Origin of the sequence: Corynebacterium sp. MSK008 (assembly GCF_030232585.1) — a bacterium.
In the GTDB taxonomy this organism is placed as follows: Bacteria; Actinomycetota; Actinomycetes; order Mycobacteriales; family Mycobacteriaceae; genus Corynebacterium.
This window is the reverse complement of the sequence record NZ_JASPJX010000014.1, coordinates 1-42,533: the sequence shown is the minus strand read 5'-3', so window position 1 is coordinate 42,533 and position 42,533 is coordinate 1. Positions and strand designations below refer to the sequence as shown.

General features: G+C 64.3%; 49 protein-coding genes and 5 tRNA genes. 22 read left to right on the top strand and 32 right to left on the bottom strand.

Annotation, left to right across the window (positions count from 1 at the left end; translation table 11 throughout):
* Positions 1-99: 99 nt before the first annotated feature.
* Entirely contained in the window at positions 100-288 is a 189-nt protein-coding gene (locus QP996_RS10945) for a PspC domain-containing protein (protein WP_284872637.1), read from the bottom strand.
* 339 nt (positions 289-627) lie between these two features.
* Here QP996_RS10945 and QP996_RS10940 point away from each other — a divergent pair, with 339 nt between their 5' ends.
* The 8 genes from QP996_RS10940 to QP996_RS10905 all read left to right on the top strand — a co-directional run bounded on the left by QP996_RS10940 (position 628) and on the right by QP996_RS10905 (position 5,966).
* Positions 628-1,473, top strand: coding sequence for a DUF3800 domain-containing protein (locus tag QP996_RS10940; RefSeq protein WP_284872636.1), 846 nt, complete (start codon positions 628-630; stop codon positions 1,471-1,473).
* Positions 1,474-1,619: 146 nt separating this feature from the next.
* On the top strand, positions 1,620-1,745 hold the full coding sequence (locus QP996_RS10935) for a hypothetical protein (RefSeq protein WP_284872635.1): 126 nt from the start codon (positions 1,620-1,622) through the stop codon (positions 1,743-1,745).
* Between the two features lie 269 nt (positions 1,746-2,014).
* Positions 2,015-3,442, top strand: coding sequence for an MFS transporter (locus QP996_RS10930; RefSeq protein WP_284872634.1), 1,428 nt, complete (start codon positions 2,015-2,017; stop codon positions 3,440-3,442).
* A 184-nt stretch (positions 3,443-3,626) separates the two neighbouring features.
* Positions 3,627-4,079: a hypothetical protein gene (locus QP996_RS10925; protein ID WP_284872632.1), complete on the top strand. Its 453-nt coding sequence runs from the start codon at positions 3,627-3,629 to the stop codon at positions 4,077-4,079.
* A complete protein-coding gene (locus QP996_RS10920; protein ID WP_284872631.1) occupies positions 4,076-4,396 on the top strand; it encodes a transcriptional regulator in 321 nt (106 codons plus the stop codon). Before QP996_RS10925 ends, QP996_RS10920 begins: the two co-directional genes overlap by 4 nt.
* A 10-nt stretch (positions 4,397-4,406) precedes the next feature.
* Complete coding sequence (gene cmrA, locus QP996_RS10915; protein WP_284872630.1) at positions 4,407-5,213, top strand: mycolate reductase; 807 nt, start codon at positions 4,407-4,409, stop codon at positions 5,211-5,213.
* On the top strand, positions 5,214-5,843 hold the full coding sequence (gene orn, locus QP996_RS10910) for an oligoribonuclease (RefSeq protein WP_284872628.1): 630 nt from the start codon (positions 5,214-5,216) through the stop codon (positions 5,841-5,843). It abuts the gene before it with no gap.
* A gap of 47 nt (positions 5,844-5,890) precedes the next feature.
* A tRNA-His gene (locus tag QP996_RS10905) sits at positions 5,891-5,966 on the top strand.
* 136 nt (positions 5,967-6,102) lie between these two features.
* Here the strand turns inward: QP996_RS10905 and QP996_RS10900 are convergent.
* On the bottom strand, positions 6,103-7,299 hold the full coding sequence (locus tag QP996_RS10900; protein WP_284872627.1) for a L,D-transpeptidase: 1,197 nt from the start codon (positions 7,297-7,299) through the stop codon (positions 6,103-6,105).
* A 201-nt stretch (positions 7,300-7,500) separates the two neighbouring features.
* Between QP996_RS10900 and QP996_RS10895 the strand changes: the two genes are divergently transcribed.
* Positions 7,501-7,573, top strand: a tRNA-Lys gene (locus tag QP996_RS10895).
* 27 nt (positions 7,574-7,600) lie between these two features.
* Here the strand turns inward: QP996_RS10895 and QP996_RS10890 are convergent.
* Positions 7,601-7,816: a hypothetical protein gene (locus QP996_RS10890; RefSeq protein WP_284872626.1), complete on the bottom strand. Its 216-nt coding sequence runs from the start codon at positions 7,814-7,816 to the stop codon at positions 7,601-7,603.
* 100 nt (positions 7,817-7,916) lie between these two features.
* Here QP996_RS10890 and QP996_RS10885 point away from each other — a divergent pair, with 100 nt between their 5' ends.
* Complete coding sequence (locus QP996_RS10885) at positions 7,917-8,483, top strand: isochorismatase family protein (protein WP_284872625.1); 567 nt, start codon at positions 7,917-7,919, stop codon at positions 8,481-8,483.
* A 6-nt stretch (positions 8,484-8,489) separates the two neighbouring features.
* Here QP996_RS10885 and QP996_RS10880 read toward each other — a convergent pair whose 3' ends face one another.
* Together QP996_RS10880 and QP996_RS10875 are read right to left on the bottom strand one after the other, a co-directional pair.
* Positions 8,490-9,134: a DUF305 domain-containing protein gene (locus QP996_RS10880; RefSeq protein ID WP_284872624.1), complete on the bottom strand. Its 645-nt coding sequence runs from the start codon at positions 9,132-9,134 to the stop codon at positions 8,490-8,492.
* 90 nt (positions 9,135-9,224) lie between these two features.
* Positions 9,225-9,500: a DUF3618 domain-containing protein gene (locus QP996_RS10875; protein ID WP_284872623.1), complete on the bottom strand. Its 276-nt coding sequence runs from the start codon at positions 9,498-9,500 to the stop codon at positions 9,225-9,227.
* Between the two features lie 79 nt (positions 9,501-9,579).
* Here QP996_RS10875 and bcp point away from each other — a divergent pair, with 79 nt between their 5' ends.
* Entirely contained in the window at positions 9,580-10,065 is a 486-nt protein-coding gene (gene bcp, locus QP996_RS10870) for a thioredoxin-dependent thiol peroxidase (RefSeq protein ID WP_284872621.1), read from the top strand.
* Positions 10,066-10,321: 256 nt separating this feature from the next.
* On the opposite strand, the gene QP996_RS10865 is transcribed toward bcp, so the two are convergent.
* Positions 10,322-10,406 (bottom strand) — tRNA-Leu (locus QP996_RS10865).
* Positions 10,407-10,515: 109 nt separating this feature from the next.
* Between QP996_RS10865 and QP996_RS10860 the strand changes: the two genes are divergently transcribed.
* On the top strand, positions 10,516-10,968 hold the full coding sequence (locus tag QP996_RS10860) for a hypothetical protein (protein ID WP_284872620.1): 453 nt from the start codon (positions 10,516-10,518) through the stop codon (positions 10,966-10,968).
* Positions 10,965-11,333: a DUF3817 domain-containing protein gene (locus QP996_RS10855; RefSeq protein ID WP_284872619.1), complete on the top strand. Its 369-nt coding sequence runs from the start codon at positions 10,965-10,967 to the stop codon at positions 11,331-11,333. Before QP996_RS10860 ends, QP996_RS10855 begins: the two co-directional genes overlap by 4 nt.
* A 57-nt stretch (positions 11,334-11,390) precedes the next feature.
* On the opposite strand, the gene lptM is transcribed toward QP996_RS10855, so the two are convergent.
* From lptM to clpS, 8 genes are all read right to left on the bottom strand, one after another.
* Positions 11,391-11,765, bottom strand: a complete 375-nt coding sequence (gene lptM / locus QP996_RS10850; RefSeq protein ID WP_284872618.1) for an LPS translocon maturation chaperone LptM — start codon at positions 11,763-11,765, stop codon at positions 11,391-11,393.
* 22 nt (positions 11,766-11,787) lie between these two features.
* Positions 11,788-12,387, bottom strand: coding sequence for an RdgB/HAM1 family non-canonical purine NTP pyrophosphatase (gene rdgB, locus QP996_RS10845; RefSeq protein WP_284872617.1), 600 nt, complete (start codon positions 12,385-12,387; stop codon positions 11,788-11,790).
* Positions 12,381-13,109, bottom strand: coding sequence for a ribonuclease PH (gene rph, locus QP996_RS10840; protein ID WP_181888987.1), 729 nt, complete (start codon positions 13,107-13,109; stop codon positions 12,381-12,383). The genes rdgB and rph overlap by 7 nt, the downstream gene beginning before the upstream one ends.
* Before the next feature lie 218 nt (positions 13,110-13,327).
* Positions 13,328-14,095 carry an MBL fold metallo-hydrolase gene (locus QP996_RS10835; RefSeq protein ID WP_284872616.1) on the bottom strand — a complete coding sequence of 256 codons (768 nt, stop codon included), beginning with the start codon at positions 14,093-14,095 and terminating at the stop codon, positions 13,328-13,330.
* Between the two features lie 33 nt (positions 14,096-14,128).
* The gene (gene murI, locus QP996_RS10830; protein WP_284872614.1) at positions 14,129-14,950 is read right to left on the bottom strand and encodes a glutamate racemase; all 822 of its coding nucleotides are present in this window, start codon (positions 14,948-14,950) and stop codon (positions 14,129-14,131) included.
* A gap of 10 nt (positions 14,951-14,960) precedes the next feature.
* Positions 14,961-15,794, bottom strand: a complete 834-nt coding sequence (locus QP996_RS10825) for a rhomboid family intramembrane serine protease (RefSeq protein WP_502870233.1) — start codon at positions 15,792-15,794, stop codon at positions 14,961-14,963.
* Between the two features lie 312 nt (positions 15,795-16,106).
* Positions 16,107-16,646 (bottom strand): DUF2017 domain-containing protein, encoded by a 540-nt coding sequence (locus tag QP996_RS10820; RefSeq protein WP_269511319.1) that lies wholly within the window; start codon positions 16,644-16,646, stop codon positions 16,107-16,109.
* A gap of 10 nt (positions 16,647-16,656) precedes the next feature.
* The gene (clpS, locus tag QP996_RS10815; RefSeq protein WP_070475837.1) at positions 16,657-16,956 is read right to left on the bottom strand and encodes an ATP-dependent Clp protease adapter ClpS; all 300 of its coding nucleotides are present in this window, start codon (positions 16,954-16,956) and stop codon (positions 16,657-16,659) included.
* Between the two features lie 91 nt (positions 16,957-17,047).
* Here clpS and QP996_RS10810 point away from each other — a divergent pair, with 91 nt between their 5' ends.
* Complete coding sequence (locus QP996_RS10810; protein ID WP_284872613.1) at positions 17,048-18,394, top strand: nicotinate phosphoribosyltransferase; 1,347 nt, start codon at positions 17,048-17,050, stop codon at positions 18,392-18,394.
* Positions 18,395-18,397: 3 nt separating this feature from the next.
* A complete protein-coding gene (locus QP996_RS10805) occupies positions 18,398-20,362 on the top strand; it encodes an ATP-dependent DNA helicase (RefSeq protein WP_284872612.1) in 1,965 nt (654 codons plus the stop codon).
* On the opposite strand, the gene QP996_RS10800 is transcribed toward QP996_RS10805, so the two are convergent.
* The 3 genes from QP996_RS10800 to nrdF form a co-directional block, all read right to left on the bottom strand.
* On the bottom strand, positions 20,352-21,071 hold the full coding sequence (locus QP996_RS10800; protein WP_284872611.1) for a peptidyl-tRNA hydrolase: 720 nt from the start codon (positions 21,069-21,071) through the stop codon (positions 20,352-20,354). The genes QP996_RS10805 and QP996_RS10800 overlap by 11 nt on opposite strands.
* A 91-nt stretch (positions 21,072-21,162) precedes the next feature.
* A complete protein-coding gene (gene ctaD, locus QP996_RS10795) occupies positions 21,163-22,920 on the bottom strand; it encodes an aa3-type cytochrome oxidase subunit I (RefSeq protein WP_284872610.1) in 1,758 nt (585 codons plus the stop codon).
* Between the two features lie 266 nt (positions 22,921-23,186).
* Positions 23,187-24,176, bottom strand: a complete 990-nt coding sequence (gene nrdF / locus QP996_RS10790; protein WP_284872609.1) for a class 1b ribonucleoside-diphosphate reductase subunit beta — start codon at positions 24,174-24,176, stop codon at positions 23,187-23,189.
* A 153-nt stretch (positions 24,177-24,329) separates the two neighbouring features.
* Here nrdF and QP996_RS10785 point away from each other — a divergent pair, with 153 nt between their 5' ends.
* On the top strand, positions 24,330-25,043 hold the full coding sequence (locus QP996_RS10785; RefSeq protein ID WP_284872608.1) for a FadR/GntR family transcriptional regulator: 714 nt from the start codon (positions 24,330-24,332) through the stop codon (positions 25,041-25,043).
* Positions 25,044-25,141: 98 nt separating this feature from the next.
* Here the strand turns inward: QP996_RS10785 and nrdE are convergent, their stop codons facing one another.
* From nrdE to ykgO, 4 genes are all read right to left on the bottom strand, one after another.
* On the bottom strand, positions 25,142-27,307 hold the full coding sequence (gene nrdE / locus QP996_RS10780) for a class 1b ribonucleoside-diphosphate reductase subunit alpha (RefSeq protein ID WP_284872607.1): 2,166 nt from the start codon (positions 27,305-27,307) through the stop codon (positions 25,142-25,144).
* Positions 27,308-27,317: 10 nt separating this feature from the next.
* Complete coding sequence (gene nrdI / locus QP996_RS10775) at positions 27,318-27,839, bottom strand: class Ib ribonucleoside-diphosphate reductase assembly flavoprotein NrdI (protein WP_284872606.1); 522 nt, start codon at positions 27,837-27,839, stop codon at positions 27,318-27,320.
* Between the two features lie 214 nt (positions 27,840-28,053).
* Positions 28,054-28,284 carry a glutaredoxin-like protein NrdH gene (nrdH, locus tag QP996_RS10770; RefSeq protein ID WP_034998070.1) on the bottom strand — a complete coding sequence of 77 codons (231 nt, stop codon included), beginning with the start codon at positions 28,282-28,284 and terminating at the stop codon, positions 28,054-28,056.
* Between the two features lie 295 nt (positions 28,285-28,579).
* The gene (gene ykgO / locus QP996_RS10765; RefSeq protein WP_012732041.1) at positions 28,580-28,702 is read right to left on the bottom strand and encodes a type B 50S ribosomal protein L36; all 123 of its coding nucleotides are present in this window, start codon (positions 28,700-28,702) and stop codon (positions 28,580-28,582) included.
* A 113-nt stretch (positions 28,703-28,815) separates the two neighbouring features.
* Here ykgO and nadE point away from each other — a divergent pair, with 113 nt between their 5' ends.
* Positions 28,816-29,640 (top strand): NAD(+) synthase, encoded by an 825-nt coding sequence (gene nadE / locus QP996_RS10760; RefSeq protein WP_284872605.1) that lies wholly within the window; start codon positions 28,816-28,818, stop codon positions 29,638-29,640.
* Here the strand turns inward: nadE and QP996_RS10755 are convergent.
* From QP996_RS10755 to pgm, 9 genes are all read right to left on the bottom strand, one after another.
* Positions 29,637-30,050, bottom strand: coding sequence for a PIN domain-containing protein (locus QP996_RS10755; RefSeq protein ID WP_284872604.1), 414 nt, complete (start codon positions 30,048-30,050; stop codon positions 29,637-29,639). The genes nadE and QP996_RS10755 overlap by 4 nt on opposite strands.
* Positions 30,043-30,429: a type II toxin-antitoxin system Phd/YefM family antitoxin gene (locus QP996_RS10750; RefSeq protein ID WP_284872603.1), complete on the bottom strand. Its 387-nt coding sequence runs from the start codon at positions 30,427-30,429 to the stop codon at positions 30,043-30,045. Before QP996_RS10750 ends, QP996_RS10755 begins: the two co-directional genes overlap by 8 nt.
* Positions 30,430-30,498: 69 nt before the next feature.
* The gene (locus tag QP996_RS10745) at positions 30,499-31,260 is read right to left on the bottom strand and encodes a fructosamine kinase family protein (RefSeq protein ID WP_284872602.1); all 762 of its coding nucleotides are present in this window, start codon (positions 31,258-31,260) and stop codon (positions 30,499-30,501) included.
* Complete coding sequence (locus tag QP996_RS10740; RefSeq protein WP_284872601.1) at positions 31,253-31,696, bottom strand: methylated-DNA--[protein]-cysteine S-methyltransferase; 444 nt, start codon at positions 31,694-31,696, stop codon at positions 31,253-31,255. Before QP996_RS10740 ends, QP996_RS10745 begins: the two co-directional genes overlap by 8 nt.
* A gap of 142 nt (positions 31,697-31,838) precedes the next feature.
* A tRNA-Ala gene (locus tag QP996_RS10735) sits at positions 31,839-31,911 on the bottom strand.
* A gap of 42 nt (positions 31,912-31,953) precedes the next feature.
* Positions 31,954-32,026: transfer RNA gene (locus tag QP996_RS10730), tRNA-Ala, on the bottom strand.
* 120 nt (positions 32,027-32,146) lie between these two features.
* Positions 32,147-32,938, bottom strand: coding sequence for a thioredoxin domain-containing protein (locus tag QP996_RS10725; protein WP_284872600.1), 792 nt, complete (start codon positions 32,936-32,938; stop codon positions 32,147-32,149).
* 59 nt (positions 32,939-32,997) lie between these two features.
* Positions 32,998-33,480 (bottom strand): MauE/DoxX family redox-associated membrane protein, encoded by a 483-nt coding sequence (locus QP996_RS10720; protein WP_284872599.1) that lies wholly within the window; start codon positions 33,478-33,480, stop codon positions 32,998-33,000.
* An 18-nt stretch (positions 33,481-33,498) separates the two neighbouring features.
* Complete coding sequence (gene pgm / locus QP996_RS10715; protein ID WP_284872598.1) at positions 33,499-35,124, bottom strand: phosphoglucomutase (alpha-D-glucose-1,6-bisphosphate-dependent); 1,626 nt, start codon at positions 35,122-35,124, stop codon at positions 33,499-33,501.
* A gap of 109 nt (positions 35,125-35,233) precedes the next feature.
* Here pgm and QP996_RS10710 point away from each other — a divergent pair, with 109 nt between their 5' ends.
* Genes QP996_RS10710 through QP996_RS10690 form a run of 5 tightly spaced genes read left to right on the top strand, consistent with a single transcriptional unit; the run spans position 35,234 to position 38,078 of the window.
* A complete protein-coding gene (locus tag QP996_RS10710; protein ID WP_284872597.1) occupies positions 35,234-36,652 on the top strand; it encodes an alanine/glycine:cation symporter family protein in 1,419 nt (472 codons plus the stop codon).
* 10 nt (positions 36,653-36,662) lie between these two features.
* A complete protein-coding gene (locus tag QP996_RS10705) occupies positions 36,663-37,001 on the top strand; it encodes a CrcB family protein (protein ID WP_284872596.1) in 339 nt (112 codons plus the stop codon).
* Entirely contained in the window at positions 36,994-37,362 is a 369-nt protein-coding gene (locus QP996_RS10700) for a fluoride efflux transporter FluC (protein ID WP_284872595.1), read from the top strand. Before QP996_RS10705 ends, QP996_RS10700 begins: the two co-directional genes overlap by 8 nt.
* A gap of 19 nt (positions 37,363-37,381) precedes the next feature.
* On the top strand, positions 37,382-37,732 hold the full coding sequence (locus QP996_RS10695; RefSeq protein ID WP_284872594.1) for a CrcB family protein: 351 nt from the start codon (positions 37,382-37,384) through the stop codon (positions 37,730-37,732).
* The gene (locus QP996_RS10690) at positions 37,725-38,078 is read left to right on the top strand and encodes a fluoride efflux transporter FluC (protein WP_284872593.1); all 354 of its coding nucleotides are present in this window, start codon (positions 37,725-37,727) and stop codon (positions 38,076-38,078) included. Before QP996_RS10695 ends, QP996_RS10690 begins: the two co-directional genes overlap by 8 nt.
* A 5-nt stretch (positions 38,079-38,083) precedes the next feature.
* On the opposite strand, the gene QP996_RS10685 is transcribed toward QP996_RS10690, so the two are convergent.
* The gene (locus QP996_RS10685; protein WP_284872592.1) at positions 38,084-40,612 is read right to left on the bottom strand and encodes an ABC transporter permease; all 2,529 of its coding nucleotides are present in this window, start codon (positions 40,610-40,612) and stop codon (positions 38,084-38,086) included.
* Complete coding sequence (locus QP996_RS10680) at positions 40,613-41,419, bottom strand: ABC transporter ATP-binding protein (protein WP_284872591.1); 807 nt, start codon at positions 41,417-41,419, stop codon at positions 40,613-40,615.
* Positions 41,420-42,533 lie beyond the last annotated feature (1,114 nt).

Below are 42,533 nucleotides of genomic sequence, written 5' to 3'. Positions count from 1 at the left end.
GACGCGACTGACCTGTCAAGGATCACGACGCCTTCCGCAGGCACACCCCGTCAAATATGTCGTGACTTCAGACACTGCTGGGGGCGCAAATTGCTGCACTCAATATCGTGGGTAAATAGCCCACTGCAATAAGTAGACAATAACCATGGGCGCCCCGCAGAGAGTGGCAATCACGTAGATGGTCCTGACCGTATTGGCGGAGGTGCCGTATGTTTCAGCTACTCCAGCACAGACCCCTGCTATGAGCTTGCCCTCCTCGACTCGGTGCCATTTTTCTCGCTGGGACATCATGCACATCCATACCCAAATGCCGAAAGACCGCTATTGCCGCTTGCCACGTTAGTCTGGCAACACCCCGGTCGTGGCCAGTTCAACCGTTAGAACCACCCGCCGGGGGCGTTTTTGCCTGGTCAGGGCGGTTTTTTGGCGTGGGGTCCCGCTCACGGCGCCGAATGTTCGAAAACTCGGGTTCCAATGTCGGAGCTGGTGCTTATGCTGCAGCCGCAAAAGTTCACCACAGTTGCACAACAACCATCTCGCACGCTAGCGTTGACCTCGGACGCACTACGGTGCTCCACTTCCGAGGCTCGTGCGAAAGCGCGAGCTTTCGTGCATTTAAGGGGAAAAATGTACATCGGCTATTTCGACGAGTTCGGCCACAATGGCGCCTATATTTCGCGACACGACCCAAGCTATAAAACCCACCCTGTATTCGGGATAGGCGGGTTCATCATCCCTGCCCACAACGTGCGTCAGCTGTCAGGAACGTTCCGGCACATCAAGGAGTCCGGCCTCAAAGCCGAAATCGACGCGAAGGTCATAGCTAAAGGTAAGCGTGTCGAGGAATGGGAAAAGAAAGGCGCAGCTCTTCTCACCACCCAAAACGTGCAGCGATACACGGAGGTGCGCTGGATGATCAACCGCCTCCTCCGCAAACTCGAAGACCTCGACGCCAAGATTGTTTTCTACGGGCAAGAGAAGCCGCGCGGTTCAAATGAAATGACCGGCGAAAACGAGTCGTCGAGATACGACCACGCGATGAAACAACTCATCCAGCGCGTCAACTGGTCACTTCCCAAACACGAACGGCACCTTCTGATCCTTGACAAGCAAGGCCCCAAGGAGCGGATGGAAATTTTCGCGGCTTGCGCAGCATTCATGTTTTCCCATCAGGATGCCGACAAGCTCCTCGAACCTCCGCTGGAGGTGGAAAGCCACCTGTACCAAACAGTGCAGTGCGCTGACTGGATCTGCGCGATTCTTGGACGCATTGCCAGCTTCAAATACGATCCCGATTTCGAAGAGTTCCAATGGGCAGTGAAGTACTTCGGCAACCGTCTCGCTCCAGCCTGCAGCCCCTACAGCAAGATCCGTGCGGCCGGTTCAGGCAAGGACGTCTACCCGAATCATCTAGGCAGCTTTCGCAAATGTTTTTCTGCCGATGAGATCCCCGCAAGCGGCCTCGAAAACTGAAAGCCAAGTTCAACCGTTAGAACCACCTGCCTGCCGGGTTCGAATCCTACTGGGGGCGCTTTTGCCTGGTCAAGGGTTTTCCGTCGGCGCTTTTTCGATCGCGCCTACAGTGGGGCGCACACTCTTACATAAAGGAGGCCCAAACCATGGTTGAAGAAAAGAACTCCCCCATCAACGAAGACAGCATCGAGAACCTGTCCGACCCGGATGCTGACTCGTCCGTGCAAGAAACAGGCGAGGACAACGACCTTGAAAGCGATGGCGCGAACTAAGCCCGTCCCCCGGCAACTACCGGCCCCCGCTTTCGCAGCGGCGGGCCGGTTTTCTTTGCGCCAACTGGCCCGACAGGAAGAGATTTTGCACAAACCAACCACGCCAAAATCTGACCTGGGGTTATGGAGACCGAAATCGGCTGAACTGTCGATTCGTGCAAAAGCACTTCACCCATCCACTACATTTGGAACACCCATCCCACAGTGTGATACGTTCCGAATCATTCAATGAGACATAAATCTCGCACAGTGAAACGGAAGGCCGGGCGATGACAACCAGCGTCGAACACCACCCAACAGAACCAGCAGGGCCAGAGCGCACAGGCCCCGCCCCAACAGGCTCCACACCGGCAACCACCACAGCCGCGCTCCGGGAGACCACCCCGGAGGAGCGCCGCCGCGTCCGACTCGCCTCCACCATCGGCACGACGATCGAGTTCTACGACTTCTACGCGTACGCCACCGCCGCCGTGGCCGTGTTTCCGTTCCTGTTCTTCCCCAAGTCGGAATCCAGCACGGTTGCGCTGCTGTCCTCGTTTGCCACGTTCGGATTGGCGTTCATCGCCCGCCCGCTCGGCTCGGTGCTGTTCGGCCACTTCGGCGACAAGGTCGGCCGCAAGGCCACCCTGGTCGGCGCGCTGCTGACCATGGGCATCGCCACCTTCATCATCGGTCTTTTGCCCACCTACGCGCAGGCCGGCATCTGGGCGCCGGCGCTGCTGGCCCTAATGCGCTTCTGCCAGGGCCTGGGCCTCGGCGGCGAGTGGTCCGGCGCGGCCCTGCTGTCCACAGAAACAGCTGCTAAGGGACGCCGCGCGTGGGCCGGCATGTGGCCGCAGCTGGGCGCTCCGTTCGGTTTCCTGCTGGCCAACGGCCTGTTCCTGATCCTGGTCACGGTCCTGGGCCACACGTCCGGCGACTTCGAAGGCGCGTTCATGGCGTGGGGCTGGCGCATCCCGTTCCTGCTGTCCATCGTGATGGTCATCATCGGTCTGTGGGTGCGCCTGCAGGTGGAGGAAACCCCGGTGTTCCAGCAGGTGGAGCAAAACGACCAGAAGGCCGCGTCCCCGCTGGCCGAAGTGTTCAAGACCGCCTGGAAGCCGCTGATCCAGGGCACGTTCATCATGGTCGGCTGCTACACGCTGTTCTACATCGTGACCACCTGGTTCCTGTCCTACGGCATCGGCTCCGCCGAGGAGGGCGTGGGCCTGGGCATCGAGTACCCGACCTTCCTCAAGCTGCAGCTGGTGTGCATCTTCGGCTTCATCCTGGGCATCCCGGTCTCGGCGCACCTGGCGGACACGTACGGACGACGCCCGACGCTGGGCCTGACGTCCGTGGCGATCATCGTCTACGGGCTGTGCTTCAAGTGGCTACTCAACCCGGAGACGTTCACGATGGTCTCCCTGGGCATCTTCCTGTTCATCGGCATGATCCTGATGGGCTTCATCTTCGGCCCGATGTCCGCGATCCTGCCGGAGCTGTTCCCCTCCAACGTGCGCTACACCGGCTCGGGCATCGCCTACAACGTCTCCTCCATCCTGGGCGCTGCGATCGCCCCATTCATCGCCACGGCACTGAACGCCCAGTACGGCCCGAAGGCGGTGGGCTACTACCTGGTGGTCGTCACCGCGATCTCCCTGGTGGCTATCCTCTCCGCGCATGAGACCAAGGACCAGGAGATGCACGAGATCTAGCGCATCCCAACCACCCCGAGGGCGGCTCCAGCCGCCCTCTACTTTTGCCCGCCGTCCTAGATCCAGCTACAAGGACCCAGCTATTCGCCCCCTGGGGCCGATTAGCTGGGTCTTAGTAGCTGGATCCGCGGGATGGGCGTCGGAACCCTTGCTTTCCACTCCGGAAAGTGCCACACTTGCGGATATGGAAAACAACGCACCGCAGCCCAAGCCGCAGCAAACGCAGATCTCCCAAGAAGAAGCCCGCGCCGCCCTCGAGCAGATCGACGGGATCGAGCACGAATCGCAGCGCAAACACACGCCGGCGTGGGCTTACGCCATCCTCGGCACCAGTTTCGGCATCACGATCGCCGGCACGATCATCGGCTGGAAGTACTGGTGGGTGCTGTTCCTGCTCCTCGCCGTCGCCTGCATCACACTCGCGATCTGGGACAACAACCGCAACGTGCGCCCGAGCATGAAGCAGCCGCTACAGGAAGACCCGAAGACGAACTGGGCCGCCGCACTTGCTCCAATGCTCGTCTTTCCGCTGACCTGGTTGGTCCCCGAGGGCAGCGTGGTCGGCGGGGTCATCGCCGGCGTAATCACGGCGGTCATATTCACGGCCGTGATGATCCACGAAAGCAGGAACCGATGAGCGCCCCTAAAATTGACCCCGTCATTCACCCCCTGGCGCGGCTGAAGATTTGTGCGGCGCTGTACAGCGCGGGAGCCGTCGAGAAGCAAACGTCCCGGCACGAGATGCGCTTCAGCTCCCTGAAAGATAAGGCGGACCTGTCGGATTCGGCCCTGTCGAAGCAGCTGGCCACGCTGGAGGAGCACGGCTACGTCACGCGTTTCCGCGAGTACGGCTCCACCCGGGCGAAGGACACGGTGTGGGTCACGCTCACCGCAACGGGCGCGCAGGCCTTTAAAAACCACACGGCCGCGTTGCGCGAGATCGCGGGCGGGTAGATTCGTCCCCATGAGTTTTCCCGCACCAGCACCCGGCGCGTTCGCGCTGATCACCGGCGCGAGCCAAGGCATCGGCGAGGCCATCGCGCGCCAGCTCGCCGCTGAGGGCCACAACCTCATCCTTGTCGCAAGGCGCGAGGAGGTGTTGCAAAAGCTTGGCGACGAGCTCTCGCTCGCCCACGGCATCGATGTCGAAATCTTCGCCGCGGACCTGTCCAAGGCGCGCGACGTGGACGCGCTGATCACACACATCAACGACCGCACGGTCTCGATCTGCGTGAACTCCGCAGGCATCGCCAGCTTCGGGCCGTTCATGGCCCAGGACTGGGAGTACGAGACGAACCAGTTCAACCTGAACGCCACGGCGGTGTTCCGCATCACTAAGGCGGTGCTGGACCAGATGGTGCCGCGCGGCGAGGGCGCGCTGTGCAACGTCGGCTCCGCCGCAGGCAACCTGCCGATCCCGAACAACGCCACCTACGTGTTCACCAAGGCCGGCGTGAACCAGTTCACCGAGGCCCTGCACTACGAGCTCAAGGACTCCGGCGTGCACGTGACCCTGCTCGCGCCGGGCCCGGTGCGCGAGGCGTACATCCCGGAGGAAGAGCAGTCCATCGTGGACAAGGTCGTGCCGGATTTCCTGTGGACCACCTACGAGTCCTGCGCCGCCGACACCATCAACGCGATGCGCAAGAACCGCCGCCGCATCGTGCCCGGCCCGCTTTCCAAGGCCATGGACGTGGTGTCCAACTACGCCCCGCGCGGGTTGCTGCCGCCGATCATGGGCAAGTTCTACGCACAGATGGGAGAGGAATAAATGGACATCGCCGCCAAAGACAACCGCATCGTCTGGGTGGACCTGGAGATGACGGGCCTGGACCCTTCCCGCCACGTCATCGTGGAGGTTGCGGCCCTGGTCACGGACGCTGAGCTGAACATTATCGACGAAGGCGTGGACCTGGTCGTGCACGCCACCGACGCCGAGCTCGCCGAGATGGACGACTTTGTCACGCAGATGCACTCCGACAACGGGCTGTTGGACGACATCAAGGCGTCCACGGTCAGCATCGAAGAGGCGGAGGATGCGGTGCTCGCACTCGTGGAGAAGCATTGCGATCCCGCCCACCCCGCACCGCTCGCCGGCAACTCGATCGCCACCGACCGCACGTTCATCAAGGCGCAGATGCCGCGCCTCGACGCCGCGCTGCACTACCGCATGATCGACGTCTCCACGGTCAAGGAGCTTGCGCGCCGCTGGTTCCCCAAGGCGTACTTCAACCAGCCGCAAAAGGGCATGGCGCACCGCGCGCTGGCGGACATCGTTGAGTCCATCCGCGAGCTGGATTACTACCGACGCAGCGTGTTCGTGCCCTCCCCCGGGCCCGACACGGAGGCCGCCGTTGACGCGGCCGCAGGCGCAACCGACGCCTACCAGCCGTTTTTGTGAAAACACGGTGAGGGGCTAAGGTAGATCCCGCTGCAAAAACAGCGATGGTGGCTGTAGTTCAGCTGGTAGAGCACCAGGTTGTGATCCTGGGTGTCGCGGGTTCGAGTCCCGTCAGCCACCCCAAAGTAGAAGGCCTGGCCTGCGAAATGTCGCGGGCCAGGCCTTCGCCGTTGGCACCTGGTTGGCCCCTCTCGTTCGGCCACGGGTATCCCGTTTTCGCAATGTGGCAAATATTTGCCACATTCCAAAAAGCACTCCCCTACTCGTACAGCGGCTCGCCTGACCCGCCGGAGCGCTGCTCCCAGTCGAGGTTCCAGTACCCCAGGCCGTCGTAAGGCGTGAGCGTGCCGCCGCCGGTGTTCTTCACCACCACCGGGTCGCCGCGCTTCACAAAATTCTGGAACCACTGCGCGTTGTCGTAGGAGGCGTTGATGCAACCGTGGGACTGGTTGTAGCTGCCCATCGCGCCGAGCGCCCACGGGGCGGAGTGCACATAGATGCCGGAGTAGGACAGCTGCGTGGCGTAGTCCACGGGGGTGACGTAGCCGCCCGCGTCGAGCCCCAGGCCGAAGGTGCGCGAGTCCATGGTCAGCTTCTCGTGCTCGTCGCCGACCACATACACGCCGTTCGGGGTGTCGTACTGGCCGTCGGTGCCCAGCGAGATCGGAAACTCCTTGACCAGCTCGTCGCCCGAGTACACGCGCAACATCTTGTCGGCGTTGTCCACCACGGCCTCCACCTTGTCGCCGATGGTGAAGTTGGTCTCGTTGTCCCCGCCTCCGTAGAGGCCCTTGCCCAGCTTCTCGCCGTAGATGTCCACCTTCACGCTGACTTCGGTGCCGGGCTCCCAGTAGTCCTTGGGGCGCCAGCGCACCTCGTAGGGGTCCAGCCAGAAAAACGCGCCTTCGGTGTCGTTGGAGGTCTCCACATCGATGTGTTCCTCCATCGCCTTGGTGTCGTGGACGGGGCTGTCGAAGCGGATGGTCACGGCCTGCGCGACGCCGACGGTCGCGCCGTCTAGCGGGCCGATGTAGGAATTCACCGTTGCGTCCGGGGTCAAGGTGGTAAACGAGGACACCACCTTCTGGCCTTCCTTGTCGCGCGCCTCCACGGTGTAGGTGCGGCCGTAGCCGAGAGGCTCGGTGACGGACCATTCGGACTTGCCGTCGCCAAACTCGCCCTCGACTTCCTTGCCGGCCTCGTTGGTCATGGTCACGGACGACAGGCCGGCAGCGGCGCTCACCGTAATCGGGTCCAGCGGCGCAACCCCGGTCTCCCCGTTTGCCACGTTGACCTTGGGCGGGCGCGGCGAGGCCTTTTCAGTGGTCTTTTCCACCAGCGAGGCGTCGGAGGTGTGCGCGGCCGGCTCCAGCCTGCCGGTGTCCCCGATGGTGCACGACGTCAGCGTCGCCGCTGCAGCTACCAGCGCACCCACGCGTACCACTCGACGGACCACGGCTTACCCCTCACATCACTGGCGATTACGAATCCCCCATACTCTATCCCCTCACCAGCCAAAGTCCACTATTGTCGCGCGTGTTTTCACCCACATTGCCTATCGACGTTTTCTCGCCCCTGACCAGCCGATTTCACGCTGAGCAGAGTGGGTGCTACAGTTTCTTTTCGTTGCCGAGAGCAACGGAGAAAAACAAAATACGCGCCATTAGCTCAATTGGCAGAGCAACTGACTCTTAATCAGTGGGTTCGGGGTTCGATTCCCTGATGGCGCACAATGTGCGGCGAGGCCAGCAGGAATTCTACCTGTTGGCCTCGTTTCGTTCTATCCTCCCGTCCACGGCGATCCACGTCCAGGTGGTGAGGGTGCGCTGGTGCGCGTGGACGTCGAAAAGCACTCGCTCCCGCGCCCACACCAACCCGATGACGGCGAGCGCGAAAAGCTCAATAGCAATGAACCAGATCCCCTGCACGTAGCCGATCGCCGCCCAGGCGTTAAGCCGCTGGTTTTCCTTCACATCTGTAAGCCTATTTCCGCAGGCCACATCCCATCGGGGAACGGGAATTGAATTTGGCTATTGCACCCGCTGACCGTCCGCTGAGAGTAGGCTGAAGCGCATGAAGACAGCATTAGTGATCGTGGACGTGCAGAACGATTTCTGCCCCGGCGGTGCCCTGGCTACCGCGCGCGGGGATGAAGTGGCGTCCAAAATCGCCGAACTGATCTCCACCGCGGACAGTCGCACCCAGGAGTACGACTGCGTCGTTGCCACCCAGGACTGGCACATCGACCCGGGCGCGCACTTCTCGGAGACGCCGGACTACGTGGACTCGTGGCCGCCGCACTGCGTGGCCGACTCCTACGGCGCGCAAATCCGCGGGCCGGTGAAGACCGAGCTGATCGACCAGTTCTTCAAAAAGGGCCACTACACCGCCGCCTACTCCGGCTTCGAGGGTGTCAACAGCAACGACGAGCTGCTGGCGGACTGGCTGCGCGCGCAGGGTATCTCCCACCTGGACGTCTGCGGCATCGCCACCGACCACTGCGTGCGCGCGACTGTCCTGGACGCGCTCAAGGAAGGCTTCAAGGTCAGGGTGCTGCGGGGCATGTGCTCGCCTGTCGACGACAAGCGCGGCGCCGACGCCCTCCAGGAGATGATCGACGCCGGCGCGGAGCTGGTCTAGCCGGCCTTACGGGGTGTAGCCGAGCAGTTCTTCCATTTCACCCATCTCGGCGGTTTGCACCTCGATCATTTCCTTCGCCATCTCGCGCAGCGGCTCGTACCCGCCGCGGTCCACCTCGTCCTGCGTCATCTTGATCACGTGGTTGTGGTGGAAGTGCATCATCTCTAGAAACGCGGTGCACAGCTCGTCGCCACGCAGCGCCTCGAACTGCTCGAGCTGCTCCGGGTGGAACATCCCATTGGCGATGTGCTTGGAGTGGTGCTCCATGTCCTTCTGAATACCCCACTCGTCAGCCCAGGCACGCATCTGCTCGTTCTCGCGCTCCTGGCCGTCCTTGATGCGTTGCGCGAGGTCGCGGACCTCGGCGTCCTCCACGTCGGATTCCAGCAGCACGTCCGACATGTCGATGGCCTGCTGGTGGTGCGGCACCATCATGCCCAGGAAATGGACGTCGGTGTCGTTGTAGCCTGCCTCCCTGTCGGCGGAGGTTGTGGTCTCCGGGGAGAACGCGGCGCGTATCGACGGCCCCGCGAACGTCAGCACCAGCGCCAGCGCTGCAATCACCGCCACCGCGATCCACAGCGGTTTCTTGCTGGGCCGCATCTCCTCGAGTTCCGGATCGTGCGTGGTCTGCACATGCTCATTCGTCATTGGTATGCCCTTTCATTCAAGATCAGTGTATACAAAACCGCCCAGCTGCGTGGGGCAACTGGGCGGTAAACGCGGCTACGCGTGCTGCTTCTAACGGTTCGCGAGCAGCTTCTGCAGCTCCTTGAGCTCGCTCTTGCGCTTACGGCCGTTGTACGCCTTGATGCTGACCAGCAAAGCCACACCGGCAACGATGCCGCCGATGACCTTCTGCACGGTCTCGTCCTGCAGCCAGTTAGCGGCCTCGTTCTTGGCGCTGCCAGCGAGGGTCTTCGGGTTGGTACGGTCCGCGAGCTCGTCCAGGGTGCTGGCGAGCTGGTTGCGGGTGCGCTCGAGGTCGCGCTCGATGTCGTGAATGTCTCGTGCCACTTTGGGTAACTCCTACGTCTACATTGACTTTTACAGACTCACGTCTTTTCGTCTCCACAGTAGTGTAAAACGGGGAGACATGACTGAGCCGATTAGATTGGAAAAGGGCGATACAGCCCCCGCTTTCACCCTGAAAAACGACCGGGCCGAAGATGTCTCGCTCGCCGACTTTGCCGGTCAGCGCGTCATCATCTACTTTTACCCCAAGGCCAACACGCCTGGCTGCACCACTGAGGCCTGCGACTTCACCGACAACATGGAGCAGTTCCGAGACGCATCGGTGACCGTGCTGGGCATCAGCCCGGACGCTGAGGACAAGCTAGCGAAGTTCCGCGCCGATCACGATCTCGGTGTCGAGCTGCTCTCCGACCCCTCGAAGGAAACGCTCGAGTCCTACGGCGCGTTCGGTGAGAAGAAGAACTACGGCAAGGTGGTCCAGGGCGTGATCCGCTCCACTTTCCTTGTGAGCGTGGACGATGGCGGCAAGGGCACCGTCGACCAAGCCCAGTACAACGTGAAGGCCACCGGCCACGTTGGCCGTATCCTGCGCGACTGGGATATTTAGGGCTGCCAAGTGCCCATCCGGGCAGCCCGTCGAGAAGCAATGCCCTGCCTGCGCATCTCCAGGCATCGAGCGTGCCTGCTTGAAAGAAAACGCTGACCAGACCTCAAGCTCGGGCGCGACCTGGGGTTTTGTAGGTGTAGCCGGCTTGAGGTCTGGTTTCAGGTTTCCACTCCGCGCGCCCGCCATAGTTTGACTCCGGGCCACACCAGGAAGAAAAACTAGAGACACCATAGGAACGGTGCCTCTAAACAACACATGGTGCGCCCGGAGAGACTTGAACTCTCACGCCATAAGGCACTGGAACCTAAATCCAGCGCGTCTGCCAATTCCGCCACGGGCGCGTCGTCGCAAGATGTTACACCGCGCAGCCTCCCGAGCAATAACCGCCAACGCTACGGCGCATCAAACTTTCGTTTGGCCTTTTCAGGTTGCCGGGTAGACTGACCAGCTGTGAGCGAAGAGAACAAGGCTGTTGAGAGCACCGAAGCGGCGCCCCAACGCGAGCGCGTGCGCGTGCGCTGGTGGCACATCGTGCTGCTCATTGCGGCGGCAGTGACCTGCCTGCTGCTCGCTAACTGGCAGTGGGAGCGCTACCAGTCGGGTTCGGGCACGTTCCAAAACCTGGGCTACGCACTGCAGTGGCCGTGCTTCGCCGCGTTTTTCATCTACGCGTACCGCGCAGGTATGCGCATGGAAAACGAAAAAATCGAGGCCGAAAACGCAGGCCTGACCATGGACGACCTCTACGAGGCCGACCTTGCTAAGTACGGCGAGGTAAAGGAACCCACGGAAATCGACGAGGACTTCCTGCCGTCACGCCCTGAGCTGGACGTGAAGGAATACAACAAGCTTGTGGCTCCCCGCCGTAGGACGAACACTGAAGGTAAAGGTGAATCAGCATGACGCAGCCCACCCCGCAGACCCAGCCCGCGCGCATCCACCCGGAGCGTCAGCGCCGCGTGAAACAAGCCCTGCAGTTTTTCACCGTCACCGCGTGGATCACCGGTGTGCTGCTACTCCTGCTGGTCGCACGCATGATCATGCAGTACGGCTTCGACATGAACGTCGATTACCTCTCCTGGGTAGCCCGCGTGCACGGCTTCGCGTTCGTGGCCTTTCTGATGGCGTCGCTGAACCTCGGCTCGAAGGCCCGCTGGTCCGCGGGCACCTGGATCGCCACCGCCCTATCCGGCGTGGTGCCATTCATGTCCTTCTTTATCGAAGCGAAGCGCCGCGACGAAGTCAAGGAGAAATTCCAGCTTTCCTAAGTACAAAACAAAACCCGGCAGGGAAAACCTGCCGGGTTTTGCGCTGTCGGAGCCGGTTTACTTTTCGCCGGTCTTGGTCAGCACCATCACGCCAACCTTTTCTGCCTGGTCGTTCTGCGGGCTCAAGGTCAGGGTGTCGCCGCTGCGCTCGGCGTCGTACTCAAGATCCTGGTGGGTCAGCGGATCCTCGAGCTTGAACTCCTTGTCGTCGCGAAGGCAGTTGGCCTCGTTGGTTTCACCGTCGGTCTCGGTCATCTGCCAGTCGCAGTCCTTGCCGTCGATAGTGATGGTGGCGTGGCCGCCGCCTTTGCCTTCCTGGGTCGCGGTGATGTCGCCGGTCCATTCGCCGTCGAAATCACCCTTCTGACCGCAACCGGTCAGCAGCGCGCCGGACGCGAGAACAGTTCCTGCAAGTGCAATCGTTTTCTTCATAGGCCCACTGTAACGAATTGCGTCACTTCAGCGCGGCGATGTGCGGGGCCAGCGCGCGTAGCGCCTTGCCGCGATGGGAGCGCGCGTTCTTCTCTTCGGCGGAAAGCTCGGCGGACGAACGGCCGTCGGCGTCGGCAGGTGCAAACAGCGGGTCGTAGCCGAAGCCGTTCTCGCCGCGGGGTTCGCGCAGCAGCTCGCCTTCCCAGCGGCCCTCGGCGGTGAACTCCTGCCCGTCCGGTGCAGCCAGGGCGCAGCAGGACACGAACGCGGCGGCGCGCTCGTTGATGTCCGCCATCTGGGCGAGCAGCAGGTCGTTGTTGGCCTGGTCGTCGCCGTGGTTGCCGGACCAGCGTGCGGATAGGATGCCGGGCATGCCGTTGAGCGCTTGCACGGTCAGGCCGGAGTCGTCGGCCACACACGGCAGCCCGGTGGCTTTTGCCCCGGCGCGGGCTTTGAGCAGGGCGTTGTCCACGAAGGTGAGGCCGTCTTCGACGGGGTCGGGGTACGATGGAGCGTCGTGAAGCGAAACAAGCTCCACCCCATCGATGTTGAGCTCGCGCAACACCTGCTCGAGTTCACGCACCTTGCCTTGGTTCCTGGAAGCGACGAGAACTTTTACCATCCCAGCGCCGCCTTCTGCGCTGCGATGAGCTCCTCGCAGCCTTTGGCCGCGACATCCAGCATCTCGCCGAGCTGCTCGCGGCCGAACAGGCCGTGCTCGCCGGTGCCCTGAATCTCCACGAAGTTGCCGCCCTCCTGCATCACCACGTTGAGGTCGACCTCGGCGCGGGAGTCCTCCTCGTAGGGCAGGTCCAGGCACACGTGGCCGTCGATAATGCCGGCGGAGACAGCGGCGATGGGCTTGAGCAGCGGCTCACCCGGGACCACGCCGCGCTCTTTCAGCACCGCAATGGCGTCCGCGAGCGCGACATACGCGCCGGTGATGGAGGCGGTGCGGGTGCCGCCGTCGGCCTGCAGCACATCGCAGTCGAGCTGGATGGTGTTCTCGCCGAGCTGGCTCAGATCCACAGCTGCGCGAAGGGAGCGGCCCACCAGGCGCGAGATCTCGTGGGTGCGGCCCTTGACCTTGCCCTTCATGGACTCGCGCGGCATGCGCTCGTGGGTGGCGGACGGGAGCATGGCGTACTCGGCGGTGAGCCAGCCCTCGCCGGAATCCTTCTTAAAACGCGGCACGCCCTCCTCTACCGAGGCGGTGCACATGACGCGGGTGTTGCCGAACTCCACGAGCACACTGCCCGCCGGGTTGGAAGTGAAACCGCGGGTGATGCGCACAGGGCGCAGTTGGTCAAAGGCACGGCCGTCCAGGCGCGAAAAATCAGTCATGCGTCCAAGCGTAACGCAGTTCGGCAATGTCGATTCGTCGGACTTCTACACCCAAGGCGTTTGATTGATCACGTTCGGAGGGCACCCATGTAGCTCCCCGAATTTTTGAAAACCGGCCCTGGACTGACTACCTGAAGTAGACGAGCGGAACCGGTCATTGTGCTGGTTAAGTTAACACATTAAGTTGCCCTCACTGCCATTGCGCGTAACGCAGGCGCCTAAGGCTCGAAGGTGGCGCCGGCTTTGCCCAGGATGATTTCCCCATCAAACTCGGTGCGGGCGGCCGCGAGAACCTCCTCCGGGTCGGTCCACGGCTGGATGTGCACCAGCACCAAGGTCTTCACCCCTGCTTCGCGGGCAATGCGTCCTGCTTCCTTGCCGGACAGGTGCATGCCCTCCGCCTTACCCTCGGAGGTTGCGCCCCAGGCGGCTTCGCAGAGGAAGTAGTCGGCGTTGCGGGCGGCGTCGATAAGCGTTGGCGTGTACCCGGAGTCGCCGGAGAAGGTGATCACCTTGCCGACGGCGTCCTCGATGCGCAGCGCGTGCGATTCTTGTGCCGGGTGGACTACATCGAACGGCGTGATGGTCAGGCCGCTGAGCTGCTCCGGCTGCCCGGTGCGCCAGGTAGTGAACTCGAAGGTGTCGGTAAAGTCGTCCTGCTCCCCCGGCGCGTCCGCGCTCATGCGGCCCAGGTGCTCCGGGGCGTACGAGGGGCCGATCAGCCGGTGGCGCTGCGCAGCTGGTGCTGTGGGGTGGTAGCGGCGCCAGACCAAAAGCGACGGGAAGTCCGAGCAGTGGTCAGCGTGAAGATGGCTGAAGATGACGTGCGCCGCAGACGGGTCGAACCGCTCCTGCATGGCGGCGAGCGCTCCCGGACCGAAGTCCATCACCACATCCGTTTCACCAGGCACGGAGATGACGTAGGAGGAAGCTGGGTTACCGGGCGCGGCCAGGCTCCCGGAGCACCCGAGGATGGTCAACTGCATGGACATACTCTGCCATGAATGGCGCACATTTTCCTAGTGAATCCTTAAATCGCGGCCTACGGCATGCACCGGCGGGGCGAGGAAGCGCCGGGCGAGCGCGTCAAAAGTGTCGGGGTCGCCGGTGGATTCGAAGATGTGGGTGGGGGCGGCAGTGCCGTCGTTAAGCATGTCGCCCTCGGTGAGCACCCGGAGCACGTCTTTCGATGTCTCCTCGGCCGATGAGACGAGCGCGACCTCGTCGCCGATGGCCAGCTGGATCACGCCGGAGAGCAGCGGGTAGTGGGTGCAGCCGAGCACAAGCGTATCCACGTCCGCGTCGCGCAGCGGCGCCAAATAGCGCCGGGCCACCTCGAGGACTTCCTTGCCGGAGGTCTTGCCCTGCTCCACAAACGGCACGAACTCCGGGCAGGCCTGGGCGGTGACTTCAAGGCCCGGGTGGATGGAAAACAGGTCCTGGTACGCGCCGGATTTCACCGTGCCTTCGGTGCCGATCACGCCGATTTTCTTATTGCGCGTGGTGGCGATCGCGCGGCGCACTGCGGGCTGAATCACCTCGATGACGGGGATGTCGTATCGCTCGCGGGCGTCGTGAAGGAAGGCAGCGGTGGCGGTGTTGCAGGCGATGACCAGCATCTTGCAGCCACGCTCCACCAGCTCGTCGGCGATGCGCTGCGAGTGCGCGCGCACGTCCGCGATCGGCTGCGGGCCGTAGGGGCCATGGGCGGTGTCACCGATGTAGATCAGGGATTCGCCCGGCAGCTGGTCCATCACCGCGCGGGCGACAGTCAGGCCGCCCACTCCGGAATCGAAAAGTCCGATCGGTGCTGAGTTTGGGTTGCCGGCGAAAGTATCCACGCCGGCAATCCTATCGCTGGCCAGGATTCTGCAATGAACGCGCTTTAGCCTCGCGCTTTGCCACCAACGCCGGCGGGTCGTCGGAGGTGATCACCATGCCGGCGACCAGGCCGCCAATCGCGCCGAACAGGTGCGCCTGCCAGCTCACACCCTCAGTGCCCGGCAGCAGCCCGAAGATCAGGCCGGAGTAGAAGAAGCCGAGGATAAGCCCGGTGATGATCTGGCTGATGGAGCGGTTGAAAAAGCCGCGGATGATCAGATACGCCAGCCAGCCGTACACCAGCCCGGAGGCGCCGATGTGGTTCGTGCCCACACCGCCGAGCAGCCAGGTGCCTAAGCCACCGATGATCACCACGAACGTGGTGACCTCCCAGAACACGCGCTTGCCCGAGTAGCCCACCAAGAACGCGAAGATCGCGCCCGGAATCGAGTTGGAGATGATGTGCTCGAAGTTCGCGTGGAGCAGCGGCGAGGTGAAAATGAACGGCAGGGAGGACACGTCCAACGGGTGGATGCCAAACGCCTGCAGCCACGGGAACACCAGCTCCAGGATGAACACAACCCAGATGGTGGCGAGGAATCCGCCGGCGAGTTTCATGCCCGTTTTGCGCTGCGCCTTACGCTTCGACACTCGCTGGGTCCCGGGGGTTTGGTTGTACTGGGGTTGGCCGAACTGGCCCTGCTGTTGCGGGGTCGCGTACGGGTTGTACGGCTGCGCGGGCTCGCCAAACGCCGGCTGCTGCCGTTCCGGATGCGAGAACGGTCGCTGGAACGGCTTGCCGTAGCCCGGCTGCCCGGTCTGGCCGTAGCCCCAGCCCTCGGGGGTGTGGTTGTGTTCGCTCATCGTGGTTGGAGTCTAGCGGGTTCGCCGAATCAAGGCCGAGCGGTGGTTGGACGGCAACTGGGCCGTGGCGCCGGGACCTTGTTTCCGCCAGACCCCTATTAAGCGATCCAGAGTATGCCCTGTTTTGGGCCATACTCTGGATCGCTTAATAGGGGTCTGTGGTGGGGAGGCAGAATCCCGGGAGTCTGCGGCGGGGGTTGCTAAACAGCTGGCGGCGGGGAGACCGGCCGAAAGCCCGGGGTCTGCTGCGGCGTTCGTGGGAGGGCCCACGGTGGCGGACCGGAGGTCGTCGTCAAGCTGCGGGCGAAACAGCTAGCCCATGAGGGCTTCGAGGAGCGAGTCCTGGCAGAACGCGAGCCAGTCGATGAGGCGCTGGCGGTCCTCGCGCGCGGCCTCGCTGCCGGAGTCGTCCGCGGAGGCGTAGAGGCGCATGTCGTTGAGCGCGGCGATGAACTGGTGGGCCTCGTCCTCCTCGATGGTCACCTCGACGCCGCCGGTGGGGCCGAGCGCGGTGTTGACCACCTGCAGGTTGATCAGCTTGGCCTTGATGATGTCGTTTTCATGCAGGCTGCGGAGCAGGCCGTTGTCGCCGTCGAACTCCTCGTCGCCCTCGCGCTCGAAGTTGGGCAAAAGGCGCGCCAGGCGCGGGTCCTCGGGTGCCTCGGTGTGGCCGGTGGCGACGCCGAGCATCTCCGCAAACTCGTCCTTCGGCGCGGACTGGGCGCGCGCGATCAGAGCCTCGGACACGGTGGCGGTGAGGTCGCCGATGACCTCGCGCTCCATCGGGTCAAAAACGGTGGTGTACTTCGGCGTCGAGCGCATCAGGCCCTTCTTCTTACGCCACGGCTGCATCGATTCTCCCCTACCCTGCCTGCTGCATCGTGGCCCACAGGCCCGCGGTGTGCAGCTTCTTCACGTCGGTTTCCACCTTGTCCTTCTCACCCGAGGAGACCACGGCCTTGCCCTCGGTGTGGACCTGCATCATCAGCTCTTGGGCGCGCTTGCGGTCGTAGCCCAGCACGGTCTGGAACACGTAGGTGACGTAGCTCATCAGGTTGACCGGGTCGTCCCACACGATGCACAGCCACGGCAGGTTCTCGCTCGTGGCCACGTCCACGTCGATGGCCTCGTCCAACTCCGGGGTTGCCAGCGGCGAACCCATGCGCTCCGCGCGACTGGCCGCAGGAAAATCGGCTGAGGAAAACATGTGCACCACCTTACCTTCTCGTACCAGCAGGGTACGCTGGCTCACCATGAACGACACTCCCACCCACTCCACCGGCACGCAGGGCTCCACCGCGTTTTTCACGGACATGTACGAGCTGACCATGCTCGACGCCGCCATTAAGGACGGCACCGCCCAGCGCGACTGCGTCTTCGAGGTCTTCGGCCGCCGCATGCCCAACGAGCGCCGCTACGGCGTGGTCGCAGGCACTGAGCGTGTGCTCGATGCCATCACCAAGTTCCGCTTCACGCAGGACCAGCTGGACAACGCCGACTTTCTCTCCCCGGAGGCACGCGAATACCTGGAAAACTACAAGTTCTCCGGGCAGATCGACGGCTACCGCGAGGGCGACCTGTACTTCCCGTACTCGCCGATTATGACGGTGCGCGGCACGTTCGCGGAGTGCGTGATCCTGGAGACGGTCCTTCTGTCCATCCTCAACGCCGATTCCGCGGTCGCCTCGGCCGCCTCCCGCATGGTCTCGGCCGCGGACGGACGCCCGATCATCGAGATGGGCTCGCGCCGCACCAACGAGCAGGCGGCCGTCTCCGCCGCGCGCGCCACCTACATCGCCGGCTTCAACGCCACGTCCAACATGGAGGCCTCGCTGCGCTACGGCATCCCCGCCTCCGGCACCTCCGCCCACTCCTGGACGCTGCTGCACGTGGACGAGGACGGCAACCCGGACGAAAAAGCCGCGTTCAAGGGCCAGATCGACACCCTCGGCGTGGACACCACGCTGCTGGTGGACACCTACGACATCACCAAGGGCGTGGAAAACGCGCTCGAGGTCGCCGGCACGGAGCTGGGTGCGGTGCGCATCGACTCGGGCGACCTGGGCATCGTCTCCAGGCGGGTGCGCAAGCAGCTGGACGAGGCAGGCGCCTTCAACACCCGCATCATCGTCTCCTCCGACCTGGACGAATTCGCCATCGCCGGCCTGCGCGGCGACCCGGTGGACGGCTTCGGCGTGGGCACCTCCGTGGTCACCGGCTCCGGCGCCCCCACCGCGGGCCTGGTGTACAAGCTGGTGGAGGTGGAAGGCCACCCCGTGGCCAAGCGCTCCTCCGGCAAGGTCACCTACGGCGGCGGCAAGTCCGCGCTGCGCGCCTACCGCTCCTCGGGTGTTGCTGTGGGTGAGGTGATCCACCCGCTCGGCGTGGACGTGCCGCGCAAGCCGAACTTGGAGTACCGCGAGATGACGGTGCCGCTGATCCGCGACGGCGAAATCGTGGACGGCCAGCCCAGCATCGAGGAGATCCGCGAGCTGCACGCGGCCGCCCGCAAGACGCTGCCGTGGGAGGGCCTGGCCCTGTCACGCGGCGAGGTGGCCATCCCGACGAAGTTCGTCGGCTTCCCGGAGCCCACCGAGTAGGCCGTGGCAGCAGAAGAACCGCTCACCCAGTCCACCACCGACCTGCTCGCCGCCGCGGTCGAAGCCCTCGGCGGCTCACGCCGCCCCGGCCAGGTGAAAATGGCCGAGGCTGTAACCAATGCCCTCGATACAGAGCGCCACCTGGCCGTGCAGGCGGGCACGGGCACCGGCAAGTCCCTGGCCTACCTGGTCCCCGCCATCCGCCACGCCCAGGCGCACGGCACCACCGTGGTGGTGTCGACGGCGACGATCGCGCTGCAGCGGCAGCTCGTCGATAGGGATTTGCCCCGGCTGGCGGACGCGCTCGAGCCGCTGCTGCCCGAGCGGCCCACCTTCGCCATTCAAAAGGGCCGCAACAACTACTTGTGCAAGCATAAGCTGATGCTTGATAGCGCGCCCGCGGAGTCCCTGATCGAGGAAGAGGACTTGTCCTGGCTGGGCAAACACGTCAAGCGTGTGGCCGAGTGGGCGCAGGAAACCGAGACGGGCGACCGCGACGACCTGGTCCCAGGCGTGCCGGACATGGCGTGGCGGCAGGTCTCGGTGACCTCCAACGAGTGCCTCGGCGCGACCCGCTGCCCGCACGGCGAAGAGTGCTTCGCGGAGCTCGCCCGCGAGCGCACCAAGGACGTGGACATCGTGGTGACCAACCACGCGCTTTTGGCTATCGACGCGCTCGCGGACGTCGCCGTCCTGCCCGAACACGACGCCGTGATCATCGACGAGGCCCACGAGCTCGACGGCCGCATCACCTCCGTGGCCACTAACGAGATCTCCGCGCGTGCGCTGGCGATGGCCGCCCGCCGCGCCGGCAAGCTCGGCGCGGAGCGCGACACGCTCGAAGGCGTCATCGACGACTTCACCGCTGCCATCGACCTGGAGGCCCCGGGGCGCTGGGAAACCATCTCGGAGCCGGCCCGTGGCGCTTTCGCCGCGCTTCGCGACGCGCTGTGGAAGACCCGCACCGCCATCTCCGACGCCCCGCCCGGCGAGTCCGAGAACGACCCGGAGAAGTTCGCCGAGCGCGCCAACCTGCGCAACCACTTAGAGGACCTGCACGACGCGGTGGTGCGCATCCTCGAGGTCTTCGACGAGCCGGACCCCGCCAAGCACTCGGACGTGGTGTGGCTGACACGCTCCGAGCGCTACGGCGACTCGGTGTCGGTTGCGCCCCTGTCAGTGGCGGGTCTTTTGCACGAGAGGCTCTTCGGCGAGAAGACGGTCGTGCTCACCTCCGCCACGTTGACTGTGGGCGGCAACTTCAACGCCATGGCGGCCGCCTGGGGCCTGCCCCAGGGCACCTGGGACTCGCTCGACGCCGGCACGCCGTTCGACCCGCGCAAGTCCGGCATCCTCTACACCGCCCGCCACCTGCCCACCCCGGGCCGAGACGGGCTGTCCGCGGAGACACTGGACGAGATCGCGGAGCTGATCACCGCCGCCGGCGGGCGCACCCTCGGCCTGTTCTCCTCGCGCCGCGCCGCCGAGCAGGCCGCCGAAGCCATGCGAGCGCGTCTTCCCTTCGACATCCTGCTGCAGGGCGAGGACTCCACCGGCACGCTCGTGGACACCTTCGCCAAGAACGAAAACTCCTGCCTGTTCGGCACCCTCACCCTCTGGCAGGGCGTGGACGTGCCGGGCAGCGCCTGCTCGCTGGTGATCATCGACCGCATCCCGTTTCCCCGCCCCGACGATCCCCTGCTGCAGGCGCGTTCCAACGCAGCCGACGCGGCGGGCCGCTCCGGGTTCATGGAGGTCTCGGCCACGCACGCCTCCCTGCTCATGGCACAGGGCGCGGGCCGCCTTTTGCGTTCTGTCGACGACCGCGGGGTCGTCGCCGTACTAGACAACCGGTTGGTGACCAAGCGCTACGGCTCGTTTATCCGGCGCAGCCTGCCGGCGTTTTGGGACACCACGGACGCGGAAACGGTGCGCGGGGCGCTCCGGAGGCTCGTGGCTAAGCAATAGCGATCGCAGTGGTGGAACCGGGCGCGACCTCCGTGAAGCCGGCGTCGCGCACCGCCACCGCCTCAGGGCGCGCGGCGAGCTCCGCGAACTCCTCGCGGGGCAGCTCGCGCACGTTCAGCGGGAAACCCGCCTCCGCCCACCGCTGCACCCACGCCGTGTCGCGCGCGGCCGCGAGCAGCATCGAGGCGTGCCCGGCCTGGGCCGCGGCCTTGCCCGCGGACATCTCCAGCGACGCGTCGAGCGCGATCAGCGGCGCGTGCGGGTCCCGCGGGAGCACCTCCCCCTGCTCAATCTCCGTGCCCTTGATCTGCAGCTTCGCAATCGCGTGCGGGACCTCAGAGACCGCAGAGGGGACAAACGCGCGCACGTTGCCGACGGTGACCCCGGGCAACGCCTGCACGTCGTCCCAGGCCTTGTTGCGGGCGCGGCGGGCGACCTTGCGGATGCGATGGGAGTACCAAGCGTCCAACGCATCGCGCCAAAACCCGTCCTGCCCCGCGCGCGGATCCAGGCAGACGGCCACGGCGGCGCGGGCGGCGTCTGCAAGCACCTGGTTGCGACTCGGAGGGTCCTGCTTAGGCAGGTTGATGGCCAGCTGCATCGCCTGCACGGTTTGCGGGTCTCGCGCGTCTTCGCTGCGGGCATTGTAGTCGCCCGACACACGGTCCTGCAGGAGCTGGTGGGCGGCGGCGATCATCTGCTCAGTCATCCGGGCCAGGGTACTCCCCATTGTCGCGGGCCCGAAACGACGAAAACCCCCGCCGAAGCGGGGGTTCGTTCAGGAGGCCGAGACGGGAATACTAGCTAGTAGCGCGAGCGTTACCCTCGACGCCGGCCAATTCGTGGTTGCCGCCCTTGCCCGAGTCGCGGTGACCGACGTGAGCCTCGCGGCGCAGGGTCTCCACCATGTGCGGGTAGTGCAGCTCGAACGCAGGACGCTCGGAGCGGATACGCGGAAGAGCGGTGAAGTTGTGGCGCGGCGGCGGGCAGGTGGTTGCCCACTCCAGGGAGTTGCCGTAACCCCACGGATCGTCGACGGTGACGATCTCGCCGTAGCGCCAGGACTTGAACACGTTCCAGATGAACGGCAGCATGCCGATGCCCAGGATGAACGCGCCAACCGTGGAGACCTGGTTCAGCAGCGTGAAACCGTCGGTGTCCAGGTAGTCGGCGTAGCGGCGCGGCATACCCATGTTGCCCAACCAGTGCTGGACCAGGAAGGTCATGTTGAAGCCGACGACGGTGAACCAGAAGTGGATCTTGCCCAGCTTCTCGTCCAGCATGCGGCCGGTCATCTTCGGGAACCAGAAGTACACGCCAGCGGTGGAAGCGAACACCACGGTGCCGAACAGGGTGTAGTGGAAGTGCGCAACCACGAAGTAGGAGTCGTGCAGGTGGAAGTCCAGCGGCGGGGAGGCCAGCATGATGCCCGTCAGACCACCGAAGAGGAAGGTGAACAGGAAGCCCACGGCCCACAGCATCGGGGTCTCAAACGTGAGGTGGCCGTTCCACATCGTGCCCAGCCAGTTGAAGAACTTCACGCCGGTCGGCACCGAGATGAGGAAGGTCATGAACGAGAAGAACGGCAGCAGGACCGCGCCGGTGGCGAACATGTGGTGCGCCCACACAGCCATGGACAGGCCAGCAATCGCCAGGGTGGCGAAGATCAGGCCGATGTAACCGAAGATCGGCTTACGGGAGAACACCGGGACGATCTCGGAGATCACGCCGAAGAACGGCAGAGCCAGGACGTACACCTCGGGGTGGCCGAAGAACCAGAACATGTGCTGCCACAGAATCGTGCCGCCGTTAGCGGTGTCGAAGATGTGGCCGCCGAGCAGACGGTCGTAGAGCACACCCATCGCCGCTGCGGTCAGCACCGGGAAAATCATCAGAGCGATGATGGAGGTGACAAAGATGGTCCAGGTGAACGCCGGCAGACGGAACATAGTCATGCCCGGCGCACGCATCGTCAGCACGGTGGTGAGCATGTTCACCGCGGAGGCGATGGTGCCCACACCGGTAGCACCCACACCGACAATCCAGAGGTTGGCGGAGACGGACGGGGTGTGCACAGCGTCAGCCAGCGGCATGTACATGGTCCAGCCGAAGTCGGCCGCGCCACCCGGGGTGACGAAGCCGGCGAGCATGGCGATGACGCCGATGCTGGTCACCCAGAAGCCGAACGCGTTCAGACGGGGGAAGGCCACGTCCGGAGCGCCGATCTGCAGCGGCAGCACGTAGTTGGCGAAGCCCCAGACGATCGGGGTACCGAACGCCAGCAGCATCACGGTGCCGTGCATGGTGAACAGCTGGTTGAACTGCTCGTTGGACAGGAACTGCAGGCCCGGGCTGAACAGCTCGGCGCGGATAAGCAGTGCCATCAGGCCTGCCACGAAGAACCAGACGAAGGACATGATGATGTACATGATGCCCAGTTCTTTGTGGTCAGTCGTGGTGAGTTGCTTGTAAATCTTCGAGCCCTTGCGAGCATTGCCCGTCGGCTCGGGGCGTGTCGGCGGGACGTAATTATCCAGCCGCGGTGCCACAGCGGTCATCTGATCCTCCTGACTACAGCAGCTGCACCCCGTCCAGCTCACGCCGGATTGAGCACAGATGCCACGAGTGATACCGGATCAGCATAACGTTCTGCACACTGTTTTTCCAGCCTCCGGCAATGCTGCCCCCGAGCGGGGTCAGCGTCTGGTCCCACCACCCCGGGCTGTTACTGGTGAGGCGCATGAGTACTGCACGGTAGGCAAGAAAAATCCCCGGCTCGCGGGTGCGAACCGGGGCCACCGAAGGTGCGTCGTAAAGCAAAGGCCTAGAAATCCCAGTCGTCGTCCTGGGTATCCTCCGCGCGACCGATGACGTAGGAGGAACCGGAGCCGGAAAAGAAGTCGTGGTTCTCGTCCGCGTTCGGCGACAGCGATGCCAAAATCGCAGGCGACACCTTCGTTTCGTCCACCGGGAACAGGCCCTCGTAGCCAAGGTTGTTCAGTGCCTTGTTGGCGTTGTAACGCAGGAAACGCTTCACGTCCTCGGTCCAGCCGAGCGCGTCGTAGATGTCCTCGGTGTACTGGTTCTCGTTCTCGTACAGGTCGTAGAGCAGCTCGAAGGCGTAGTCCTTCAGCTCCTCCTTGCGCTCCTCGGACTCGTTTCGCAGCGCCACCTGGTACTTGTAGCCGATGTAGTAGCCGTGCACCGCCTCGTCGCGGATGATCAGGCGGATAATGTCTGCGGTGTTCGTCAGCTTGGAGTGCACCGACCAGTTCAACGGCAGGTAGAAGCCCGAGTAGAACAGGAAAGACTCCAGCATCACCGAGGCGATCTTGCGCTTGAGCGGGTCGTCGCCCTCGTAGTAGCTCAGGATGATCTTCGCCTTGCGCTGCAGGTACTCGTTCTCCTCGGACCAGCGGAATGCGTCGTTAATCGCGGGCGTGTCCGCAAGCGTCATAAAGATGTTGGAGTAGGACTTCGCGTGCACCGACTCCATAAACGCAATGTTGGTCAGCACCGCCTCTTCGTGCAGCGAGTTCGCGTCCGGCAGCAGCGAGACCGCGCCGACGGTGCCCTGGATGGTGTCCAGCAGCGTCAGGCCAGTGAACACGCGCATGGTGGCTTGCTTTTCCTCGTCGTTGAGGGTGTTCCAACTCGGAATGTCGTTGGACACCGGAATCTTCTCGGGGAGCCAAAAATTGCCGGTCAGGCGATCCCACACTTCAAGGTCCTTGTCGTCCGGGACGCTATTCCAGTTGATAGCCTTCACCGGCTTCTCGTGGGACTCGAGGTAACGCGCGTAATCGTCAGTCATGCCGACCATCCTACTTCAGTGTCAAGCGCCCCGGGTTACCTCCTCCGCCCCGCCCGTAAGCTGCCCCGGCGCAATGTCCAGACGGGGCGGGGGCATGACATAAACTACTCGCATATTGCTGCATACATCATCCCTTAAAAAGGAGGTCTCTCCGTGACTGCGAGCGGTCATCGGTCCTCTCAGCCCTTGCTTTCGTCGATCCTGGACACGCTCGGCGGGGAAATCGTCTCCGGCAAGCAGCCGGAGGGCCACACGTTCACCCTCCACGACCTGTCCGAGCGTTTCGGCATTTCCCGCACCGTCGCCCGCGAGGCGATGCGCGCGCTGGAGCAGCTGGGCCTGGTGTCTTCGTCCCGGCGTGTGGGGTTGAAGGTGCTGCCGCAAAGCGAGTGGAACGTGTTCGACCACTCGATCATTTCGTGGCGCCTGCGCAGCGAGGAGCAGCGTCCCGCCCAGCTCGCGTCGCTGCGTGAGCTTCGCGACGCCATCGAGCCGACCGCCGCCCGCCTCGCCGCCGCCAACGCGACGTCCGAGCAAGCGCGCCGCCTGTGCGAGCTGGCAGACCAGATCGTCGAGCTGGCCGGGCAGGAAGGCGGCAACTCCGAGGCCTTCCAGGAGGCGGACCTGGAGTTCCACGCGCTCATGCTCGAAGCGTCGGACAACGAAATGTTTGTGGCGCTGACCCCGCCGATCATGGACATCATGTCCGGCCGCGCGCTCTACGGCATCATGCCGGACGACCCGCACGTGGACACAATGCAGATCCACGTGGATCTCGCCCAGGCAATCTCCTCCGGCGACGCCGATGCTGCAGAAGATGCTTCTCGACGTCTACTCCGCGGCGTCAACGATTTCATGGAGATGTAACTCTCCCGCGCCTTGCAAACGAAAACCGCTGATCTGCTAGTTTCCCAAAAACGGAACTCACCGATCAGCGGTTTTCTCGTCGAGAAGCACGCGCTCCCCTACAGCATGCAGGAGACGCAACCCTCGATCTCGGTGCCTTCCAGCGCCATCTGGCGCAGGCGGATGTAGTACAGGGTCTTGACACCCTTCTTCCACGCGTAGATCTGTGCGCGGTTGATGTCGCGGGTGGTCACCGTGTCCTTGAAGAACAGGGTCAGCGACAGGCCCTGGTCGACGTACTTCGTGGCCACCGCGTAGGTGTCGATGATCTTCTCGTAGCCGATCTCGTAGGCGTCCTTGAAGTAGTCGATGTTCTCGTTGTCCATGTGCGGCGCCGGGTAGTAGACGCGGCCGATCTTGCCTTCCTTGCGGATCTCAATCTTGGAGGCGATCGGGTGGATCGAGGACGTGGAGTTGTTGATGTAGGAAATCGAGCCGGTCGGCGGCACCGCCTGCAGGTAGCGGTTGTAGATGCCGTCGCGGGCGACGTCTTCCTTCAGCTGCGCCCACTCCTCCGCCGTCGGCACGGCGATGTTGGAGTTGGCGAACAATTCCTTGACCTTGTCGGTTGTGGGCTGGAAGTCCGCCGGGTCGTAGCGGTCGAAGAATTCGCCGGTGGCGTACTCGGACTTGGCGAAGTCCGCGAACGCGGTGCCCTTCTCCACGGCAATCTTGTGGGAGGCGCGCAGGCACTGGTACATCACGGCGGCGAAGTAGGCGTTGGTGAAGTCCAGGCCTTCCTCGGAGCCGTACTCGATGTGCTCGCGGCCGAGGTAGCCGTGCAGGTTCATCTGGCCCAGGCCGATGGCGTGGGAGGCGTCGTTGCCGTCGCGCACCGGCGGCACGGAGTCGATGGAGGTCTTGTCTGCCACGGCGGTAAGCGCGCGAATGGAGGTCTCGACGGTTTTGGCAAAGTTGTCGGAGTCCATCGCCATCGCGATGTTCAGCGAGCCCAGGTTGCAGGAGATGTCGTGGCCGGTCTCGGCGTAGGTCAGGTCCTCGTTCAGCACGGACGGGGAGTTGACCTGCAGGATTTCCGAGCACAGGTTGGACATGTTGATGCGGCCGGTCTTCACCGGGTTCGCGCGGTTCGCCGTGTCCTCGAACATGATGTACGGGTAGCCGGACTCGAACTGGATCTCGGCGATAGTCTGGAAGAAAGAACGCGCAGAGATCTTGGACTTGCGGATGCGCGGGTCTTCGACCATCTCCTCGTACTTCTCGGTCACGGAGATATCCGCGAACGGCACTCCGTAGACGCGCTCGACGTCGTACGGGGAGAACAAGTACATGTCGTCGTTTCGCTTGGCCAGCTCGAAGGTGATGTCCGGGATGACCACACCGAGCGAGAGGGTCTTGATGCGGATCTTCTCGTCCGCGTTCTCGCGCTTGGTGTCCAAAAAGCGCATGATGTCCGGGTGGTGGGCGTTGAGGTACACCGCACCCGCACCCTGGCGTGCGCCGAGCTGGTTGGCGTAGGAGAACGCGTCTTCCAAAAGCTTCATCACGGGGATGACACCGGAGGACTGGTTCTCGATGTGCTTGATCGGCGCGCCGGATTCGCGGATGTTGCTCAAAAGCAGTGCGACGCCGCCGCCGCGCTTGGACAGCTGCAGCGAGGAGTTGATGGCGCGCCCGATGGACTCCATGTTGTCTTCGATGCGAAGCAGGAAGCAGGACACCAGCTCGCCGCGCTGCGCCTTGCCGGCGTTCAAGAACGTCGGGGTGGCGGGCTGGAAGCGGCCGGTCATGATTTCGTCCACAAGCGCGAATGCGAGTTCCTCGTTGCCGTCGGCGAGGAAGAGCGCGGTCATGGCGACGCGGTCCTCGAAGCGCTCGAGGTAACGGCGCCCGTCGAAGGTTTTCAGCGTGTAGGAGGTGTAGTACTTGTACGCGCCCAGGAAGGACTTGAAACGGAACTTGTAGGAGTACGCGCGCTTAAACGTGTCCTTAATAAAGTTCCAGTCGTACTTCTCTATGGTGTCCGGCTCGTAGTACTTGTTGGTGACCAGGTAGTCGATCTTTTCTTCCAGGTCGTGGAAGTAGACCGTGTTCTGGTTGACGTGCTGGAGGAAGAACTGGTTCGCGGCCTCGCGGTCCTTGTCAAACTGGATCTGGCCGTTGTCGTCGTACAGGTTCAAAAGCGCGTTGAGCGCGTGGTAATCCAGCTGGTCGCTTTCGTTGACCGGCTCCGGGACATTCTTACCGACAGTCTGGGTAGTCACATCTCGTCCTTCATCGTGTTCTTGAGTATTTACCGGCGTATTTTTCGCGCAGTTTTGCCAAGCGCTCGGATTCGTCTGGAGCATCTTGCCTATCGACGACCTCCGGACCCCCACGCAGCCCCAACCTTCCAGCGTTCTGGACCAGTTGGCGGCGCACGTGCGCAACGTCCTCGGCCGAGCCCATGAGCTCGAACCGGTACAAGTACGGGACCTTACACTTGTCGGCAATCACCGTCCCGGCGAGGCAGTAATCTGCGCCGAAGTTGGAGTTTCCGGCGGCTATGACACCCCGGATCAAACTCCGGTTGCTTTCATTGTTGAGGAAGCGGATCACCTGCCCCGGCACCGGCCGCGAGTTGCCGCCGCTGACACTCGCCCCGCCACCGTATGTGGGGCAGATGAGCACGTACGGCTCGTCGACGTTCAGTTCCGGATCGTTCCTGCGCAACGGGATGCGCTGGGACGGGAGGCCGAGCTTCTCCACAAACCGCTTCGTGTTCTCCGTCGCGGAAGAGAAGTAGACCACCAGCATGGCAGCCGCCTTTCTTCGTGTTGAGTTTTCTGCTGTGTGGGTGGCGTGTGTGGCGCCTCTCCCCCTCTGCCCGCCCCGCTCCCGCCCCCCCCTTTTCGCCAAATCCAGCTACTAGGATCCAGCTATCTGCCGTATTTCGGCCGTTAGCTGGGTCTTACTAGCTGGATCCACGGGAGCGAGCGGCCGGACGCGCGAGGGTCGCGGGGCCCGCCGCTTACGCAGCAGCGGCGAGGCCCTTGATGCGGTCCGGACGGAAACCGGACCAGTGCTCACCGTTCGCCTCGACGACCGGGGCCTGCACGTAGCCGAGGGCCATGACGTAGTCGCGGGCCTCGTCGTCCATGGAGATGTCAACCGTGGTGAACTCAAGGCCGGCCTTGGTCAGGGCCTTCTCGGTTGCCTTGCACTGCATGCAGGCCGGCTTGCTGTAAACGGTGATCGACATAGTTCTTCAGGCTCTTTCTGTGCGGGTCTTCGACCGGGTTTCGACAGGGTTTCGACGCTTTTTCTCGCTTCCCCGGCTCCCCCGGGGCAACACCAAGAGACACTATACCTTGGGGGAAAGTTCGGCAACTGCTACTACATGTAGTAGTTACACGGGTGGTATTCCCAGGATAGAGGGAGCAAATCACCTACATGTAGTTAGAACATGGACAGCCAACTGCTCCCAAGCGTGTAATTCGGCCGAAAATTACAGCAAAAAGCCCCGCCACCAAACGGTGACGGGGCGGGATTCGCGCTTAGCCCTGGCGAGCCTTGAAGCGGGGATCCTTCTTGTTGATCACAAAAACCTTGCCGTGGCGGCGCACAACCTGAGCGCCCGGCTTGTTCTTCAGCGACCGAAGCGACTTGCGGACCTTCATCGGGCGCTCCTTTCTGCTCGGATTACCTGCAATTAGCGACCACCGGCGGCTGCCGGGTCGCAACACGGGGGTAAATGTTACACACCGGACGCGCTGAATCAAAACCTCCTACCATGAGCGCCATGCAGTCAGACATCATCACCGCCCTCGGCGTGGCACCGACCATCAACCCGGAAGAAGAGATCACCCGGCGCGTGCAGTTCCTGGTGGACTACCTGGACGCCACCGGCGCGAAAGGGTACGTACTCGGCATTTCCGGCGGGCAGGACTCGACGCTCGCCGGGCGTCTGGCGCAGCTGGCGGTAGAGAAACGCCGCGCGGCCGGGGGCGACGCGACGTTTGTGGCGGTGCGGCTGCCGCACGGCGTGCAGGCGGACGAGGACGACGCGCAGCTGGCGCTCAAGTTCATCCAGCCCGACGAGACGGTCACGGTGGACATCGAACCCGCCACCACCGCCATGGCTTCCGCGGTGGCCCACGCGCTGAAAGCGGACAGCCTCGGCGACTTCAACAAAGGCAACGTCAAGGCGCGCATGCGCATGATCGCCCAGTACGCCATCGCCGGCGAGCGCGGCCTTCTGGTGGTGGGCACGGACCACGCGGCGGAGAACGTCACCGGGTTCTTCACCAAACACGGCGACGGCGCCGCCGACCTCGTGCCGCTGGCCGGGCTGAACAAGCGCCAGGGCGCTGCGCTTTTGGACCACCTCGGCGCCGACCCCCGCCTGTGGGAGAAGGTCCCCACCGCGGACCTGGAGGAGGACCGCCCCGCGCTTCCCGACGAAGACGCGCTCGGCATCACCTATGCCCACATCGACGACTACCTGGAGGGCAAACAGATCCCGCAAGAGGCCGCCGAGCGCCTCGAGCACCTGTGGCGTGTCGGCCAGCACAAGCGCCACCTGCCGCCGGGCCCGAACGACACCTGGTGGCGCTAGGGCAGGTCCCCGAAGGGGTGCAGCACCGTCGCCCCTGCCCGCGAGGCTGCCGCTGCCTGCTTGCGGTCCAAGGTGATGAACGGACAGTCCGTTCCCACAGCCTGCAGGTGCGCCCACGTCCCCACGTGCAAGGCGTCGAGCGCTTTTACCTCACCACTGACCGCTGCTGCGGCTGCGATTGCCTGATCGTCCACTTTCGCGAACGAGACTGCCGAAATCACCGGGCGGAGATAGTCGCCCAACTGCCCCACCCGGTGAACAAAACGTGCTAGTTCCACTTTGGCGATGGCCGAACTCACGGCCTCTTGCCCCGCCAAGACCTCTCTCGCCCACGCGCCGTACGACTCATTGCCAATCGACGCAATGAGCACGGACGAGTCGACGTATACAACGGGCCCATCCTTATTCATCTCCCTCACCCTTGCCTGCGTGAGTGCTGTCCAGGGTGCGGAGGTCCGCCATCACCCGCTCCAGGCGGTCCTCACCGCGCTCCTCCTCAAGCCATTCCTCCAGAGTGAAGTCGAGCTGGATGGGTTCCCAGTCCACTTCGAACGGTTTCCCCCTCTGCTCCAGGAGCCCCAGTTCCTCAAGCCGGTCCAAGCCTGTTTTCTGGCTCACCGGATGAATTTCCGCAATCGGCCGTCCCCTATCCGTCACCGTCAATGCAATCCCCTCCTTCACCACACGGTCGATCACCGCACGCGTCTTTTGGTTCAGCTCCCGCATTGATACGGCGGCACTACCCGCCTGCTCAGCCAGCAGCTCTTGCAGCCGTTCCTCAACACCCATGCGACACCTACCTGTTGTATTACATGTATTACAACGCAGCGTAGCGGGCATTCACATCCCGGTCAACCCCTAGCCCACCACGCGCAGGGTCTCCTCCGCCGCGCTCACGAGCGCGGAGCCGTAGGACGGGCCGTGCGTCCACGCGTGCACCGCCAGCGGGTGCAGCTGGTGCACCGCGATGCGCCGCTGCCAGTCGCTGCCCAAATCGCCCCCGGCATCCAAGTACCCGTCCACGATCGCGCTGAAATGCGGCGCGCCGAACAGCTCCAGCATGGCGATGTCAGTCAGCGGGTGTCCGCCGTGTGCCGCAGGGTCGATAAACCGCGGCCCCTCCGACCCAAACAGCAGGTTGCCCGCCCACAGGTCGCCGTGGATACGCGCAAGCGGGGCGCTCTCGTCTTCTTCAAGCAGCGCATTGCATGCTTGCTTGACGACGTCCATTCCGCCGTCCCCGAGATTCCCCACCCTCAGCGCCTTTTCCGCAAATGGCAGCACCCGCTGCTTAACGTAGAACTCGGCCCAGCGCTCGGTGGGCTCGCACGCCTGCTGGCGGGTGCCGATGAAGTTGGGGCCGTCCCACTCGTCCGCGGGCGCGCCGAACGCGGCGGCCCCCATGGCGTGGATGGCGGCCAGCTCCCGGCCGGCCTCGCGTGCCGCGTCCACGGTCGGACGGGCCGAATCCACTTTCTCGATGGTCAGCGTGTTCGCGTCCTCGTCTAGCTCCAGCACCTCCACCACCGCGGTGGAACCCTCGCGCAGCCAGCGCAGGTACGCGGCTTCCGCGGCGGCCGCTCCCGGCGCGCTGCCGTGCTTCACAAACGTGTCAGACATCGATGCCCTCCAATCGCAGTAGGAAACGTTTTGCCTCTGTCCCGCCACGGTAACCGCCAAGTTGACCGTCGCTGCGCAGCACCCGGTGGCACGGGATGAACAGCGGCAGCGGGTTGGTCGCGCACGCGCTGCCCACCGCGCGCACTGCCTTGGGGTTGCCCACCGCGCGGGCGAGCTGCGCGTAGGTGGTGGTCTCCCCGTACGGGACTTTCGCCAGCTCCCGCAGCACCGCAGCGCGGAACTCAGTCACGCCCGTTAAATCCAGCGGCACGGTGAATTCTCGGCGCGTGCCGGCGAAGTATTCGGTCAGTTCTTGGGTAACCAGGGGGCTCGCCGAAGGTTCGTCGATAGGCAACTGCTCCCCCTCGAAGCAGACGCGGGTGACGCCGCTCTCACTGGCGACGAGGCGCAACGGTCCGATCGGTGACGCAAACATGCAGCTCAGCGTAGCTCGCAACCACTATGATTTCGCTACACTCCTGGCCATGCACCGGAAACTTACAACCGCCCTCGCCTGCGCCGCGGCCCCGCAACGCAAAAACTGCCCGGCCGAACAGCCGGGCAGTTGCATTTCTACGTGGAGCTAACGGGATTCGAACCCGTGACCCCCACACTGCCAGTGTGGTGCGCTACCAACTGCGCCATAGCCCCGTACGACGACCAAACCGTCGCAAGGAATATGTAGTTGTGGAGTGGAGCTAACGGGATTCGAACCCGTGACCCCCACACTGCCAGTGTGGTGCGCTACCAACTGCGCCATAGCCCCTTGGATAACTCACGTAAATATACAGCCGGGCGCGCGGGCCTCCAAATCCCCAGCGGGAAAGTGAAACCGCCCCACCCCGAACCCGGAGTGAGGCGGTGAAAACGCTATCAACAACAGCGCTTAGAGGCTGGCCAGAACCTCCGGCCAGTAGTTACGTGCGGAATCCTTCTTCTCATCCAGGGAGGGGTCGCCCACAATCTCCCGGAGTTCCTCGATGTCGACGATGTCTTCAATGTCCTTGCCGTCGACCAGGACGCGCGGGGTCCACGCCTCACCGGTCTCGTCCTCCTGGTACTTCATGTTCTCGGAGCCCATACGCTTGGCGGTCTCGATGTACTTGCCGTCGCGGATGTCCTGGATGGCGGCGTCGGAGGCCTCGTAGTCCTTGGCCAGGTCTGCGAAGCCGTCGTTGTCGTACTTGTTGTACGCGGACTGCTGGTTCTGGAACAGGTAGTCGCGGACGGTGAACGCCTGCGCCAGGTCACCGTTGGCGATCAGGGCCAGCTCGGCGGCGAGCGCCTTGGTGGAGTGGCCTTCCTGGCCGTTGTCCAGCGCAACCATCGGGCGCAGGTCCACGTTGATCTCGCCGGCCTTGAGCTTCTCCAGCATCGCCTCGTCGGTGGAAATGTGCAGTTCCGCACAGTAGGAGCAGGAGAAGTCTTCGAGCAGCTCGGCGGTGTTCGCGTCGGCGTTGTCGCCGGTGAGGTGGATGGTGTTTTCCTCCCCGTCCCAGGCAACGTTGATGCCCTCGACGTCGATCATCTCTTCCTGGATGGCGGCGCTGCGGTTTTCGCGGCCGTTGAAGACGATCAGGCCGATCACCACGAGGGCGATGGCCAGGACGGCGAGGACTGCCCAGATGAAGGCGGCGTTGCCCTTCTTATTCGGGTTTTCCACTTTGCGTGTGGTCACAGTTATCTCCTGTTGTATGTGCCTGACGGCATGGCGGGTACAGCTTTACCCCTACAAGCTTAGGGGTAGATAGCGAACTTCTTAAACGGGCGCCACATCATGAACCCGGTGATGGCGATGTAGCCCACATCGCGCGCCACGGTGACGAGCAGGTTGCTCTCGCCCTCGGTGGCCGCCGACGGGTCGAAGCAGCCGCAGTCGATCACCAGCCCGCGCTGCCACGCGGAGAGCATGCCGATGATGAACAGCGTCAGCACAATGATGGAGACCTTGCCGGACCAGCGCAGCTTAATACCCAGAAGCAGCAGCAGCCCGCCGGCCACTTCAAGGGGCCCGATGATGTGGGCGAGCAGGTAAGACCAGTCGGGGGTGAAGATCTCGTAGGCCTCGATGGTCTTGGTCACGTCGAGGGGGGCGCCGAGCTTCGCAATGCCCGCGTCCAGCCACACGTACGCCATGTAGAAGCGCGCAAGCGCCGAGAGGATGTCCAGCACCAGCGTTTTCGTGGTGTGCTCGGGCGCTGGGGTTGTTGTTGTACTCACAGGTCGTACGTTACTCCACTAGCTGCCCAAAACCTCAGTTACGAGCGCCTTGGCTTCCTGCTGCACCTGCTTCAGGTGCTCCTCGCCCTTGAAGGACTCGGCGTAGATCTTGTACTTGTCCTCGGTGCCGGACGGCCGCGCCGCAAACCACGCGTTTTCGGTGGTCACCTTCAGCCCGCCGATGGTGGCACCATTGCCGGGAGCTTCAGTCAGCTTTGCGACGATAGCTTCGCCCGCCAACGTATCCGCCGAAACCTGGCCAGCCGACAGCGCCTTGAGCTTGGCCTTTTCTTCGCGGCCGGCCGGGGCGTCGATACGCGCGTAGGCCGGTGCGCCGTACTCGGCCTCGAGCTCCGCGTAGCGCGCCGACGGCGTCTTGCCGGTCACGGCGGTGATCTCCGCGGCGAGCAGGTCCATGATCAACCCGTCCTTGTCGGTGGACCAGACGGTGCCGTCCTTGCGCAAGAACGACGCGCCGGCGGACTCTTCGCCGCCGAAGCCGATGGTGCCGTCGATGAGCCCCGGCACGAACCACTTGAAGCCGACGGGCACTTCCACCAGCTCGCGGCCGAGCGACGCGACGACGCGGTCGATCATGGAGGACGACACCAGGGTCTTGCCCACCGCGGTGCCTTCGGACCAGCCGTCGCGGTGGCTGAACAGGTACTCGATGGCCACGGCCAGGTAGTGGTTCGGGTTCATCAGGCCCGCGTCGGGGGTGACGATGCCGTGGCGGTCCGCGTCCGCGTCGTTGCCGGTGGCCAGGTCGAACTTGTCGCGGTTGTGCACCAGCGACGCCATGGAGTTGGGGCTGGAGCAGTCCATGCGGATCTTGCCGTCGGTGTCCAGCGTCATAAACCGCCAGGTGGCGTCCACGTGCGGGTTGACCACCTCGAGGTTCAGCCCGTAGCGCTCGCCGATGGCGCCCCAGTAGTCCACGCTCGCCCCGCCCATCGGGTCGGCGCCGATGTGCAGGCCAGATGCCTTGATCGCGTCCATGTCCACCACGTTGCCCAGGTCGGCAACGTAGTGGTCGAGGTAGTCGAACTTCCCGGCGCGCTCGTCCAGCACGCCCATGACAGGAGTGCGCTTCACGCCGTCGAGGCCTGCGGCGATGTACTCGTTGGCACGCTTGGCAATCCAGTCCGTGGCCTCTGCCGGCGCGGGCCCGCCGGTGGGCGGGTTGTATTTGAAGCCGCCGTCGCGCGGCGGGTTGTGGGACGGGGTCACCACAATGCCGTCGGCCTTGCCGCCGGTGTGGGTCAGGATGGCGTGGGAGACGGCCGGGGTGGGCGTGTAGCGGCCGGAGGCGTCGACAAGCACTTGCACCTCGTTGGCAATGAGCACCTCGAGCGCGGAGACCATCGCCGGCTCGGACAGGGCGTGGGTGTCGCGGCCGATGTAGACCGTCCCGTCGATGCCTTCGCCACGGCGGTAGTCCACGATCGCCTGCGTTGTGGCCAGGATGTGCGCCTCGTTGAACGCGTTGTCCAGGGAGGAGCCGCGGTGGCCGGAGGTGCCGAAGGCGACCTGCTGGTCCGGGTTTTGCGGGTCGATGTCGCGGGTGTAGTAGGCGGTGACCACCTCGGCGATGTCGATGAGGTCGTCCTCGCGGGCGGGCTGGCCGGCGCGTTCGTGTGCCATGGGAATGCTCCTTGTGTCTCAGGCAGAGTCCTTTCCACCATCATCGCCCGTGAATGTATTTCCTGCCACCTATATATTATTCACCTGACTGTATGTTTTACTATTCGGCATGGCTGACACCTTGAACGACATCCTCAGTGCCATCTCCACCTTCGTCTGGGGACCGTTCCTGCTCATCCCCCTGCTGCTGGGCACCGGCCTGTTCCTCACCATCCGCCTGCGCGGCATCCAGTTCCGCACCCTCGGCCGCGCCACCCGCCACGCGTTCGTGGACAAGTCCGAGGAAGGCGCGGGCGACATCTCCAACTACCAGGCGCTGACCACCGCCCTGGCCGCCACGGTGGGCACCGGCAACATCGTCGGCGTGGCCACCGCGATCTCCATCGGCGGGCCCGGCGCGCTGTTTTGGATCTGGCTCACCGGCATCGTCGGCATGGCATCGAAGTACTCCGAGGCCTACCTCGGTGTCCGCTTCCGCACCACCGACAAGAAGGGCAAGCAGCAGGGCGGGCCCCACGAGTACTTAAAAACCGGTGTCGGCGGTGGCTTCGGCAAGTTCCTCGCCGCGGCGTTTACCCTGTTCACCATCTTCGCCTCCTTCGGCATCGGCAACCTCGCCCAGGGCAACTCGATCGCCGCGGGCATGAACGATGCCTTCGGCATCAGCGCCAACGTCGCCGGCGTGATCATCTTCTTCGCCGTCGGCGCGGCCGTGCTCGGTGGCATCGAGGGCATCGGCAAGATCACCGCCGCGTTCGTGCCGCTGATGATCGTCATCTATGTCGGCGGCGGCATCACCGCGCTGGTGCTCATGGCGGACCGGGTGCCGGAGGCCATCGCCACCATCTTCACCGACGCGTTCACCGGCACCGCGGCCACCGGCGGCTTTGTCGGCTCGGGCATCATGCTGGCCATCCAGTTCGGTGTGGCCCGTGGCATTTTCTCCAACGAGTCCGGCATGGGCTCCGCCGCCATCGCCGCCGCGGCTGCGAAAACGCAGCACCCGGCGCGCCAGGCGCTGGTGTCCATGACCCAGACGTTCATCGACACCATCCTCGTGGTCACCATCACCGGCCTGGTCATCGTCACCGCCGGCACCTGGGACATGGGCCGCGACCAGGCCGCCATCATGACCGCCACCGCCTTCGAGACGGCCCTGCCCGGCGAATGGGGCAGCCTGATCGTCTCCGTCGCCCTGATCTTCTTCGCGTTTTCCACCATCCTGGGCTGGTCCTACTACGGCGAGCGCGCCATCGTGGCGCTGTTCGGCGACTGGGCCTCCATCCCCTACCGCATGTTTTTCACTGCCCTGTCGTTTGTCGGCGCGGTGGCGTCGTTGGAGCTGGCGTGGACGTTCTCCGACCTGTCCAACGGGCTGATGGCCATTCCGAACCTCATCGGCTTGCTCATTCTGTCGGGCTTGGTGGTGCGCGAGACCCGCGAGTACCTCGCCTGGGACCCGAAGCTGACTAAGACGCCGGAAGAGGTCGCCGACTTCGTGGAACGCCAGGAAATGGACTGGCGTTAGACTGCCAGCCGTGGACACATTCCGGACAGCACTCACGGTTGGGCTCGGGGCGGGCCTTGGGGCCGTCGTCAGGCATCTTGTGCTCCTATATGCCGCACCCGGGTCCACGGCGGCGCTCGCACTGACCTTCGCCGTCAACATCGCAGGCTGCTTCGCCATGGGCCTATTCAAACCGGGCCCGCTGTGGGGCGCGGGGTTCCTCGGTGGTTTTACCACCTTCTCCGCGATTTCGGTGGCGGCAATGCAGTCGGATGCGATCGTCGCGCTGGTCATCGTTGCACTTAGCTTTGCTACGTCTATAGTCTCCTACCTTCTCGGCCACACCCTCCGGGAGCGGCGCCATGGCTAGCTGGCTCGGATTGGCACTCACGCTCGCGGTGGTGTTCGCCGGCGGCGTGCTCGGCGGCATGTCCCGCTACGGCCTGACCCGGCTGATTGAAAACGCCCGCGCCGCCACCTTCGCCGCCAACACCGTCGCCTGCACCATCGCCGGTTTCGCCGCCACCGCTCCAATCGCGTGGCAGATCGGGCTCGGCGCCGGGTTCGCAGGGGCGCTTTCCACCTGGTCCACCTTCGCCCGCGAGCTCGGCGACCTGATCACCGCCGGGCGGCACCGTCAGGCCCTGCGCTACGCCCTGCGCACCGCGGTGCTGGGCATCGTCGCCGCCTGGTTCGGCATGCGCTGGGGCCTTCGCGCCTTCGCCGGATAGGGCGCTAAGGTGGACAAATGTGCAGTTCGATGACCTAACAACCGGCCTTTCCGTGGCGCTGGGCGCGGGGCTTGGAGCTGTCGCGCGCTACATCGTGCTGATCTGGGTCAACCCCACCACGCCCGAAGCGCTCGCACTGACCGTGATCTCTGCGGTGAACCTCGTCGCCTGCTTCGCCATGGGCCTGTTCCAACCCGGCCCATTCTGGGGCGTGGGCTTCCTCGGCGGGTTTTCCACCCTGTCCGCGGTGTCCCTGACCGCGGTGTCGGATTCTCCGGTGTGGGCCGGGTTCATCATTGTGCTCAGCCTCACCACCGCCACCCTGGCCTGGATGGCCGGCGACGCCACCCGGGGGCGCCGACATGCCTAACCTGCTGCCCCTGCTCATCGGAGTTGCGGCCGTGTTCATCGGCGGCATGCTGGGCGGGTTCGCCCGTTGGCTGCTCATGCGCCAGATCCACAGCCCGCTTGCGTCCACGTTTGCGGCGAACGTCTCGGCCGCCGCAGTGATCGGGTTCGCGGCGGCGGCGCCGGGCGTGTGGCGCGTCGGCATCGGCGTCGGCTTCGCCGGGGCATTGTCCACCCTGTCCATGCTCGCGCGCCAACTCGGCGAGATGGTCGAAAGCGGCGAATTCGTCCTCGCCGTGAAATACGGGGTGGGCACCGCCCTCGCCGCCATCACGGCCTCGGCGGTCGGCGTGTACGGGTTCGGGTAAGCCCCCTACTCCGCGATCGCGTCCAGCGGCGGCGTCTTCGCGGCCCTGCCCGCCGGCCACACCGCGGCCAACAGGCCGACCAGGAACGACCCTACGAGGACGGTGAGGATGAGCGGCCACGGGACGATGATCGTCGTCAAGCCTTTTGCCTCAAGGACGGTGAGGAACGCCCACCCCAAACCGAGCCCCAACAGCACGCCCAAGACAGCCCCGTAGACGGTCATCTGCACCGACTCCAGCGTGATCATCGTGCGGACCTGGCGGCGCTGCGTGCCCACCGCGCGCAGCATACCGATCTCCTGGCGCCGCTCAATCACCGACAGCGTCAGCGTGTTCACGATGCCCAGCACCGCGATCACCACCGCCAGCGACAACAGCGCGTACAAGATGAACAGCATCTGGTCGATCATCGCGGAGACCTCGCCCGCCATGTCCTGCGTGGAGCGGACCTGCACCACGATGTCGTGCCGCACCTCTTCCTCGAGATTCGCGCGCAGCTGGGTCTCGCCGACGGTGCCGTCGTTGTTGACGCCGATCATGAGGATCCGGCCCGTGCCGCGCGCACCCGTGGCCGCGGCCGCCTCGTCGGAGACCACGAAGGACTGCAAGATATTCGACGTTTCAAACAGCCCGCCCAGTGTGGCCTCGACCGACTCGCCGGTGGGGCCAGCAACCGTCAACGTGTCGCCGACGTGCCAGCCGTGCTCCTGCGCCAGCGACGCCGGTGCGATGACGGTGTTGCCATCCAAGCTGGAGCTGCCCTCAACCACATCCAGGGCAATCAGGTCCGCCGGGTCGCCCTGCAGCACATCCGTCACACCAAAGCCGCCGAGCTGGTAGCCGAAATGCCCGCCCACCGTGATCGGCGCTTGGGTGTAAGCGGCCGTCTCACCGGCACCGTCCACCGCACCCAGGCGCTCCGGCAGGTCCTCCGGCAGCGGGAACACCCCGTTCTGCGGGCCGGAGAGCACGAAGTCCGCGGCAACCTCGCTGGTGGCGACGTCATCCACCGAGCGCTTCATCGACGCGCCCAGCATGCCAATCACCGTCACCAGCGCGATACCCAGCATCAGTGCAAAGGCCGTGGTGGCGGTACGCCGCGGGTTGCGGCGCGTGTTCGTGGACGCGAGTGTGCCCACCGCCCCGAACGGCAGCCCGATCACCCGGCCCAGCGGCGGCACCACCGGCAGGCTCAGCGCCGGGCCGGCCAGGAACAGACCGGTGATCGCGGCCAGCGCCGCCGCGCCCACCAGGGCGGCGCGGCGGCCGGTGGCCCCGTCGTCCCAGCCCATCGCGTACACCGCTGCTGCCACGCCCGCGGCGACCAGGACCAGGCCCGCGATCGTGCGCCAGCGCAGCGGCTGCGGGGTGGCGGCCTCGCTGGAGCGCATCGCCTCCACCGGCTTGACCTGCCCCGCTTTGCGAGCCGGCGCCAGCGCCGACAGCACGGTCACCAGCGTGCCCACCACCAGCGGCACCACCACCGCGCGCGTGGAAAGCCCGGTGCCCGCATCCGGCAGCGGCATGCCGTAGCGCGCCATCGCCACCCGGATCAGCGCCACGAGCCCCACGTCGCCGGCGACGCCGAGCGCGGAACCAATCACACCGACCAGCGCGGACTCGAACGCCACCGAGCGCGTGATCTGACCGCGCGACGCCCCCAACGCGCGGAGCAAGGCAAACTCGCGTGTGCGCTGCGCCACGATCATGGAGAACGTGTTCGCGATGAGGAAAGTCCCCACCAGAAGCCCCACCAGACCGAACGCGACCAGGAAGTAGCTGACAAAACTCAAACCCTCGCGGATCTGCTGGGACAGCTCCTCCGCCACATCCGCGCCCGCGCGCACCTCCAACTCAGGAAAATCGCGTTTCAGCCTATCGACGACCCCCTGTCCCCCATCCACCGTCACCGCCGGCACCGACGCGTCATCCCTGTACACGTCGAGGTACGCCTGCTCGCCCACCCGCATCACCAGCGACGTCTCCTGCGCCAGCGGGTCCTCGTACAGCCCCGTGACGGTGAACTCGTTGCGCCCGTCCTTGTCCACCACGATGAGCTTCTCGCCCATCTCGATGCCATAGTTGCGCGCGCCATTCGCGTTGACGGCGATGTCGCCGGTGGCGGTGGGAGCGGAGCCGTCGATAAGCACAGGCGCCCTCCCCACAGCCTCATCCTCTCCATAGAAGGGCATGAGGCGGGCGGTGCCAAGCTGCGTCTGAATCGCAACTTCATCTTGCCTAGCGACGACCACAGGCACATCCACGAACACATTCACCCGATCGACACCCTCGGCCTCCTTGACCGCGTCAAACGTGTCCCTGTCGATGCTGCCCTCAGTCGGGCGCACCACCGCATCCACGTCCTCGAGAGCCGTATCCACCGCCGAATCGAACGTGGCAGACAGCATGTTCGTGAACATCAGCGCACCGGACAGGAACGCCGTGCCGAGCACAACCGCCAGCACCGTCAGCGCGAGACGCAACTTGTGCGTCGCGACGTTGCGCAGCGACACCTTCGTCAACGTGTTGGCCATCTAGTCCTCCATGCCAGCCATGACGCGGAGGATGGAATCCATGTCCGGGCCGCGCATCTCGTCGACGATGTTGCCGTCGCGCAGGAACACCACCCTGTCGGCATAGGACGCAGCTCGGGCGTCATGCGTGACGATGACCACCGTCTGCCCATCCTTATCCACCGACGTACGGAGAATGTCCAGGACCTCACGCGACGCGTTGGAATCCAGGTTGCCGGTCGGCTCGTCGCCGAAAATGAGCTCCGGGCGGCTCACCAGCGCTCGGGCGCAGGCGACGCGCTGCTGCTGGCCTCCCGACAGCTCCGCCGGACGGTGATCCAGGCGCTTCGCCAGGCCAAGTCTTTGGGTGACCTCCTCGAACCATTGGGGGTCCACCTTGCCACCCGCGATATTCGTCGGCAACTCGATGTTCTCAGCGGCGGTGAGCGTGGGCACCAGGTTGAAGGACTGGAAGATGAACCCGAGACGGTCGCGCCTCAGAGCCGTGAGCTCCTTGTCGTTGAGCTGGGATAAATCCGTCTCGCCGATATACGCTTCGCCGCTCGTGGCGGAGTCCAAGCCCGCCATGACGTGCATGAGCGTGGACTTACCCGACCCGGACGGTCCCATAATCGCCGTGAACTCGTTACGGCCGAACTCGATATCCACGCCGTCGAGCGCACTGACCTCGGTGTCGCCCTTGCCGTACGTTTTGACCAAGCCTACCGCCCGAGCCGCAACCCCGCTCGCTGTGGGTTCGGGTGTTCCTGCGCTGGGTGTTTCCGCGCTGCGTGTACCTGCCTCCGGGTTCCCGTCCGTCTCAGCCATCGAGGTCCGCCTTCCTATCCATTCACTCTTCCGGGACTATACGCACCCGGTAAGAGAGGGCAGATCGTCAGCTACTCCCTTGAAGAATTCGCGGGTGTGCCCCAATGATGGGTGGTGGGCTGGTTGTCCGCAATGCGGAGTCAGGCCCGATCTGTAGTTCGTGGGTGCGCACCAATGATGGGGCCGACTCTTGTTGTCCGCAATGCGGAGTCTGGACCGGTCCCGGGGTTTTGTGGGTGCGTTGTTGGTCGAGTAGCGGAGGTCGAGCCCATCGGTGTGCGCGGGCGTACTCGACGTCCGGTACTCGACTTTCGCCCCGCAGGAGGCGTCATCGCGGCTGCGCGTGCTGCCCCGCGGCCTCTATGCGCCCCCAGGTGACAGGTCCCGCCCCACCGGGTGGCAACGCCCCGGGTTGTCGTGGGTGGACACCAATGGTGGGCGGGGTCCGGTTGTCCGCAATGCGGAGGGATGGTTTCGCAGAAGTTGAAAAGCAGGCCGGTTTCCGCGTGCTGTCGCTGCGGCTGTTGAATCGTGGTTGTCAACGTCTACCAGCCCCGCCTGGGTATGCGGCGAGCTTCCTCGTGGTGGCGCTGTTGGTCGAGTAGCGGAGGTCGAGTGCAACGGTGTGCGCGGGCGTACTCGACGTCCAGTACTCGACTTCCGCACCGCAGGAGGCGTCAGCGTGGCAGCGCCTGCTGCCCCCGCGACCCCTATGTGCCCCCTATTGACAGGTCACACCCCGCCGGTGGTTACGCCCCGGTTGTCCGCAATGCGGAGTCTAGGCCCGGCCCCGGGGTTTCGTGGCTGCGTTGGTGGTCGAGTAGCGGAGGTCGAGTGCAACGGTATACGCGGGTGTACTCGACCACCGGTACTCGACTTCCGCCCCACAGGAGGGCACAGCGTGGCCGCGCCTGCTGCCCCCGCGGCCCCAATGTGCCCCCTAGTTTGCAGGTCCCGCCCCGCCCGGTGTTTGCCTTGGGGCCCGGCATATGAAAAAAGGGCACCCGCCACACAAACGGTTGTGTGGCGGGTGCCTGGTGTGAAGTTGTTGGGTCGGCGGTAACCTACTCTCCCACTCCCTCCCGGGAGCAGTACCATCGGCGCGGGCGGGCTT

What these genes read in the sequence shown, in the direction of transcription:
- QP996_RS10945 (WP_284872637.1), bottom strand. Translation starts at nt 288, where the DNA reads ATGTCCCAGCGAGAAAAATGGCACCGAGTCGAGGAGGGCAAGCTCATA.
- QP996_RS10940 (WP_284872636.1), top strand. Translation starts at nt 628, where the DNA reads ATGTACATCGGCTATTTCGACGAGTTCGGCCACAATGGCGCCTATATT.
- QP996_RS10935 (WP_284872635.1), top strand. Translation starts at nt 1,620, where the DNA reads ATGGTTGAAGAAAAGAACTCCCCCATCAACGAAGACAGCATCGAGAAC.
- QP996_RS10930 (WP_284872634.1), top strand. Translation starts at nt 2,015, where the DNA reads ATGACAACCAGCGTCGAACACCACCCAACAGAACCAGCAGGGCCAGAG.
- QP996_RS10925 (WP_284872632.1), top strand. Translation starts at nt 3,627, where the DNA reads ATGGAAAACAACGCACCGCAGCCCAAGCCGCAGCAAACGCAGATCTCC.
- QP996_RS10920 (WP_284872631.1), top strand. Translation starts at nt 4,076, where the DNA reads ATGAGCGCCCCTAAAATTGACCCCGTCATTCACCCCCTGGCGCGGCTG.
- cmrA (WP_284872630.1), top strand. Translation starts at nt 4,407, where the DNA reads ATGAGTTTTCCCGCACCAGCACCCGGCGCGTTCGCGCTGATCACCGGC.
- orn (WP_284872628.1), top strand. Translation starts at nt 5,214, where the DNA reads ATGGACATCGCCGCCAAAGACAACCGCATCGTCTGGGTGGACCTGGAG.
- QP996_RS10885 (WP_284872625.1), top strand. Translation starts at nt 7,917, where the DNA reads ATGAAGACAGCATTAGTGATCGTGGACGTGCAGAACGATTTCTGCCCC.
- QP996_RS10880 (WP_284872624.1), bottom strand. Translation starts at nt 9,134, where the DNA reads ATGACGAATGAGCATGTGCAGACCACGCACGATCCGGAACTCGAGGAG.
- bcp (WP_284872621.1), top strand. Translation starts at nt 9,580, where the DNA reads ATGACTGAGCCGATTAGATTGGAAAAGGGCGATACAGCCCCCGCTTTC.
- QP996_RS10855 (WP_284872619.1), top strand. Translation starts at nt 10,965, where the DNA reads ATGACGCAGCCCACCCCGCAGACCCAGCCCGCGCGCATCCACCCGGAG.
- lptM (WP_284872618.1), bottom strand. Translation starts at nt 11,765, where the DNA reads ATGAAGAAAACGATTGCACTTGCAGGAACTGTTCTCGCGTCCGGCGCG.
- rdgB (WP_284872617.1), bottom strand. Translation starts at nt 12,387, where the DNA reads ATGGTAAAAGTTCTCGTCGCTTCCAGGAACCAAGGCAAGGTGCGTGAA.
- rph (WP_181888987.1), bottom strand. Translation starts at nt 13,109, where the DNA reads ATGACTGATTTTTCGCGCCTGGACGGCCGTGCCTTTGACCAACTGCGC.
- QP996_RS10835 (WP_284872616.1), bottom strand. Translation starts at nt 14,095, where the DNA reads ATGCAGTTGACCATCCTCGGGTGCTCCGGGAGCCTGGCCGCGCCCGGT.
- QP996_RS10825 (WP_502870233.1), bottom strand. Translation starts at nt 15,794, where the DNA reads ATGAGCGAACACAACCACACCCCCGAGGGCTGGGGCTACGGCCAGACC.
- QP996_RS10820 (WP_269511319.1), bottom strand. Translation starts at nt 16,646, where the DNA reads ATGCAGCCGTGGCGTAAGAAGAAGGGCCTGATGCGCTCGACGCCGAAG.
- clpS (WP_070475837.1), bottom strand. Translation starts at nt 16,956, where the DNA reads ATGGGTTCGCCGCTGGCAACCCCGGAGTTGGACGAGGCCATCGACGTG.
- QP996_RS10810 (WP_284872613.1), top strand. Translation starts at nt 17,048, where the DNA reads ATGAACGACACTCCCACCCACTCCACCGGCACGCAGGGCTCCACCGCG.
- QP996_RS10800 (WP_284872611.1), bottom strand. Translation starts at nt 21,071, where the DNA reads ATGACTGAGCAGATGATCGCCGCCGCCCACCAGCTCCTGCAGGACCGT.
- ctaD (WP_284872610.1), bottom strand. Translation starts at nt 22,920, where the DNA reads ATGACCGCTGTGGCACCGCGGCTGGATAATTACGTCCCGCCGACACGC.
- nrdF (WP_284872609.1), bottom strand. Translation starts at nt 24,176, where the DNA reads ATGACTGACGATTACGCGCGTTACCTCGAGTCCCACGAGAAGCCGGTG.
- nrdI (WP_284872606.1), bottom strand. Translation starts at nt 27,839, where the DNA reads ATGCTGGTGGTCTACTTCTCTTCCGCGACGGAGAACACGAAGCGGTTT.
- nrdH (WP_034998070.1), bottom strand. Translation starts at nt 28,284, where the DNA reads ATGTCGATCACCGTTTACAGCAAGCCGGCCTGCATGCAGTGCAAGGCA.
- ykgO (WP_012732041.1), bottom strand. Translation starts at nt 28,702, where the DNA reads ATGAAGGTCCGCAAGTCGCTTCGGTCGCTGAAGAACAAGCCGGGCGCT.
- nadE (WP_284872605.1), top strand. Translation starts at nt 28,816, where the DNA reads ATGAGCGCCATGCAGTCAGACATCATCACCGCCCTCGGCGTGGCACCG.
- QP996_RS10755 (WP_284872604.1), bottom strand. Translation starts at nt 30,050, where the DNA reads ATGAATAAGGATGGGCCCGTTGTATACGTCGACTCGTCCGTGCTCATT.
- QP996_RS10750 (WP_284872603.1), bottom strand. Translation starts at nt 30,429, where the DNA reads ATGGGTGTTGAGGAACGGCTGCAAGAGCTGCTGGCTGAGCAGGCGGGT.
- QP996_RS10745 (WP_284872602.1), bottom strand. Translation starts at nt 31,260, where the DNA reads ATGTCTGACACGTTTGTGAAGCACGGCAGCGCGCCGGGAGCGGCCGCC.
- QP996_RS10740 (WP_284872601.1), bottom strand. Translation starts at nt 31,696, where the DNA reads ATGTTTGCGTCACCGATCGGACCGTTGCGCCTCGTCGCCAGTGAGAGC.
- pgm (WP_284872598.1), bottom strand. Translation starts at nt 35,124, where the DNA reads ATGGCACACGAACGCGCCGGCCAGCCCGCCCGCGAGGACGACCTCATC.
- QP996_RS10710 (WP_284872597.1), top strand. Translation starts at nt 35,234, where the DNA reads ATGGCTGACACCTTGAACGACATCCTCAGTGCCATCTCCACCTTCGTC.
- QP996_RS10700 (WP_284872595.1), top strand. Translation starts at nt 36,994, where the DNA reads ATGGCTAGCTGGCTCGGATTGGCACTCACGCTCGCGGTGGTGTTCGCC.
- QP996_RS10690 (WP_284872593.1), top strand. Translation starts at nt 37,725, where the DNA reads ATGCCTAACCTGCTGCCCCTGCTCATCGGAGTTGCGGCCGTGTTCATC.
- QP996_RS10685 (WP_284872592.1), bottom strand. Translation starts at nt 40,612, where the DNA reads ATGGCCAACACGTTGACGAAGGTGTCGCTGCGCAACGTCGCGACGCAC.
- QP996_RS10680 (WP_284872591.1), bottom strand. Translation starts at nt 41,419, where the DNA reads ATGGCTGAGACGGACGGGAACCCGGAGGCAGGTACACGCAGCGCGGAA.